The 41458-nt window shown below is 67.2% G+C and carries 39 protein-coding genes and 1 tRNA gene; 8 read left to right on the top strand and 32 right to left on the bottom strand.

The annotated features are described in order from the left end of the window. Window positions 1–127: 127 nt before the first annotated feature. Complete coding sequence (locus Rhe02_RS39845) at window positions 128–1372, top strand: acetyl-CoA C-acetyltransferase (protein ID WP_203913683.1); 1245 nt, start codon at window positions 128–130, stop codon at window positions 1370–1372. Here Rhe02_RS39845 and Rhe02_RS39840 read toward each other — a convergent pair. The 5 genes from Rhe02_RS39840 to Rhe02_RS39820 all read right to left on the bottom strand — a co-directional run bounded on the left by Rhe02_RS39840 (window position 1356) and on the right by Rhe02_RS39820 (window position 6672). After that, on the bottom strand, window positions 1356–1631 hold the full coding sequence (locus Rhe02_RS39840) for a hypothetical protein (protein ID WP_203913682.1): 276 nt from the start codon (window positions 1629–1631) through the stop codon (window positions 1356–1358). The two genes, Rhe02_RS39845 and Rhe02_RS39840, sit on opposite strands and share 17 nt — an antisense overlap. 72 nt (window positions 1632–1703) lie before the next feature. Then, on the bottom strand, window positions 1704–2492 hold the full coding sequence (locus Rhe02_RS39835; protein ID WP_203913681.1) for a Bax inhibitor-1/YccA family protein: 789 nt from the start codon (window positions 2490–2492) through the stop codon (window positions 1704–1706). Window positions 2493–2548: 56 nt separating this feature from the next. Beyond that, window positions 2549–4501 (bottom strand): SpoIIE family protein phosphatase, encoded by a 1953-nt coding sequence (locus Rhe02_RS39830; RefSeq protein WP_203913680.1) that lies wholly within the window; start codon window positions 4499–4501, stop codon window positions 2549–2551. Between the two features lie 40 nt (window positions 4502–4541). Continuing rightward, the gene (locus tag Rhe02_RS39825; protein ID WP_373320776.1) at window positions 4542–6527 is read right to left on the bottom strand and encodes an APC family permease; all 1986 of its coding nucleotides are present in this window, start codon (window positions 6525–6527) and stop codon (window positions 4542–4544) included. A 61-nt stretch (window positions 6528–6588) separates the two neighbouring features. Beyond that, window positions 6589–6672 (bottom strand) — tRNA-Leu (locus Rhe02_RS39820). Window positions 6673–6747: 75 nt separating this feature from the next. Between Rhe02_RS39820 and Rhe02_RS39815 the strand changes: the two genes are divergently transcribed. Further along, entirely contained in the window at window positions 6748–8556 is a 1809-nt protein-coding gene (locus Rhe02_RS39815; protein ID WP_373320775.1) for a DUF6311 domain-containing protein, read from the top strand. Here Rhe02_RS39815 and Rhe02_RS39810 read toward each other — a convergent pair. The 10 genes from Rhe02_RS39810 to Rhe02_RS39765 all read right to left on the bottom strand — a co-directional run bounded on the left by Rhe02_RS39810 (window position 8553) and on the right by Rhe02_RS39765 (window position 16745). Further along, window positions 8553–9875, bottom strand: a complete 1323-nt coding sequence (locus Rhe02_RS39810) for an NAD(P)/FAD-dependent oxidoreductase (RefSeq protein ID WP_203913679.1) — start codon at window positions 9873–9875, stop codon at window positions 8553–8555. The two genes, Rhe02_RS39815 and Rhe02_RS39810, sit on opposite strands and share 4 nt — an antisense overlap. Window positions 9876–9956: 81 nt before the next feature. Next, window positions 9957–10502 carry a hypothetical protein gene (locus Rhe02_RS39805; protein WP_203913678.1) on the bottom strand — a complete coding sequence of 182 codons (546 nt, stop codon included), beginning with the start codon at window positions 10500–10502 and terminating at the stop codon, window positions 9957–9959. Then, the gene (locus Rhe02_RS39800; protein ID WP_373320778.1) at window positions 10499–11845 is read right to left on the bottom strand and encodes a DUF58 domain-containing protein; all 1347 of its coding nucleotides are present in this window, start codon (window positions 11843–11845) and stop codon (window positions 10499–10501) included. The genes Rhe02_RS39805 and Rhe02_RS39800 overlap by 4 nt, the downstream gene beginning before the upstream one ends. A 5-nt stretch (window positions 11846–11850) precedes the next feature. Next, the gene (locus Rhe02_RS39795; protein WP_203913686.1) at window positions 11851–12858 is read right to left on the bottom strand and encodes an AAA family ATPase; all 1008 of its coding nucleotides are present in this window, start codon (window positions 12856–12858) and stop codon (window positions 11851–11853) included. 2 nt (window positions 12859–12860) lie between these two features. After that, window positions 12861–13412, bottom strand: a complete 552-nt coding sequence (locus Rhe02_RS39790; protein ID WP_203913676.1) for a hypothetical protein — start codon at window positions 13410–13412, stop codon at window positions 12861–12863. Next, window positions 13402–14103 carry a DUF4129 domain-containing protein gene (locus tag Rhe02_RS39785; protein WP_203913675.1) on the bottom strand — a complete coding sequence of 234 codons (702 nt, stop codon included), beginning with the start codon at window positions 14101–14103 and terminating at the stop codon, window positions 13402–13404. The genes Rhe02_RS39790 and Rhe02_RS39785 overlap by 11 nt, the downstream gene beginning before the upstream one ends. 68 nt (window positions 14104–14171) lie before the next feature. Beyond that, on the bottom strand, window positions 14172–14867 hold the full coding sequence (locus Rhe02_RS39780; protein ID WP_239124348.1) for a uracil-DNA glycosylase: 696 nt from the start codon (window positions 14865–14867) through the stop codon (window positions 14172–14174). Next, window positions 14864–15553, bottom strand: coding sequence for a dienelactone hydrolase family protein (locus Rhe02_RS39775; protein ID WP_203913674.1), 690 nt, complete (start codon window positions 15551–15553; stop codon window positions 14864–14866). The genes Rhe02_RS39780 and Rhe02_RS39775 overlap by 4 nt, the downstream gene beginning before the upstream one ends. Window positions 15554–15690: 137 nt before the next feature. Beyond that, window positions 15691–16101, bottom strand: coding sequence for an LppU/SCO3897 family protein (locus tag Rhe02_RS39770; protein WP_203913673.1), 411 nt, complete (start codon window positions 16099–16101; stop codon window positions 15691–15693). Window positions 16102–16169: 68 nt separating this feature from the next. Then, window positions 16170–16745: an LppU/SCO3897 family protein gene (locus Rhe02_RS39765; protein WP_203913672.1), complete on the bottom strand. Its 576-nt coding sequence runs from the start codon at window positions 16743–16745 to the stop codon at window positions 16170–16172. Window positions 16746–16822: 77 nt separating this feature from the next. Here Rhe02_RS39765 and Rhe02_RS39760 point away from each other — a divergent pair, with 77 nt between their 5' ends. Continuing rightward, window positions 16823–17764, top strand: a complete 942-nt coding sequence (locus Rhe02_RS39760) for a Ppx/GppA phosphatase family protein (RefSeq protein ID WP_373320777.1) — start codon at window positions 16823–16825, stop codon at window positions 17762–17764. On the opposite strand, the gene Rhe02_RS39755 is transcribed toward Rhe02_RS39760, so the two are convergent. The 13 genes from Rhe02_RS39755 to Rhe02_RS39695 form a co-directional block, all read right to left on the bottom strand. Further along, window positions 17699–18553, bottom strand: a complete 855-nt coding sequence (locus tag Rhe02_RS39755) for a carbohydrate ABC transporter permease (protein WP_203913684.1) — start codon at window positions 18551–18553, stop codon at window positions 17699–17701. The two genes, Rhe02_RS39760 and Rhe02_RS39755, sit on opposite strands and share 66 nt — an antisense overlap. Window positions 18554–18570: 17 nt before the next feature. After that, window positions 18571–19569, bottom strand: coding sequence for an ABC transporter ATP-binding protein (locus tag Rhe02_RS39750; protein WP_203913670.1), 999 nt, complete (start codon window positions 19567–19569; stop codon window positions 18571–18573). Next, on the bottom strand, window positions 19566–20870 hold the full coding sequence (locus Rhe02_RS39745) for an ABC transporter substrate-binding protein (protein WP_203913669.1): 1305 nt from the start codon (window positions 20868–20870) through the stop codon (window positions 19566–19568). The genes Rhe02_RS39750 and Rhe02_RS39745 overlap by 4 nt, the downstream gene beginning before the upstream one ends. After that, window positions 20867–21685: a carbohydrate ABC transporter permease gene (locus tag Rhe02_RS39740; protein ID WP_203913668.1), complete on the bottom strand. Its 819-nt coding sequence runs from the start codon at window positions 21683–21685 to the stop codon at window positions 20867–20869. The genes Rhe02_RS39745 and Rhe02_RS39740 overlap by 4 nt, the downstream gene beginning before the upstream one ends. Next, window positions 21685–24504 (bottom strand): WD40/YVTN/BNR-like repeat-containing protein, encoded by a 2820-nt coding sequence (locus Rhe02_RS39735; protein WP_203913667.1) that lies wholly within the window; start codon window positions 24502–24504, stop codon window positions 21685–21687. The genes Rhe02_RS39740 and Rhe02_RS39735 overlap by 1 nt, the downstream gene beginning before the upstream one ends. Before the next feature lie 104 nt (window positions 24505–24608). Continuing rightward, window positions 24609–25112: an amino-acid N-acetyltransferase gene (locus Rhe02_RS39730; protein WP_203913666.1), complete on the bottom strand. Its 504-nt coding sequence runs from the start codon at window positions 25110–25112 to the stop codon at window positions 24609–24611. Further along, complete coding sequence (locus tag Rhe02_RS39725) at window positions 25105–25620, bottom strand: DUF501 domain-containing protein (protein WP_203913665.1); 516 nt, start codon at window positions 25618–25620, stop codon at window positions 25105–25107. The genes Rhe02_RS39730 and Rhe02_RS39725 overlap by 8 nt, the downstream gene beginning before the upstream one ends. Continuing rightward, on the bottom strand, window positions 25613–26104 hold the full coding sequence (locus Rhe02_RS39720) for a septum formation initiator family protein (RefSeq protein WP_203913664.1): 492 nt from the start codon (window positions 26102–26104) through the stop codon (window positions 25613–25615). Before Rhe02_RS39720 ends, Rhe02_RS39725 begins: the two co-directional genes overlap by 8 nt. 2 nt (window positions 26105–26106) lie before the next feature. Next, complete coding sequence (eno, locus tag Rhe02_RS39715; RefSeq protein ID WP_203913663.1) at window positions 26107–27387, bottom strand: phosphopyruvate hydratase; 1281 nt, start codon at window positions 27385–27387, stop codon at window positions 26107–26109. 68 nt (window positions 27388–27455) lie between these two features. Further along, entirely contained in the window at window positions 27456–28166 is a 711-nt protein-coding gene (locus Rhe02_RS39710) for a hypothetical protein (RefSeq protein WP_203913662.1), read from the bottom strand. 28 nt (window positions 28167–28194) lie between these two features. Continuing rightward, on the bottom strand, window positions 28195–29796 hold the full coding sequence (locus tag Rhe02_RS39705) for a DUF885 domain-containing protein (protein WP_203913661.1): 1602 nt from the start codon (window positions 29794–29796) through the stop codon (window positions 28195–28197). A gap of 9 nt (window positions 29797–29805) precedes the next feature. After that, on the bottom strand, window positions 29806–30726 hold the full coding sequence (locus Rhe02_RS39700; RefSeq protein ID WP_203913660.1) for a nucleoside triphosphate pyrophosphohydrolase: 921 nt from the start codon (window positions 30724–30726) through the stop codon (window positions 29806–29808). Further along, window positions 30723–31427 (bottom strand): hypothetical protein, encoded by a 705-nt coding sequence (locus Rhe02_RS39695; protein ID WP_203913659.1) that lies wholly within the window; start codon window positions 31425–31427, stop codon window positions 30723–30725. Before Rhe02_RS39695 ends, Rhe02_RS39700 begins: the two co-directional genes overlap by 4 nt. Window positions 31428–31512: 85 nt before the next feature. Here Rhe02_RS39695 and Rhe02_RS39690 point away from each other — a divergent pair, with 85 nt between their 5' ends. Further along, entirely contained in the window at window positions 31513–32694 is a 1182-nt protein-coding gene (locus Rhe02_RS39690) for a hypothetical protein (protein ID WP_239124350.1), read from the top strand. Here the strand turns inward: Rhe02_RS39690 and Rhe02_RS39685 are convergent. From Rhe02_RS39685 to mfd, 3 genes are read right to left on the bottom strand one after another with little or no spacing between them, the layout of a single operon-like run. Beyond that, window positions 32659–32934, bottom strand: coding sequence for a hypothetical protein (locus tag Rhe02_RS39685; protein WP_203913657.1), 276 nt, complete (start codon window positions 32932–32934; stop codon window positions 32659–32661). The genes Rhe02_RS39690 and Rhe02_RS39685 overlap by 36 nt on opposite strands. After that, window positions 32931–33404: a methylated-DNA--[protein]-cysteine S-methyltransferase gene (locus Rhe02_RS39680; RefSeq protein ID WP_203913656.1), complete on the bottom strand. Its 474-nt coding sequence runs from the start codon at window positions 33402–33404 to the stop codon at window positions 32931–32933. The genes Rhe02_RS39685 and Rhe02_RS39680 overlap by 4 nt, the downstream gene beginning before the upstream one ends. A 59-nt stretch (window positions 33405–33463) precedes the next feature. Beyond that, a complete protein-coding gene (mfd, locus tag Rhe02_RS39675) occupies window positions 33464–37015 on the bottom strand; it encodes a transcription-repair coupling factor (RefSeq protein ID WP_203913655.1) in 3552 nt (1183 codons plus the stop codon). 109 nt (window positions 37016–37124) lie between these two features. On the opposite strand from mfd, the gene Rhe02_RS39670 reads away from it, so the two are divergent. The 3 genes from Rhe02_RS39670 (at window position 37125) to Rhe02_RS39660 (ending at window position 40171) form a co-directional block, all read left to right on the top strand. Continuing rightward, window positions 37125–38561, top strand: coding sequence for a M1 family metallopeptidase (locus Rhe02_RS39670; RefSeq protein ID WP_203913654.1), 1437 nt, complete (start codon window positions 37125–37127; stop codon window positions 38559–38561). 62 nt (window positions 38562–38623) lie between these two features. Then, a complete protein-coding gene (locus Rhe02_RS39665) occupies window positions 38624–39607 on the top strand; it encodes an NAD-dependent epimerase/dehydratase family protein (RefSeq protein WP_203913653.1) in 984 nt (327 codons plus the stop codon). 9 nt (window positions 39608–39616) lie between these two features. Then, complete coding sequence (locus Rhe02_RS39660) at window positions 39617–40171, top strand: CYTH domain-containing protein (protein ID WP_203913652.1); 555 nt, start codon at window positions 39617–39619, stop codon at window positions 40169–40171. On the opposite strand, the gene Rhe02_RS39655 is transcribed toward Rhe02_RS39660, so the two are convergent. Further along, window positions 40143–40619, bottom strand: a complete 477-nt coding sequence (locus Rhe02_RS39655) for a GNAT family N-acetyltransferase (protein ID WP_203913651.1) — start codon at window positions 40617–40619, stop codon at window positions 40143–40145. The genes Rhe02_RS39660 and Rhe02_RS39655 overlap by 29 nt on opposite strands. Before the next feature lie 79 nt (window positions 40620–40698). Between Rhe02_RS39655 and Rhe02_RS39650 the strand changes: the two genes are divergently transcribed. After that, window positions 40699–41458, top strand: a 760-nt coding sequence (locus Rhe02_RS39650; RefSeq protein ID WP_203913650.1) for a DUF222 domain-containing protein, incomplete at its 3' end; no start/stop codon positions are given.

Genomic DNA, 41458 nt, shown 5'->3' with positions numbered 1-41458 from the left:
GCGACGCAGAGAAGGCGACGTAGAGAAGGCGACGTAGAGAAAGCGGCGTCGAGAATGCGGCTTGGAGAAGGAGCTTGTGGAAAACTCCACAGCGCGCGGTGGGTTACCCGTAGGTAATGTGAGCGTTATGACTGATGCTGTCATCGTCGCCGCTGCCAGATCGCCGATTGGGCGGGCCGGGAAAGGCTCGCTTACCGAGCTGCGGGCCGACGACCTCGCTGCCACCATTGTTCGAGCCGCGCTGGACAAGGTGCCTCAGCTCGACCCGGGGCTGATTGACGATCTCTACCTGGGGTGCGGGCTGCCCGGCGGTGAGCAGGGTTTCAACATGGGGCGGGTGGTGGCCACCCTGCTTGGTCTGGACAGCCTGCCGGGTGCGACGTTGACGCGCTACTGCGCCTCGTCGTTGCAGACCACGAGAATGGCCTTCCACGCCATCAAAGCCGGTGAGGGCGACATCTTCGTCTCGGCCGGTGTTGAGATGGTTTCGCGCTATGCGCGGGGCAACTCCGACGGGCTGCCGCCGGAGGCCGCTGCGGCGGTGGGTGGCAGCTGGCGCAATCCGAAGTTTGACGCGGCGACGCAGCGTACCAAGGAACGCAGCGCGGAGAATGCTCCATTGTGGACGGACCCGCGGGAAAACGGTGACCTGCCAGACGTTTACATGGCCATGGGTCAGACCGCGGAGAACCTGGCGCAGAAGTGCGACATCTCCAAACAGGAGATGGACGAGTTCGGCGTGAGGTCGCAGAATCTGGCCGAGAAAGCCATTAAAGACGGCTTCTGGGCCCGTGAGATCACGCCGGTGACGCTGCCCAACGGCAATGTGGTGGCCCAGGACGACGGCCCGCGGGCCGGTGTCACGCTGGAGGCTACCGCGGCGCTCAAGCCGGTGTTCCGGCCGGATGGCCGGATTACGGCCGGAAACTGTTGCCCGCTCAACGATGGCGCCGCGGCGGTCATCATCATGAGTGACACGAAGGCGCGGGAGCTGGGCATCAAGCCGCTGGCGCGGATTATCTCGACCGGCGTGACCGCGATGAGCCCGGAGATTATGGGAATCGGGCCGGTGGAAGCCTCCCGCCAAGCGCTCAAGCGAGCCGGGATGAGCATTGGCGACATCGATCTGGCCGAAATCAACGAAGCCTTTGCGGCACAGGTTATCCCGTCATATCAGCAGCTGGGGATCCCGCTGGAGAAGCTGAACGTCAACGGCGGGGCGATCGCGATTGGCCATCCGTTCGGGATGACCGGGGCGCGGATCACCGGAACCCTCATCAACTCGTTGCAGTGGCACGACAAGAGTATCGGCCTGGAAACCATGTGCGTTGGCGGCGGCCAGGGCATGGCGATGATTATTGAGAGGCTCTGAGCGCCCCTCTTATCTCGGTGAGTTCCTCGACGGCCCGGCTGACTTCGGCCGGGCCGGCGTTGCTCTCCAACAGGTCGGAGACCACGACCCGCAGCTGATCGGGCAGGACCAGATCGGACAGGCGAGGAAGCGTGTGCTCGGGCCCGGCAATGCGTTGCAGCGCTTGATGTAGCGCCTCGCCTCGGTTCCCCCAGCGGGCCTGCGTCCAATGCGACACCTGGTTCAGCAGAATTTGGGTCACCTGCCGCAGGTCGTCCATGCGTTACCCCCTAGATGCGCCGATCGCCGTTTCCAAGTTGCTACCCGGAAACGGCGATCGGCAAAGCGCGAGTTAATCCTCAGAGAAGTAGCTGATCAGACGCAGGATCTCCAGGTACAGCCAGACTAGCTCGACAAGGATGCCAAACGCGCCAAGCCACCCGTACTTGCGCGGCAAGCCGGCGTGCACGCCGTCTTCGATCTGCTTGAAGCTGACCACCAACATGAGGGCCGCTACGGTAATGCAGATGACGCTGAACCCGATCGCGATCGGACTACCGTCGCGCAACGGCGTGATGTTGCCGGTGAACGTATAGATCAGGAAGTTCACCAGCATGATGATGCCCAGGCCGCCGGCTAGGGCGATGACCACCTTCATGAACGTCGGGGTGGCCCTGATGATCCGTGACTTGTAGAGAATCGACATCAGCAGGAACACACCGAGCGTGCCGATGACGGCCTGCAGCACGATGCCTTCCCACCGGGACTCGTAGACCTTGCTCACGGCACCGAGGAAGACCCCCTCGACCAGCGCGTATCCGATGAGGACGACCGGGTTGGTGACCTGGGCGAAGGAGATGATCAGACCGAGGACGAGCCCGACCAGCATTGCGGCAATCCACGTTGGGTAAATCGCCGTGTCCGGCACGAGCATCCAGGTCGCGGCCGCGCTCACGACGGCGGCTCCGAGCAACGTCACCGTCTTGACGACAACGTCGTCGATGGTCATGACGTCGCGGGTGCCGACCTGGACCGGGCTCCCCTGGTAGTCATAGTCGACTGCCGGACCACCCGGCACTGAATAAGCGGGCTGTTGAGCTGCGGCGCCAATGCGTCCGAGCACAGGATTCGAACTCTTCACGCGCACAGGGTACCCATATCCGTCCAGCTAGCACGACCTCCAATAAGCAGGAACGGCTACAGAAGCGGCCTCGTCGCGGGCCTGCCCTGCACCAACCCGATCGCGGTCAACGCCAGGATGTGCTGCGCGACGCTGCCCGGCGCGGCGTCAATGGTCAGGGTGGTGCCGTGCTTGGCATGCCGGGCGAGGGCCTGATAGAGCACGGACACGCCCGCGCTGGCGAAGTGGGTCACGCCGGTCAGGTCGACGGTCAGCGGCCTTGTCCCGCCATGGGAACGATGGCCGAGCTCCATCGCCAGCTGAGGCGCGGTCATCGAATCCACCGGGCCGTGTACCCCGACCGTGCCCGCGGCCACCGGCTGGCTGAGGACCAGCATGGGCTCGTCGATCGGTGGGCCCGCCACCGGAGGAACAATGATCGCCGTGGGAGAGTCGGCCAGCAGCATGGCCGGACGGGTCAGCCGGTGGCGCACCACCCCGACCGTCCCCGCGACCGTGCGCTGCACGTGCACCTCGTCGACCAGCTCGGCGGCTATGGCCAGCCCGCGGCCCCGGTCGGGGTTGGACGGATGCTCCCGCCACCGGCCGTCGTCGGAAACGCTGAACTCGACGTGCCCGCCGAGGTGGCTCGCCTGTACCGAGACCGTCCCCACCACGTCCGAATACGCATGCTCGATCGCGTTGGCGACCAGCTCCCCCACCGAGTGCAACAGACAGGACATGTCGCGCCGGTCGACGCCGATGCCGGCCAGCCATTCCCGCACCACGGCACGGCAGGAGGCCGCGCTGTTCACCTCGGCCGGCAACCTGAGCGCAAGCGGCGCGGTCAGCGGCACCCGTTGCACGGTCAGCAGGGTGATGTCGTCGGCGAAGCCGGTGCCGCGTACCAGCAGCTCAACGGTCTCCGAGCAAACCTTCTCCGCCGCCGAGGTGACCGGGCCGCGGAAGGCGCGTCCGGCGGCGATGTCGGTCGCCACCTGTGCCAGCTCAACGGTGGCGGTGGCCATCGGCCGGCCCGGCCGGTCCACGATGCCGTCGCTGTAGAGCAGGAGCATGTCCCCGACTTCGAGCCGGGCGTACGCGGTGGGGAAAGCCGAACCCGTCCCGAGTGGACCAGCCCCGGTCGGCAGCAGGTAACGGCCGGCCTCCCCGGCGCGCAGCAGCAGCGGCGGCGGATGCCCGGCGGTGCAATAGGTGAGCTCGCCGGTGAGGGTGTTGAGCACGGCCACACAGACGGTGGCCGCCATGGCCCCGGGCAGGCGGCCGGCCAGCCTGTCCACAGCCCTGAGCGCGCCCACGATTCCGGCCCCGTCATCGAGCCGATCCTGCAGCACGGCCCGCAGCTGTCCCATCACGGCGGTGGCGGCGATGCCGTGCCCCACCACATCGCCGAGCACCAGGGCGACCTTGGTGTCGTCGAGCACGACGGCGTCGAACCAGTCCCCGCCGGCGCCCGCGTCGCCGTCGGCGAGCAGATAGCTCGCGGCGATCTGCGCTCCGGCCGGTACGGGCAGGGCGTTGGGCAGCAAGGCGCGCTGCAATGCATCGATGGTCGCGACCGAATGCGCTTCCCGCTCTTCGGCCCGGGTCGCCCGTAACTCGGCTGTGCGGCGGGCCATCACCGATTCGGTGACGTCGCTGCCGAGGCCGATCACGCCGCGGATGCTGCCATCGAGGTTGTGCCAGGGACTGATGGTGAAATTCGCGAACATCTCGTGCACGGAGCCGTCGGGGCCGTCGAGGTGCACCCGCCACTCCCGCCCGGCCACCGGCTCCCCGGTGGTGTAGACCTGTTCGTAGATGTCAAACCATTGCTGGCCAAGGAGATCGGCGAGCCCCTCACGCAGCGGGCGGTCCAAACCCCAGTTGGTCAGCAGCGCGCGGGTGGTCGCATTGGCGCCCACCATCCGCAGCTGCGGCCCCTCGCAGACGAGGACGATGTAAGGCGCTTGTTCGATGGCGGCAGCCAGTGTCAGGGGATCGCCCGACTGCCTTTCGTCCTCGCCCATGAGTTCACCGTACGGCTCCGCGACGGCCACACTCAACCGGCTAACCACCAACGTGGATGCCCGGTCGGCGCGAAGGGTCGCGCTCCACCTTGCGCAGGATCTCGCGGACCACCGGCGGGGTGTCCCCTCGGCCGAGTATCAGGTACCGGAACAGGTGCAGCAGCGGTGAACCTTCGGACCATTCGAAGTAGCAACGCGGCCGGACTCCGCTCGCGTCGCGAAGCGCGAGCAGGATGGCCGCGATCGCGTTCGGAGCTGCCGGACTGTCCGCCCGCAAGATCCGGTAGCCGTCGACCTCGACGCCCCTGACCCGCAGCACATCGCTGAACGTCGACGGGTCGGCAATATCGATCTCCAGGAACAGGATGTCGGCCCGGCCCGGGACCGGGTTCATGCCCCGCTGCTCGCGCTCCTTGGCGGCGTATTCCTTCACGTCGCCGGCCTGGCGGCGGTTGGCGATCAGGTTCAGCGCGCCGTCGTATTCGATCGAGTCGGTCACGTACCGGCGGGCGCGCTGATCGAACTCGATCCGCTCGACGCGCAGCTCGGTGGTCCGCGAGATGCGGGAAACGAGCGACACCACCACGATGCCGAGGATGAACATGGCCGAGATGGCTATCCCGTCGGGCTTCTCGATGATGTTCTCAGCGAGCGCATACAGCAGCACCAGCGTCAGCACGGCGAAGCCGGCGGTGGCGGCTCGCTGCCGGTAGCGGGCGGCCGAAATCGTCACCGCGACCGCGCCCGAGACCATCATCGCGAGGATTCCGGTGGCGTAGGCCCCAGCCTGGGCATTGACGTCGGCACCGAAGGCGATCGTGATGATCACACTGATGACGGTATAGACAATCACCACTGGACGGACGGCGCGGCCCCACTCGGGCGCCATGCCGTAGGACGGCAGATAGCGCGGCACAATATTGATCAGACCCGCCATCGCCGACGCCCCGGCGAACCACAGGATGAGAATGGTCGAGATGTCATAGACCGTGCCGAATCCCTCGCCGAGGTACTCGTGGGCCAGATACGCCAGCGCGCGGCCGTTGGCGGGACCGCCCGCGGCGAACTTGTCCTGGGGGATCAGCACGACGGTGACGATGCTGGTGGCGATCAGGTACACCGACATGATCAGCGCGGCCGTGGTCAGCAGCTTGCGGGTGTTGCGAATGCGGGAGGCCAGCCGCTCTTTGGCCTGCTTGCCCTCGGCGGCGACCAGCGGCATCATGCTCACGCCGGTCTCAAAGCCGGACAACCCGAGCACCAGCGCCGGGAAGGCCAGGATGGCCGGCCCGAGCAGGCTGCCGAACCCGTCCCGGCCCGAAGTCAGCGCGTCCACCCAGCCGGACCAGGCGCCGGGCGTGGAGACGACCTCCACCAGGCCCACCACCACGACGACCGCGTTGAGCGCCAGGAAGACAGCCACCAGCGGGATCGCCACCCCCACCGCCTCGCTGAACCCGAGCATGAACACCCCGCCCAGCACGAGCAGCAACGCGACCGTCAAGGCGACCGCGTGCCCGTGCAGGAAGCTTGGGAAGAAAGGATTCTCCAGCACGTGTACGGAAGCGTCCGCCGCCGAAAGCGTGATCGTGATGATCCACGAGGTGGCCACGAATCCGAGCAATACCAACACGAACACCTTGCCGCGCCAGAACGGCAGCAGGTCTTCCAGCATCGCCACCGAGCCCTGCCCGTGCGGGCTCTCCCGGGCCACCCGCCGGTACATCGGCAGCATGCCGAGCAGGGTCAGCGCCACAATCAGCAGCGTCGCCAGCGGGGAAAGGACACCGGCCGCGAGCGCGGCGATGGCGGGCAGATAGGCCAGCGTCGAGAAGTAGTCGACCCCGGTCAGGCACATCACCTTCCACCACGAGTGTGGCTTGGCATGGCCCTCGTCGGTCTCCGGCCCGACCGGATGCACCCTGTGCTCCAGCAGCCAGCGCGGGAGACGCCCCTGCGGCTCGGCTGCAGGCGCCGGGTTGCCGACGACCGCGGGAATCGCCAGCGCTTCATCTTTCCCGCTCACTTCAACCTCCGCGTCGGGCACTGCTCCGAGGCGGATCTTACGGGTCGTCAGCAACAAATTCTGGTGCCCGGGGCGGGACTCGAACCCGCACGCCTTGCGGCAGTCGATTTTAAGTCGACGGTGTCTGCCATTCCACCACCCGGACTTTGCGCTGGCGGATCCACGTTAGCGGTTCGCAGTACCTTGCTTCCAGCGCCATACGGACGGACCCTTTAAGGTCATGCGGGTGACAAGCACATCGACGGAGCCAGCACTGGAGCGGGAAGAGATGCCCGTGGAGAACCCACCAACGAGCCCTTCACGCTGGAGGGCTGACGTGCTTGTCTGTCTTTCCTACGTTTTGCTGGCATGGTGGCTGACCGCGGGGCTTTGGCGTAATCCGGACACTCGGACGCTTGGGCTCAACGTGGCCGATCAGACGCTCGTCGAGTGGTTTCTGAGCTACGCGAGCCGGGTCTGGCTGGGCGACTTTTCGCTCGTCACCGACCGGCTCAACGCGCCGGACGGCATCAACATGCTGACCAACGCCGCGACCGTCGGGCTCGGTGTGATCTTCGCCCCAGTGACTTTCCTGTTCGGCGCGCCGACGACCTTCGCCTTGATCATGCTGGTCAACCTGGCCGCGACGGCCGTCGGCTGGTACCTGCTGATGGTGAAGGTAATGAGACTGTCCCGCCCGGCCTCGGCCGTGGCCGCCGCCTTCTGCGGGTTCGCGCCGGGCATGGTGTCGCAGTCAAACAGCCACCTGCACATCACCGCCCAGTGGCTGGTGCCGTTGATGATCTGGTGTGTCATCACCATGATGCGCTCGGCCGCCGATCGCCGCCGGGCGTGGCGGCTGGCCGGGGCGTCGGCCCTGTTCGGCCTGCTGGTGGTGGTACAGGTGTTCATCGGCGAGGAGACCCTGCTGCTCGTCGCGTTCAGCCTGGTCGTCATGACCGTGGTGTACATCATCTGGGAACGGCCTCCGTTGTCCCAGATTGGGCGTTTCGCCGCGGGCGTGGTGATGGCGGTGAGCGTCGCCGTCCCGCTGCTCATCTATCCACTGTGGACGCAGTTCAACGGGCCGCAGTCGGTGCCGAACGGGGTCTTCAGCCCCGACTACTTCAGCGCCGATGTGGCCAGCTTCGTTGCCTACTCCCCGCTGTCGATCGCTGGAACGCCCGAGAACGCCAGGCTGAGCACGGGCGCGGCCGAGTACAACACCTTCTTCGGCTGGCCGCTGGTGCTGTTGGTGCTCGCGCTCGGGTTCTGGCTGCGCAGAAACGCGATCGCGGTGGCCTGTGTCGCGGCCACCATCGTCATGGCGCTGCTCTCGCTCGGCCCGAAGATTGTCATCGAGCGCGAACGCACCACGTTTTCCGGTCCATACCTCTTTTTCAAGGGGGTACCGGTCATTGATGGCGCGCTTCCCATGCGCTTCGCGCTGGCGATGATTCCGCTGATCGCCATCCTGCTGGCAATCGCTTGGGACCAGGCGTCGCGCGACTCCGAGAATTACGTGCGGTTCGGCGTTCCTGCATTCATCGTGGCCGCTTTGCTGCCGCTGCTGCCGACCCCGCTGCCCACCACTGACCGGGTCGGCGTGCCCGTCTTCTACACCGAGGGCCATTGGCGCGAATGCGCCTCGGACGGTGATGTGATCGTGCCGGTGCCGCCGGCCACCCCGCACGAGCCGGGCCCGATGCGCTTCGCCACCGCGGCGGACGCCGCCTTCAGCATGCCGGAGGGCTTCTTCATCGGGCCCTATGGGCGGGGCGGCAGCGCCACCGTGGGCACCTACAAGCTGCCCACCTCGGCGACGCTGGCGGCCGTGGCCAAGACCGGCAAGCTGCCCGACGGGAGTGATCCGTCGGCGGTCACCGACCAGATGCGGGCACAGGCCCGCGCCGACCTGGCCCGCTGGGGTGCTTCCTGCGTGGTGCTCACCGCCCACCCCTACGCGGCCGAGCTGCGCACCACGGTGGAAGCGCTGCTCGGACCGGGTAGGCCGGTGGCCGATGCGGTGATCTGGCCTATCTCGCGCTAATTTCTGGAATTGGTCGCGTCGCGCATCGGCTCGAACGGCTCCTGCAGCTGGCCCAGCGAGACCACTTCCCGCTTGAAGAACAGCGCCAGGGTCCAGTCGATGACGACGCGTACCTTGCGGTTGAGCGACGGGATGCGGCTCAGGTGATAGCTGCGGTGCAGGAACCAGGCGATCAGGCCCTTCACCTTCACGCCGTAGAGCAGGGCCACGCCCTTGTGCAGCCCGAGGCTGGCCACCGAGCCGACATGCTTGTGCCTGTACTCCTTGATGCCCTTACCCCGCAGGCTGGCCACGATGTTGTCGGCCAGCAGCGTGGCCTGGCGCACCGCGTGCTGAGCGCTTGGAGAGCACATCGTGCCCGCGGCAGCGGTCAGATCGGGCACCGCCGCGCAGTCGCCCGCGCTCCAGGCGCCGACCACGATCGAGCCGTCCTCGCCGACCACCCGCAGGGTGGGTTCACAGGTCAGCGCGCCACGGTTGTTGCGCGGCAGATCGGTGGAAGCGAGCAGCGGGTGCGGTTTGACCCCGGCCGTCCACACGATGGTGTCCGCGGCGAACTGCTCGCCGTCGGAGAGCTTGACGACACCGTCCACACAGGAATCCAGCCGGGTGCCCAGGCGCACATCGATGTTGCGCTTGAGCAGCTGCTCGACGGTATAGGCGCCCATCTCCTGGCCCACCTCGGGCAGCACCCGATGGGTCGCCTCCACCAGCACCCAATGCATGTCTGCCGGCTTGAGCTCGGGGTAGTAGCGCAGCGCGTCGCGAGCCATGTCCTCCATCTCGCCGAGCGCCTCCACCCCGGCGTAGCCGGCGCCGACCACGACGAAGGAGAGCGCCCGCTTACGCGTGGCGGCGTCGGTGGTCGTAGCGGCGATGTCGAGCCGCTCGAGGACATGGTTGCGCAGGAAGATGGCCTCGCCGATGGTTTTGAAACCGACCGCGTGCTCGGCCAGGCCGGGGATCGGCAGGGTGCGGGAGATGCTGCCGGGCGCGACCACGATGTGGTCGTAGGGGATCTCGCGGGCCGGGCCGACGACGGGCTGCACCGTCGCCACCTTGCGCTCATGCTCGATCTTGGTCACCTCGCCGGAGAGCACCCGGCTCTTGCGAAGCTCGCGGCGAAGCGGCACGACCGTGTGCCGCGGAGAGATGTTTCCCGCGGCAGCTTCGGGCAGGAAGGGCTGATAGGTCATATGTGGCTGCGGATCAACCACTAGGACCTCGGCCTCACCCGGACGAAGCTTGCGGGACAGCCGAAGGGCGACATACAGGCCGACATGGCCTGCGCCCACCACCAAAATCCGGTTTGGTGTCACGCCTTCAAACTACCGAAGTCTGCGTGTGCGATTCATTTCATTAGCCTGTGATCCGCAACAGCGACCGGGCTCACATCCACCTCAGCGGCGGCGTATTCCCGCACTTCTGGCCAGAACAGCAACCAAGCCGACCACGACAGCGAGCCCACCGAGTAGAGCGAAAATCGAGGTCGTCGGGGTAAGGCCGGGGGCCGCCACGACCACCACGATGGTGACGACTCCGGAGCTGCCGATCACCATCGCTGTCCGGCCCGCCCAGCGAATGATCACCTGATTGTCCACAATGGCGTCATGCGGAAGCATCGCCGCCAGCGTGGCCGCGGAATGGGTGAGGTAGAGCGCGCAGGCGGCTAGGAAAGTGCGCCCGGGCGTGGCCGGCTCGCCGAAAGCCAGCGTCGCCACCATCCATAGCCCGACTATGAAAACCATGGTCGCGCCGACCACTCGGCTGTTGGGCAGCAGGGCGGGCATAGCGGCGCTGATCAGTATCGGCAGCAGGAACCGAAGCGAGACAAAGGCGGTGGGCGCCGCGATCCAAATCCCGGCCGCGGCGGCGAAGAAGACGATCCCGCGCACGGCCAGCGGCCCGGGAGCCGTTCGGGCCAAGCGGCGCATGGCTTTCATCATCGGCGGGCACCCACCTTTGGCGCTGAGGCCAACCGGGAGACATCCCGCAGCACGGTGTCCAGGCTGCCCGCGCCCGCCCAGGCCACTACCGGTACCCCGTGCTCGGCGAGCTGGCCGATGGTGTTCTCCCGCTCCAGCCGCCACAGGCGGTGGGCCAGCCCCGTCCAGGTGCCAGCCTGAGGCACGGCCAGCCCGGACGGCATCGTGTCCACGGCCACCACGAAACGCCCGGCCCTCACCAGACCGGCCAGCATGCCCGCCGAGCGGACATCAAGCAACGGGGTCAACACGACCACGAGCGCGTCCGCCGAGATGCCCGCGGCGAGCTGAGCACCGCCGCGCTCCTGGGCGGCCGGCACCGGATGGGCGTCGAGCAGCCATTCGAGCACAGTCAGGTATTGGCGACGGCCGCTGGCCGGGCGGAGCCGGCGGGCCGACGAGCCGTATTCGATGAGCGAGACGCGGTCGCCCAGGTGCAGATAGTGCTCGGCGATCGCGGCGCTGGCCCTCACCGTGCGGTCGAGCACCGAGGCCGAGCCGTAGATCCCCTCGGAGCGCCCGGCATCGGCGAGCAGGTCGAGCAGGAGCACCACTTCCGCGTCACGGTCCGACAGCGTGGCCGCGACATGGAGCCTCTCCGTACGCAGAGACACGCGCCAATCTATGCGGCGCAAGCGATCCCCGGGCGCGAACTGGCGTACCCCGGCCAGCTCGCCGCCCTCGCCCGGACGGCGCGAGCGGTGCTGGCCGACCAGACCGGCGGCCCGCGGCATGGCCTCGTCGGCCTCGAACGCCTCGGTGACCGGATAGACCTTCACCCCGAGCGCGCCGGTGACCACGGCTCGGGTTGTCAGCAGACCGTCGGCGCCCACCAGTACCGCGGAGGCGGGCCCCAGCGTCAGCCGGCCCCACCGCACGGCCGGGCCCGAGAACTCCACGGCCGCAGCGACTCCGCGCGGCACCGGGGTGACGTGCGGGCGGTCCCCGTCCTCCAGCTGAAGCCAGCGGGAATGCTGCAGGCGCAGCACCGCCAGGTCGTAGCCGACGCTGTCCCTGTTCTCCACCTCGATGGTGGCGCCCAGGTTGCCGCCCTCCACCGGGAATGTCTCCACTGTGGACAGTCGCAGCCCCGGCATCGCCCGCGGGCGGCGCATCATCCCGAACCCGACCCCCAGCGCCAGCGGTATAGCCAGCACCACCAGATCGGCCCGGCCCAGCAGCACCGAGGCCAGCACGAGCAGACCGGTCAGCAGCACAGCGCGGCCGAGCGCACGGGTGGGCACCCACAGCTCTTCCTCGTAGGCCTGCTCCGGCTCGTCCGGTGGCGGGGCGGCTGGTCTCAGCGCCATCAGCGGTGGAACTCCAACTCGTCGAGCTGCGCGGCGGACCGCTGCTGATAGGGCACCGCACCGCTCATCGGCGCGGGCGTGGCCGCCAGGACGTCGTTGACGACGCTCGCCGGGTCCACCCGCTTGAGCCACATCTCCGGGCGCAGCGTGATGCGGTGGGCCAGCGCGGGCTGGGCCACCTGCTTGACGTCCTCGGGAATGACGTAGTCACGCCCGGCCATGGCCGCGCGGGCGCGTGAAAGCAGAAGCAGCGCAAGCGATCCACGCGGTGAAGCGCCCACCAGAACGGCGTGGTGCTCTCTGGTGGCGGCGGTCAGCGCGACCAGGTAGCGGCCGATGGACTCCTCGACCTCGATCTCCTCGAGCCCGGCCTGCATGCGCAGCAACGTTTGCGCATCGACCACCGCATCGAGCTCGGACTCCTCGCGCTTGCGCTCCATCCGGCGGCTCAACACGGAAAGCTCCTCCTCCGGATCGGGATAGCCGAAGGAGACCCGGAGCAGGAAGCGGTCCAGTTGCGCCTCGGGCAACGGATACGTGCCCTCGTACTCGATCGGGTTGGCCGTGGCCAGCACGTGAAACGGCGGGTCGAGCCGATAGGTGACCCCCTCCACGGAGACCTGCTTCTCCTGCATCGCCTCCAGCAGGGCGGCCTGTGTCTTCGGTGGCGTGCGGTTGATCTCGTCCGCCAGCAGGAAGTTGGTGAAGATGGGCCCGGCCCGGAAGGTGAAGTCGTGCGTGCGCTGGTCGTAAAGGAACGACCCGGTCACGTCCGCGGGCAACAGATCGGGCGTGAACTGAAGCCGCCGGAAGTCGAGCCCGAGCGCCTGGGCGAAGGAACGCGCGGTCAGCGTCTTTCCCAACCCCGGCAGGTCTTCCAGCAACACGTGCCCGCCCGCGAGGATGCCGGCGAGCACCAGCTCGAGGGCGGATCGCTTACCCACCACCACCGTGCCCACCCGGTCGAGCACTCGGGCGGACAGCCGGCCGATCTCCTTGACATCCATGGTCATAGCTTCTCCAACGCGGTAACTATCTGGTCGAGATCGCGGGGGTTGGGTGGACGGCGCGAGGGCATGGTGACAAAACCCCACAGCGTGTCGCCGAGAATCTGGCGCGCCGCTTCCGGATCGGCGGCCCGGGTGATGCCGTGTTTCTGGCGAAGCCGCTCGTCGACCAGCTCGCCCAGCCTTGGCAGCACCCGCCGGTTGAACCGGGAGACGTCGGTGCTGCACCAGTCAAGCATGACGTCCCAGCGGCTGATCGCCGAGTTGAGCCCGTCCGGCACCGTCGGCTTCTCCTCGTGAAAACGGCCCGCCTGACGCCCGGGCGGCGGTGGCCGCAGCGCCTTGACCATGTCGAACCCGAACACGATGGTCAGCGCGCCCGCCACGAGCGCGAGGAACGGTGCGGTGCGCTCCATCAGGCGCAAGCCGTAGAAGACCACCAGCACCAGCGCGGCGGCTTGCAGGAGCAGCATGAGCGCCCGTGGCCGCTGCCGCTTGGGCGTGACCGGCTCCGCCGAGCGGTCGGCCGAACCGAGCAGATCGTCAAGACTCATGCGCCACCGCCTCGGACCGCAGCTCGCCACGGAGCCGGGTCAGGGCGGACCTCGCCTGGTCGTGCATTGTCACGTCAACATCATGCCGGGCCGCGTACCGGGCCTGCCTATACAGATCCGCGAAGGCGGTCAGCACGTGCTCGCTCAACCGGTGGCTCCCCAGCAGCCGCAGCACCAGGTCGGTCGAGGTGTCACCCGGCTCGCGCGGGGTGCCCGCGGCGGCCGCCGCGCGTTCCAGGCGCACCCAGCAGGCGATGACCGCGCGGCGCGGGTCGGTGTCGGACTCATCGAGCTCCAGCAGCCCGGCCTCGACCGCGGCGACCACCTCGGCCGCGATGTTGCGCGGCGGCACATTGTCCTGGCGCGGCAACCGCCTGCGGCGGAAGCGTGAGCCGGTGCCGGCGAGCTGGCGCATGAAGTAGGCGACCACCACGACCACGACGATGGTCACCAGCGCCAGAAACGCCCACAGCATCCAATGCGGCACCTCAAGCCCGGTGGCCTGGCTCGGCGCCGGATCACGGGTCGGCGGCGGCGGGCTCGGCGACCGGGTGGCGGCGGCGGGGCCCTCGTTGGAACCGGGAAGCTCTATCTTGGACAGTCCGAAGCTCGTCATCGATGCGGCTATCCCCGCGGCGGCCAGCAGCGCGGCGACACCCAGCAACGGCCACCACCGGCGCATCACAGCCATCGAACCCTTCCGCTAAACCCGCGCACCATCCTCGCAGACTCGCCGCTGTTTCCAGCTGGCGACGCCCGCTAGGTTTTCACCTCGGTCTTCGCGAGCGCGAAGATCTCGTCGAGCATGCCCGGCGTAAGCCTTCCGGTAAAGGTGTTCTGCTGACTGACGTGGTACGAGCCGATCAGGGTTGGCGCTGTCGGCGAGCGCCAAACCGCGCCGTGCCCGAAGGACGGGCGGGGCTTGGGGGGCTTTACTCCGTACCCAGATGAGAGGAGAGGCCAATATGCCGCCCAGGCGAATGCGCCCAGGGCCACCACGACCCGCAGGGTGGGCTTAATCAGCGAGACCTCGCGCAGCAGCCAGGGCGCGCAGGTGTCGCGTTCGGCCGGTGTTGGCTTGTTGTCCGGCGGCGCGCAGCGCACCGATGCCGCTATCCGCACGTCGTGCAGTCGCAGGCCGTCGTCCACCGAGACGCTTTCGGCTTGATTGGCGAGCCCGGCCCGGTGCAGGGCGGAGAAGAGGACGTCGCCGCTGCGGTCGCCGGTGAAGATGCGGCCGGTCCGGTTTCCGCCGTGCGCGGCCGGGGCGAGGCCGAGGATGAGAATGCGCGCGTCTGGCTCACCGAAACCCGGCACCGGGCGGCCCCAGTAGTCCTCGTCCCGAAAGGCGGCACGCTTGACGGCCGCGACTTCCTCCCGCCACGCGACCAGACGCGGGCAGGCCCGGCACCGCGAGATCTCCTCGTCGAGCCGGGCCAGCGCCTGCTCGGTCACAGCGTGGTTCGGAATACCTCAAGGGTACGGGCCCAGCTGGAACGGCTGGCACCCTCGTCGTAGACCTCGGGGCGGTCGTCGTTGAAGAACGCGTGGCTCGTGCCGGGGTAGTCGTGCACGACGCACTTGCCGCCGGCGTCGGCAATGGAGTTCATGGCCTGCTGGATGCCGGGGGCGCTGGAGGTGCCGTCCTCCTCCGAGCAGTGGATCATCGCGATTTTGCTGTCGTAATTACCCCAGCTCGGATCCATCTTCTCCCACGGAATCGCCGGGTAGAAGCCGACCGCGGTGGTGATGCGCGGGCTGAACGTGGCTGACCAGAGGGCGAGGCTGCCGCCCATGCAGAAGCCGACCACGCCGATCTTGCCCTTGCTGGTCTGGGTGGCCTCGTGCTGGCCGAGGAACTCGGCCGCGCCCGCGATGTCTTTGGCCGCCTGCGGCATGGCCAGCCCCATCATGAGCCGGTTGGCATCATCGGGCTCGGTGGTGTGCACGCCGTGGAACAGATCGGGCGCCAGGGCCACGAAACCGGCCGCCGCGAAGCGCTCGGTCACGCTTTTGATGTGGGGCACGAGGCCCCACCACTCCTGAATGACGATCACGCCGGGACCGGCTCCGTCGCTCGGCAACGCCAGGTATCCCTGGCTGGTGCCGCCGTTGCTGGCAAAAGTTACGAGCTCACCCACGGCTCGTCCTCCTCGCGGTCAGTCGTCATTGGCTGGTCGCACAGTGATGTGTTCCGGGTAGCCAACCACATTGACCCGGATCGGGGAAGACAAAGGCGGCGTGGCGAAGGCCACGCCGCCTGATCACCTAACCCGGTTTACTTGGCCTTCTCCAGGCACCAGGCTTGGCCCTTGCCGTTGTCCTTGCCGTACCAGATCACGTTTTCCCAGGTGGGGAACTTGTCGCAGATGAGCTGAGCCTTATCCGCGTCGTCCATGTCAGCCTGGGGGACGTTCTCGACGATGCCGATGACCTTGTTCTTTGCCTCCGGCTTCGAGCAGTCGACCACCTTCGCATCGCTGGCGTCTGGCTTCACCGTCTCGGTGATGCAGTCACCCACCTTGGCGATGGTCACGTCCCCGGTCAGGTACTTGTAGGCGAGACCGCCGCCGGCGATCACCGCGATCACGATGATCGATCCGATGATGCGGCCGATGGCGCTCTTCTTCTTCGGTTGCTCAGGCGCGCTTTCAGGGGCGGCGGCCGGCGCTACTTCCTGCTCGCTCACTCTTAACTTCCTCCGTGAGGGGTGTGCCGTCTGCGTGGGTTCACGAAGACCGGGACACCCTAGCGGGTTTAGCCCTTCGGCGCGACGCAGAGCACCTTCCCGGTGCCGCCGACGCGGCCGAACCAGAGCACGTTCTCCCAATCGGGGAACTTGTCATCGCAGATGGTCTGGTTGTTGGCGTCGAATTCCGCCTCGGTGATGTTGGGGATAATCCCGATGACCTTGTTCGCCGCTTCCGGCTTGGAGCAGTCGACGACCTTGGCGTCGCTGGCGTCCTCCTTGACGGTCTTGGTCAGACAGTCCCCCACCTTCGCGTTCTCCGGGCTGCTGTTGATTTCCTCGGTAACCCCCTCGCGGAAGTTCTTACCGAAGTCACTGTTCAGAGCGACGATGACGCCGACAACGCAGCAGCACAGGAGAACGACCAGGACGCCGATGACGATCCCGACGATCTTGCCGGTCGCCTTCTTGGGCGGCGGAGGTGGCGCCGGCGGGTAGGGCGGCTGGCCAGGCTGGAACGGCGGAGGTGGCGCAGGCTGCGGCGGGTAGGTGTGCTGCGGGTAAGCCGGCTGCGGCGGGTAGGCGGGCTGCGGCGGGAAAGGTCCCTGCGGCGGTTCCGGCTGGCCTTGCGGCGGCTCATACATATCGGACGTCCTTTATGTCGAGGGGGACAGACCTGCGATTCTTCCAGAGCTATGTTGGATCAATGACCGAGGCACCCGTGGCCGCCATCGACTGTGGCACCAATTCGATCCGTTTGCTCGTCACGGCCGGGGGCCAGGACCTGGTGCGGCAGATGCGCATCGTGCGCCTGGGCCAGGGCGTCGATCGCACCGGCCGGCTCGACCCGCAGGCCATCGAGCGCACCCGGGTCGCGCTCGCCGGGTACAGGGAGCTGATCGATGGGCACGGGGCGGAAAAGGTGCGCATGGTGGCCACGAGCGCGAGCCGGGATGCGTCCAACGCCGCCGATTTCCAGCGCATGGTGCTCGGCACGCTTGGCCAGCCGGCGGAGGTCATCAGCGGCCGGGAGGAGGCCGAGCTGTCCTTCCTGGGCGCGGTCGCCGGCCTGCCCGGCGGAACAGACTACGTCGTGGTCGACATCGGTGGTGGCTCAACGGAATTCGTCCGCGGCACGGGTGACCGGGTAAGCGCGGCCGTCAGCACCAACATCGGGTGCGTGCGGATGACCGAGCGGCACGTGCACTCGGATCCGCCCACCCCGTCGCAGCTCGCGGCGCTCGATGCGGACGTCGAAAACGCTGTGCGGCAAGGACTTGAGGTGGGCGTGAAGTCGGCCCGCCTGGTCGGCCTGGCCGGTTCGGTGACCACGGTGGCGGCGCTCGCGCTAAGCCTGGCCGACTATGACTCGGAGCGCATCCACCACAGCGTGCTCACCGCGGAAGAGGTGGCCCGGGTGACCGAGCAACTGTCCATTATGGACCATGCCGCGCGCGCTGCGCTCAATGTCATTCACCCCGGCCGGGTGGACGTCATCATCGCCGGCGCCCGCATCCTCCATACCATCATGAAGCTTTCCGGGCAGCCCGACGTCATCGTCTCCGAACACGACATCCTGGACGGCATCGCCGCCAGCCTATCTCCGCATTTGCCTGGCACGAGCCAGAATCACAGCCTGGATGAGCACGGCGAGCATGGTTAGGGCGAGCATGATGACCGTTGCGGCGGCGGCGTAGCCGTAGCGGAGGTACTCGAAAGCGTTGCGGTAGACGAAAAGCGACAGGTAGGTCGTCGAGTGGGGCGGCGGGCCGCCCTTGGTCACCACGAGGGCCGGGGTGAACGACAGCTGCAGGCTCATGATGGTGTCCCGGATGAGCAGCACGCCGAGTACGGGCGCCAGCATCGGCAACGTGACCCGCCGGAAGATGTCCCACCCCGTGGCGTCCTCGATTTCGGCCAGCTCGTAGGCGTCGCGGGGAAGGGCCTGCCTGGCCGCGACCAGGATCACGAACATCTCGCCGATGGTGAACAGGCTCATCAGGATGATGGCGGCGCGGGCGTCGGCCGGCATGGTCAGCCAGCGCGGCGCGAGCACTCCGAGCCTGTTGAACAACGGCCCGAGCACCTGATTGATCGGGCCGAAGGAAGGATTGAACAACCACAGCCACAACAGGCCATAGGCGATCTCGGGTACGGCGGTGGGCAGGGCGGCGGCGGTGCGGGCCGAGCCCGCCATGAAGGCTCGCCGGTGCAGCAGCAGCGCCAGCATGAGCGCGATGCCGAGCCGAAGCGGGACGGCGATGGCCGCGAAAACCAGTGAGTTCATCAGAGCGGTACGGAAGCCGTCGTCGTGCCACAGCTCGCGGAAGTTGGCCCACCCCAACCATTCCGGCGGGTTGATCAGATCGTATTCGGTCAGCGCCATCGCCACGGTGATGCCGAACGGGATCAGCACCAGGCCCAGCAACCCGATCAGATAGGGCGCCAGCATCCACCAGGCGGAGCGCCTCATACCCGGCGTCCCGTCGCCGCGTCGAAGAGGTGGGCGTCGGCCACGGAAACGGTGACCCGCCCGGATGGCTTGCCCCGCGAGGGAACCCGGGCACACACCAGATGCTCGCCGACCCGGACGTAGACGTAGGCGTCCTCACCCACCACGTCCACCCGTTCCACGAGACCATCGACGCCCTCGCCGCCGAGCACCACCGCTTCGGGGCGGATGCCGATGAGCCAGGCCGGTTCGGGGTAGATCCCGGCCGGGCGCAGCGGTCCGTCGCCGGGCAGCAGGTTCATCGCCGGGGAGCCGACGAAACGCGCCACGAACGTGGTCTGTGGCGTGCGCCAGATGTCTTCCGGCGTCCCGATCTGCTCCACCAGCCCGTCGCGCATCACCGCTATCCGGTCGCCGAGCACCAGCGCCTCGGTCTGGTCATGAGTCACGTGGACCATGGTGCCGCCCACCCTCGCGTGCAATGCCTTGATCTCGGCCCGCGTCTCGACCCGCAGCTCTAAGTCCAAATTGGACATTGGCTCGTCGAGCAGGAACACGTCCGGTTCCCTTACCAGCGCACGGGCCAGCGCCACCCGCTGCCGTTCACCACCGGAAAGCTGAGCGGGCCGCCTGTCCAGCAGATGGGCGCAACCGATCGCATCCGCGGCCCGCAGGGTACGCCGCTTCACCTCGGCCTTGGCGACATCCTTGACGATCAGCCCGAAGGCGATGTTCTCCGCGACGCTCAGATGGGCAAACAGCGCATAGCTCTGAAAGACCATGGAGACGTTGCGCAAACCCGGCCGCAGATTGGTGACATCGCGGTCACCGATGTAAATGCGCCCGCGGGTCACCCTCTCCAACCCGGCGACCGTCCGGAGCAGGGTGGTCTTCCCCGCACCGGACGGCCCGAGCACTGCCAGCAGCTCGTCGCTCCCGACCTGGAGGCCGACTCCGTGCACGCCGTGCCTGGCGTGGACATCCTCCAGGCGAAGCCCGGAACCACCTTCGGTCACGAAGCCTCGCCGCGGGCGAAGATCGGCTTGGTCTGCTTGTCGATCTCCGCGATGACGTCGTCCAGCTTGTCCCCGCGGTAGAGGGCGTTCTCCAAAATGCCCTCGGTGATGTCCTCGATCTCCGGCCAGGTCGAGATCGTGGGCACGGCCTTCAGGCTGGGCACCGCGTCCAGGAAGATCTGGGCGTGGGCCGGCGCGTTGCCGTCCAGGAAGGCATTCGATTTGGCGGTGGCGATGTGTGAGGGCACTGTGCGCCCGGTGGCGGCGATGATGCGCTGGCCCTCAGGGCTCATCGCGAACTCCATGAACTTCCACGCCGATTCCTTGTTCTTGGAAGCCTTGGTGATGCAGTAGGCGTCCGAGTGCAGAATGCCGCCGGGCTGCTTGTAGGTCGGCAGCGCCGCCACGTCCCAGCTGAGTTCCTTGGCGGCCCGCAGCGTCGGGGTGATCCGGCGCGACTCCAGCAGCATGGCCAGCTTGCCGGAGGTGAAGCGCGCCACCAGATCCTGCGCCTTGACCTCATCGTCGGTCGGGATCACGCCGTAGCCCAGGCGCAGGTCGATGAAGTTCTTCAGCGCCTCCCGGGCGGCCGGGGTGTCGAAGGTGAACCGGGTCGGCTTGGCGTCGTTGTCCACCAGCTGGCCGCCGTTGGACCAGACGAACGGAGCCAACCGGATCATCACCGACTCCGTCCCCAGGCCGTGCACGGCCGGCGGGGTCGCTCCCGCTTCGGGCTCGGTCGCCTTGACCACGTGGCCGGCCGCGTCGCGGGTCATGTCCTGTGCCGTGGTGAGCATGTCGGTCCACGTCCAGCCCGGCTTCGGCGCCGCCACACCGAACTTGGTGAATAGGCCCTTGTTGTAATAGACCTGCAAGCTCGACACGTTCTGCGGCATGCACAGCTGCTTGCCCGCCCACTGGAACGGCTTCATCGCCTCGGGATAGAAGTCGGCGGCCTTGATGACCGTCGACTTTTTGAGCTGATCGTCGATCGGCTCGATCGCGTTCTTGGCCGCGAATTGGCCGTAGAAACGGTAGTTCATCAGGAACAGGTCCTGGGGCGCGCCGCCCGCGATCGACGTGGACAGCTTCGTGATCAGATCTTTACGGTCAGCGGCCTCGACCAGCTGCACCTGCCCACCCTTGTAGGCGGACACGAGCGTGCGGTAGGCCGCGAGCTCGTCGGGGCTGCCGAAGACCAGCAGCTGCACCGGCGCGTTGTCTTTGGGGCTTTCCGTTCCGGTGGTGCTGCAGCTTGCGAGCAGCAATGCGGCAACCGCCGCGGTGAGCAACCTCTTCATCGAAGGAACCTCCGCTGGGCTATGGCATAGATGACCAGCGCGGGCACTGTCGCCAGCACCGCCCCGGCCAGGAAGACGGGAAAATCGGTGGGGTCGAGGGTGGCTAACGAACGCAACGCGATGGGCAACGTAAACAGATCACGGTCATAGACGTACACAAGTGGATCCAAGAAGTTGGACCACGTCAAGACGAACGTCAATGCGGTCACCGCGCCGGTCACCGGCCGCACCAGCGGCATCGCCACCCGCCACCAGGTGCGCAGCGCAGAGAGATCCTCTATCCGGCACGCATCGTAGAGATCCCTTGGCAGGGCGCGGAACGCAAGGTAGAAGGCGAGCACATAGAGCGGCGACGTGCCGACCAGGGCCGGGGCGACCAAAGGCGCCAAGGTGTTGGTAAGGCCCAATTCCTTGAACACCACGAATCTGGGTACCAGCAGAGCAGCCGCCGGAACCATAAGACCCACCACCGAACCGGCCAGCACCAGCCAGCGCGCCCGCGCCGAGATCTGAGTGAGCGCGAACCCGGCCGCCGACGCGACCAGCACGCTCAACGGCACCGTCACCAGCGCCACGATCAGCGAGTTCAGGCTGGCGCGAAACAGGCCGCCCCACGCGAAGGCCAGCTCGTACCCGCGTGCCGAAAACGGCTGCGGGACAAGGTCTGGTGTCGGTGGCGGCGGCCGCCCCGGCTCGTGAAACGAGCCGGAAACGAGCAGCAGCAAGGGAAGCGCGAAGACGGAAAGGACGAAGATGGCGCCCACGGAACGTGCGGGGCCGCCGAAGCGACCCCGCACGATATCGCTGCTATCCATCAATCTTTGAAATTCAATCGCCAGGCGCCCAGGCCGTGCGATCCGGCGTAGAGGATCCGCTCGCCCGGGAGGATCACCAGGCTCGTGATCTCCACGTTCGGCATACCGGCAGCGGCCTCTGTCCACGTGGTGGTACCGGCGGCGAGCCGCAGCACGCCGTAGTCGGTCCCCGCGTACAGGTCGCCGGTGACGTCGTCGCGAGCCACATCGGTGGCCGGCAGGTCACCGAAGTCGTTGGACACGTCCACCCAGCTGGAGCTCCCGGTCACCGGATCGTAGGTCACCTGGAACAGGTGACCGGGCGTGGCCGGAGTGATCGAGTTGAACCCGCTGTAGGAGATCCAGGCCCGGTTGGCGTTGGCCGGGTCGACGTGGATACCGCTGACGAACCTGTTGGGAGCGCCCGCGAAATCGGTGTCGATCCGGTCGAAGGAGACCGCCGTCGCCGGTTCCGCATCGACGTTGCGCGTCACGAAGACCCGGCCGGTGGTGGTGGCCGTCCACGCTGTCGAGGTGTCATTGCGGGCCCGCTCGATCGCGGCCACCGCGCCACCGGTTCTGGTGCCCCAGAAGGCGCTGGTGAGACGATTCGGGCCAAGCTCCACCCAGTCGCCGCATTGCGCTTCGAAGGTGCCGGTGAAGCTGTTGCAGATCCGGTTGGCCTCGGCCAGGGTTCGGTCGCCGATGCCGGCGGTCTTGGTGCGGTGCACCGTGAAGCCGGTTCCGGCGAACAGCGTCTTGGACACGACCGGGTCGTTGATGACCGGCGCGTAGAACTGGGTCCCCGGGAGCCCGAAGATCGGGTCGAAGGTGGAGATCCAGCTGTCCAGAGCGCCGTTGTTGAAACTGACCTCGGTGGTCGCATCGAAGAAGTTGTGGTAGCGGAACTTCTTGTCCGCGATGTCGAACCCGGCGTATCCGCCGTCACCGATCATCGTGTTCTTCCACTTGTTCGTGTTGACCGATTCCCACGTGCCGTTGTCCTGCGTGCCGCCGGTCAGCAGCTTGGAGTCGTGCGGGCTGACCGAAATGCTGGTGAACTGCAGCGTGGTGAGGCCCTTGTTCACACTGTCCAGCTTGGACGGAATGGCCGAGAGCATCTGCCGGCAGCGCGCCAGCTCAACCGGATCGGTCAGGCCACGCCACTGCGCGTCGCACCAGCCGGAGCGGTTGACGAGCTGGCCGCTGGACCGCACCACGCCACCGTCGCTGGACTCGAAGAACTGCATCGGGTTACCCGGGTTGGTGACCAGCGCATGCTGGTCGGGGTGCAAACCGTTGGGGTGAACCGGGTCGGTGCCGTCGAAGGTCATGTCGGTGCCGGTGACGCCCGCGTCCTGCGACAGGATCACGGCGCGCTTGTTCGCGATCGGCTCGCCGTAGGAGTACGAGCCACCGGCGTAGACCACGTCGGGGTGACCGTCGGGGGTGGTGACGAAGACGTCGTACCAGCACTGCCCGCCACACAGGTTGAAGGTGGCGAAACCCGGGTCGGCCGGGTTGGCACTGGTCAGATCGGTGAACGTGGGTGTGCCGCCGGCGACGTCGTCGCTGCGGAACAACCGCGAATACGGGCTGCCGGCGTTGCCCTCGTGGACGTACATCCGGGTCTTGCCGTTCGGCAGCTTCGTCACGTCGAACGCCGGACGGCTCTGCGTCAGCGCCGGGTTGATGGAGGCCTTGATCTGGGTCCAGGTGGCACCGGCGTCGCCGGACCGCCACACACCACGGGCGTACGAGGAGGCGTAGACGATGTCCTGGTTCACCGGGTCAAGCTCGAGGTGGCGCACGCCGCGCGGGGAACACACGGCGGCGTTGGCGAACTCGGCCGCGCTGCCGGTGCAGTCGGCGGCGTTGACGGCTCCATTGTGGATGAAGGTCCACGTCGCGCCGCCGTTGGTGGTCTTGTAGAGGCCCCACTTCGCCGCGTCTGGAACGGGCCGAACGATGCCGCCGCAACAGGTGGCGCTCATACCCGCGAGTGCGGTGGTGGTGCCCACGTAGATGGTGTTGCGGTCGCCCTGCTTCACGGCGATCTTGCCGATCCCCTTGCCGCCCAGCTCGGGCTTGCCGATGGGACCGGTCCAGGTGACGCCGCCGTTGGTCGACTTGTAAAGGCCCACGCCGTGCACACATCCGGAGGCGCAGATGTTCGCCTCGCCGGTGCCGACATAGATGGTCAAACCGGTCGGGTCGTTGGGATCGACGCTCACCGCGCCGACCGCGTTGCTGCCGAACGGGCCCCCGAGGTAGTCCCATTTCGGCTCGTTCTTGCGGATGTTCCACGTCCGCCACACGCCGCCACCGGCCGGGGTGATCCAGGCCGGGCAGAGCACGGAGATGCAGAACTTGCTGATCACCAACGACGTGGTGCGTCCGCCCGCCACGTACTCGTTGGGCACATAGTTGGTGACGTCGCGAAGCTCCTCGAACGGATACACCGCTTCGCTCGGCCCGACATTGACCCAGGTGCCCTTCTTGCCGTGACCTGACTGGAAGGGCCGGCTGAACGCCCGGGTCGCCGCCGAAGTAGCGGCCTCCACCTGCGCGACGGTCAGCGTGTCACCGGGATAGACACGTGCCGCAAGCGCCGCGTCCTGTGCCGAGCCCGGTCCTTCAGGTGCCATGCCTTGGCTGCCGGGAGCGGCCCGGCGCAGTTTTTCCAGATGCAGCGAGAGCGCGGCCGGCATCTCGCCGTCGCCGCGAATGGCGGCTTGGGGTGGTGCTGTCCCGGTCAGAGTAATTGCTATCGCGGCGGCCGCGATGACGAGCACGCCGCTGATGGCTCCGGCCAGGACCTGCCGACGACGACGCGTCATTGGGTCCGTCCTCCCCTGGGATAGGTGAAGCGTTGGCACACCTCACCGAGGACGATTCCAGACGCAGTGATATCTGTACAGTGTCAAATGTATTGATCACTGATCTACAGGCGCAGCAGCATCCGCGTATTGCCCAGAGTGTTTGGTTTGACCCGTTCCAGTCCGAGAAACTCAGCTACACCCTCGTCATAGGAACGCAGCAGCTGTTCGTAGACGGCGTGCGGCACGGGCGCGCCGTCGATCTCCTGAAAGCCGAAGGAGCCGAAAAAGCCCGACTCGAAGGTGAGCACGAAAACGCGCGCCACACCGAGCTCGCGCGCATCATCGATCAGGGCCGCCACCAACTGGTGCCCGATCTTCTGCCCGCGGAAAGTGTGGTCCACGGCAACCGTGCGGATCTCCGCCAGGTCCTCCCAAAGCACATGCAGCGCACCGCATCCCGCCACATGACCGTCGGCGGTGACCGCGACCCGGAACTCCTGGATGTCCTCGTAGATCGAAACAGTGGCCTTGCTCAGCAGGCGGCGTTCCCCGCTGTAGTCGTCGATGAGCTTGCGGATCCCCCGCACGTGGCGGGTCTGCGCTTTGCGGACGACCACATCAGACACAGGGACCGTCCGCCCACCACGGCTCCACGATTGCGACCACCTCGTCGCCGAGGGGGTTCACCCCCTGCCCCGCCGCGAGTGCGTGTCCTAATAGGACATGCAGGCACTTGACGCGATCGGGCATGCCACCGGCGGAGATACCCGCGATCTCCGGCACGTGCCCGATGCTTTCCCGTCTTGCCAAATAAAGATCGTGCGCTTCCTGGTACCGGAAAAGCAGCTCTGGATCTTCATTGAGCCGCTTGGCCATCTCCTTCATCAGGCCGGCCGATTCCAGACGGCTGCACTCAGCCGTGGCGCGCGGGCAGGTCAGGTAGTAAAGCGTCGGAAACGGGGTGCCATCGGCAAGCCGGGGCACCGTCTCCACCACGTCGGGCCGCCCGCACGGACAGCGATGCGCGATGGCACGCGTGCCCCGGGTCGGCCGGCCGAGCTGGGCGCTGACGGCCGCGAGATCCTCCTGGGTCGGCTCCTGATGAACGGGCGGCGGAACCTGAGCGCTATCCATTCGCAGCGTCCACACTGGACATCAGCGTCTCGTACCACGTGGTGGGGGCGGGCTTGGTGGGCGGCTTGCCCATGTCGATCGCGTCTCCCCAGATCGGGATCAACGGGATCTCACCCCGCTGCACCCAGTAGAGCCGCTTGCGCACCTGAATTCGCACATACTCCTCGTCGTTCCACTTGTCCGCCTCCTCCTCGAGCGAGGAGATATGGCGGCGCTGGGCCTCCTGCGCCTGCGTCATCGTGTCGATCTCGGCCAGCTGCGTCAGATAGATCCGCACCGGGATCGCATAGCTCAGCGAGAGCACGGCCAGGACCAGCAGGAAAGCAAGCGCCCGGCCGGAAAGCCCACCCTGGCCGGGCGCGCGCAGGCGCTTGGCGGCGCCGGCTATTGCGGGCCGCCGCGCCGCCGCGGGTCTCGCGCTGGACCGTGCGTCGGCCGCCCTCTTGCGAAGAGCTGGCCGGCGCACCGGATCCTGACGCCTCATAGCTACCGACGATAACGGGGGAAGGCCCCAGCGCCGGCGTAACGAGCCGCGTCGGCGAGGTCTTCTTCGATTCGCAGGAGCTGGTTGTACTTGGCCGTGCGGTCGGTGCGGGCCGGGGCGCCGCTCTTGATCTGGCCGCAGCCGGTGGCCACCGCCAGGTCGGCGATGGTGGTGTCCTCGGTCTCGCCCGAGCGGTGGCTCATCATGCAGCGGAAGCCGTTGCGGTGAGCCAGGTCTACCGCGTCGAAGGTCTCCGTGAGCGAGCCGATCTGGTTCACCTTGACCAGCACGGCGTTGGCCGCGCCCTCGGCGATGCCGCGCTCGATGCGGGTGGGGTTGGTGACGAACAGGTCGTCACCCACGATCTGGATCTTGTTGCCGAGCTGGCGGGTCATCGAGCTCCAGCCGGCCCAGTCGTCCTCGGCCAGCGGGTCTTCGATGGAGACGATCGGGAAGCTCTCGGCGAGCTTGGCGTAGTAGGCGATCATCTCGTCGCTCGACTTCTGCGCGCCCTCGAAGACGTAGGAGCCGTCCTTGTAGAACTCGGTCGCCGCCACGTCCAGCGCCAGCACGATGTCGCTGCCCAGGGTGTAACCGGCCGCCTGGACCGCCTCGGCGATCAGCTCGAGCGCCGACTCGTTGGCCGGCAGGCTCGGCGCGAAGCCGCCCTCGTCGCCCAGACCGGTCGCGAAGCCCTTCTTCTTCAGCACCGACTTCAGCGCGTGATACACCTCGGCGCCCGAGCGCAGCGCGTCGCGATAGGTGGGCGCGCCGATCGGAGCGATCATGAACTCCTGGATGTCCACATTGGAGTCCGCGTGCGCGCCGCCGTTGAGGATGTTCAGCATCGGCACTGGCAGGACATGGGCGTTGGGCCCGCCCAGATAGCGGTAGAGCGGCAGCTGCGCGCTCTTCGCGGCGGCCTTCGCCACCGCCAGCGAGACGCCCAGGATGGCGTTGGCGCCCAGCTTGCTCTTGGTGGGAGTGCCGTCCAGGTCGATCATCGTCTGGTCGATGAAGCGCTGCTCGCTGGCCTCGAACCCGACGATCTTCTCGGCGATCTCGTCCTCGATGTTGGTGACGGCCTTCTCGACGCCCTTGCCCGAGTAGCGGCCCTTGTCCCCGTCGCGCAGCTCATGCGCCTCGAACGCTCCGGTCGACGCGCCCGAGGGGACAGCGGCGCGCTCAACGGTCTCGTCGTCGAGCCCGATCTCCACCTCTACGGTCGGATTGCCGCGGGAATCCAGGATCTCGCGGGCTCTTACTACGAAGATGGTGGCCACGTGTCGCTCCTTCGTGCCATATCTGCCGGTTGTCAAACCGGCCGCAACGCCGCAGCCGGACTAATTGCTCAGCCTATCGAGGCCGCACTGGCACGCGGACGGAGGTCTGCTACATCTGCCCCGACCGGGAGCGAGAAGGCATCCTCGGCAACGCGCTTGGTCACCTCGATCAAAGCCTGGTCCACGTTGACGCCGCCGACCAGCCCCTTGAAGCTCGCGAGCACGCCCTCGGCGGTGACACACGCGGAAAAGGCGGGGCTGATCGCATCGGTGAGCCCAGAAACCTCAAGGCAGCTGGCCTGCTGACCGGCGATGGTGGTGTCGTGCGGCTCGACCGAGGCGCCCGGCTCGAGAGCCGCGACCTTGAGCAGGTCGACGACGACCGGGGCGGTGATCAGGCCGTGCTTGGTGGCCTCGGCGTAGGTCGAGGGCACGCCGGCACCGGCCAGCGTGATCGAGTTCACGTCGCACTTGGCCGGACGCGAGGTCGTGTTGCAGCTCGTCTGGTCACTCCCATGCACAAGGATCATTCCGCCTGGGTACCGGTAGACCGTGCGCGCCGGCGCGATCTGCTGCCCCACGCTCGCCTTGTATCCGCCCGCGAGCTGGTAGTCGGCGTGATAAAGCACGGATTTGCCGCGGTCGAGCTGAGTGGACATGTCGTCGAGGAGCTCGCCTCTTTCGATCGGAGCGGTGGCTTCATTGATCGCCTCGCATCCGCCTACGCCAAAAGCCGCCAGGCACAGGGCAGCAACAAGTCGGAGGGGGACGGCACGCATACGAGACAGCCTCTCATATCGGCGCTATTCAGATATTCAGCAGGCTACGTAGATGGCGTGGAGAGGGTGAGCCTTCAGCGAGCATGGCATCGTGCCACTCGCGCACCGACAGGTGCTCAGGGCGGGCCCGGCCGATCGCGCTGACCTCCGAATAGCCCACGAAATAGGTCGACAGCTGGGTCGAGGACAGCAAGGCCCGCCGCCATTTCCCGGCCGCCTCCCCCTCCTCCTGGAAGCCTCGCTCCAGCATGAGCGCCATCGCTTCCTCCTCGGTCATCCCCTCGCAGTGAATCAGCTGATCCAGCAGCGCATTGATGGTCATCCGCAGCTGCATCTTGAGCTGCTGTGCGCGCACCGGGACCCCGCCGTAGCCACGCTCAGCCATGATCTCTTCCGCGTAGACCGCCCACCCCTCGACGAACGGGCCGGAGAAGCCCAGCGCCCTTACCCGGCTCGACCCCCTGTGCCGCCGGGAGTGCGCCAGTTGCAGGAAGTGACCCGGCATCGCCTCGTGCACGGTCAGGTTGCGCACCATGTGGTTGTTGTACTCGCGATAGAACGACTCCACCCGCTGCTCCGACCAGTCCGCCGGGGTGGGCGCGATGCAGTAGAAGGTCGGAGTTCGCGCCGTCTCAAGCTCTCCGGGCGGGTCGCAGTAGGCCACCGCCACCCCGCGGGCGAACTCGGGCATCTCCTGGACCACCAAGGGATCGTCGATGAGCGTGACCAGCTCGTGCAGGCGCACGAAATCGGTCGTCTCCTCGATGCTCTCCTTGGCCAGTCTGACGATCGAGTCGTTGTCCGGATGATCGTCGGCCAGCTCGTCGAGCGCGGCCTTGATCCCGGCGGCGTCGCTTACCCCAAACACCTCGCGCAGCTGTGAGGTCACCCTTTCCAGGTTGTCCCACGCGCGCTGCAGCACCTGTGCCGCGGAAAGCTCGGTGTCCAGCGTGTACCAGAGCCGCGCCTCCCAGAGCCGGCGGCCCAGCCGCGGGTCGCGGCCGTCGCCGCGGGTGGCCCGCTCCGCGCACCACGCACCGAACTCGTCCAGCGCCTTGGCTGCCGCTTGCGCCGCGGGCTCCACCCGGCTCGCCAGCGAAGGCGCCTGCGCGACCAGCGGCGGCAGCTCGTCGCGGACCAGCGCGGCCGAGCCCGCGAACTGCTGGGCGGCGGTCTCCAGGTGGATCTGGGGACAGTCGCGCAGCACCGTACGCGCCACCGCCAGGGTGTCCGGGATCTTCTCCAGCCGTCCCGCGATCGACTCCAGCCGCTGCGCGACCGGAGCGAACTGGCGAGCCATCAGCGCGTGCAACAGCGCCCCGGGGTTGTGCTGCAAGGGATTCCACTCGTGCTGACGCAGCTCGGTCAGCTCGAAGAGCTGGCGGTCGACGAGATGGCTCAGGATCGCGTGATCCGTCCGCTCCGCGAGCGCGAGCCCATCGGCGTCCACTTGCGACAGCGCAACAGCCGCGTCGCGGAGCATGGCAGCCTGGGCCATGACGCCGTCCGGGGAGAAGTCAGGCAGCTGGTCATCAAACCGGTGATCTCCGGCAAACGAGGCGGCGGCCGGGCTCGACTCCAGCAGGGCATCGGCGATGCGCTCAGCCAGTGGAACAAACTGCTGTGGCATTGCGGGATTTTAGCTGGCGTCAATGCCTTCGGCATACCTGCGCAACGCCAGGCGAAGCTCGGCTTCGGCGTCGGTGTCGGGGGGCGCCTCGGCCACCAGCTTGAGCAGCCGATCGCCGAGGGCGCCTTCGCCCTCCGGTTCGGCCGCGCCGACCCGGCGCGCCTTCTCCAGCACCTTGTTCGCCAGGAGAAGTGCTGGTAGAGACCATGTCACACTATCCACAAAGGACAGCTGGGGCTTTTCCGCCTGCTTGATCCGTTCCCAGTTCTCGATGATCTCGGCGGTGTCACTTACCTCGAGGCCGCCGAAAACGTGCGGGTTGCGCCGCATCATCTTGTCCACGAAGTCGCCCGCGACGTCGTCGATGGTCCACGACTCGTCGTCGGGCAGCTCCTCGGCCATACGCGCGTGCAGGAGCACCTGAAGCAGCACGTCACCCATTTCCCCGCGCAGGGCGGCGTAATCCTCGGCGAGGATCGTGTCGTGCGCCTCGAACGCTTCCTCCAGCAGGTAGCGCGCCAGCGTCCGGTGGGTTTGTTCGCGCTTCCACGGGTCCTCGGCGCGCAGTCGGTCGATGACCGCCACCGCGTCGAGAAGCTTGGCGCCCGGCGGGTCCCAGGAGCCGTACATGAGTTCCAGCTCGGCCAGGGCGGGCTCACGGGCCAGCCGCATGCCGATCTCGCGGGCCAGCCCCTCATCTCCGGACGGGCTGGCGAGCCACACCACGGTCGGCTGCGCCTTCTCCAGCACAGCGTCGGCCGTTGGCGCGACGATCTGCACCTCGACCCCGGCGGCGTGCAGGGCCTGCGTTTGCGGCGTCGGCCTTTCCGCGAGCACCGGATTGGCCCGCACCAGGTCCCACGCCTGGGCCGTCAGCAGCCCGGCCGGCAGCCGTGGTGAGGTGACGAGAAGGACGACTCGCGCTGTCACCGGTCTTGAACTACCTCATTCGGCTGTCCCATCGACACTTCGAGGGCCGGGCCGTTCTGGAAGCTGAGCAGTGGGAAGGGCAGCTCGCCGTAGCGCGGGTTCACGGTCACGTCGTTCTCGCTGAACAGCTTGTCCAGCTCGTGCTTCACCGCGAGCTGAGTGGCGACCTGCTGGTCCTGCTTGATCTGCGGGGCGATCTGCTCGAAGGTGATCCCCGGGCCGACCGCTCCCGCCGCCAGCGCCTTGTCGTAGATGTCGCGCAGCTCGGCGTCGGTCGGGGTGGCCGGGGTGGTCGGCATCGCGAACACGCAGGCGAGCATCTTGCCGCGCAGCGCCACGAATTCGGTGTCGGCCATGTTCTTCGCCCACTCTTCGCCCTGTGCCGGATCTTTCGGCGCGGGCAGCGTCCCCACCACCTGCTCCGAGGTGATCGACCGCGGCTCGAAGGAGTTCTTGGCGCGATGATCCTCGCAGGTCTGCAGCAGCACCAGCGTCTCGACCACCGATCTGCGGTCGATCGGCTCGCTCTTGGCGCCCGTGGTGTCCACCGGCACGACCGTGCTGTTCTGCACGTCGGTGACGCGCTGCTCGGTGATCGCGGTGTTCCCCACATAGGCGGCGACCGCTGGCGACGACCGACATGCGGTCAGGCTGAGCAGGGCAGCGGCGAGGCCAATCGAGGCGGCGAGACGTTTGCGCACGCGCTCACTTTCTCACGAAGATGCTCTAGGGGAATTTTCAGGGTTAACTTTCACCTGCTCCACGGTGCACAATCTGCCCGTGACCATGCAGACGCTTCCGCGCACCCCCGAAGAGTGGGTGACCCTCGCCCGCAGCGGGCCGCGCCCGGATCAAGCGCCCGCCATGGTGAAGGTGATCTACCGGCTCTGGCTCGTGGCCTTCACCCTCAAGATGCTCGGCTCGACCTGGGACATGTCGTGGCACTTCAAGTGGCTGCGCGACACGGCCGCCCCGCCGCACATCCTCAACACCGTCGGCACGGTGATGGTGGTCGCGCTCGTGCTGTATCAGGCCCGGTTCAGCGTCGGCGTCGACAAGCTCGCCAAGCGGCTGATGGTGCTCGGCACGGCGATCTTCCTGATCGCCATCCCGATCGACATCCTCAACCACGAGATCAATGGCCTCGACATCACCGCCTGGAGCCTTTCCCACGCTCTTCTCTATCTGGGTACGGCGCTGATGCTGCTCGGCTGCGCCAGAGGCTATTGGATCTCGACCCCGCCCGGCCGCATCCGGACCATCGTCAGCGCCGCGCTCTGGGGCTTCTTCCTCGAAAACGTCCTGTTCCCCAGCCAGCACCAGGAATACGGCACTCTCTCCCTCGAGGCGTGGCGCAACGGCACCCCGACCGCCGAGCACGACCTGCTGAAGTTCGCCGCCGACCAGATCGGCCGCCCGATCGACGACGTCGCCGTCCAGGGCTTCGCGCTGCCCGTCGACTCCTGGGTCTACCCCGCCTGGATGGCCGGCGCCGCCCTGCTCACCCTCGTCGCCGCCCGCCACTTCATCGGTGCCCGGTTCACCGCCACCGCGATCGCCGGCGGCTACCTCGCCTACCGCGCGGTCGCCTGGCTGATGCTCACCGGCACCGCCTTCCCGCCGTCGCTGCCGCCGTTCTTCCTCTTCGCCGGCGCGGTCGCCATCGACCTGGTCTTCCTGGCCTTCGCCTACACCCGCTCGAAGGACTTGATCCCCTCGGACCGCCCGTCCTCCGCCACCATCGCTCCCAGCGTCACCACCCGCGCCTCCGGGCCGGGCCTGACCGCCGCCGCCGCTGCGGCCGTGTTCGGCGCGGCGCTGGCCACCGGCGCAGTCGCCGCAGCCGCGTGGCTGCAGGGCATAGTGATCGGCACCCCGCCCATCTACTGGCCGGCCTTCGCCTACGGCGCCATCGCCTTGGCCGTCTGCTGGCTAACCCTCACCCTCACCACCCGCAAACACGCCTAACCCGTCGGCGAGCCGCCGAAGGTACTGCGAGATCAAGGGATCCCCGGAGGAACGTTCGTCGGCGATGCGCAGCAGGATTTCTCGAAACTCGCGCGCATCGTCACCCGACAGTTCGTCCAGATAATCCCCCATGACCTGTTGCACCTCCACCGCGAAGCTCGGGGCAGCTTCTTCCTCGGTCGCTTGGTCCAGCATTTGAATGGCCGAGATCATGGCGACAATTACGGGGTCGAAGTTCACGAAGCAATGCCCCAGTCGAGTTGCATTTTTACGTTGGCCTCCAGCTCGAGGAGGATGCGTTTGCGTTCCAGGCCGCCGCCGAAGCCGACGAGTTTGCCGTCTGAGCCGATGATGCGATGGCACGGAACGATGACGGGCAGCGGGTTGCGGTTGCAGGCGGTGCCGACAGCTTGCGCGCCACCGGGTTCACCGACCGCTGCCGCCACATAGCCGTAGGACTTTGTTTCGCCGTAAGGGATGATCTGCATCTGCCGCCACACCGCCCGCTCGAATTCGCTGCCTCGCCGCACGGAGAGCGGGAGGTCGAAGTCGGTCAGCGAGCCGTCGAAGTAGGCGCGCAGCTGGCGGGCGGCCTCGTCGTCGCCGAGGGTGGCGTCCTTCTTCAGTCCGAAGTGGACGGAGCACACGCCCGTGTCGTCGAGCGCGTAGGAAAGCTCACCGATGGGTGAGTCGATGTAGGACCAGCGCATCGCTCCATGGTAGTCAGCAGAGCGGGGCGGACGATCGCGGTTTTCGGACATGGTAAGCGTTATGCCTCCCCGAGCAGGTCACGGAGGAGCTGGGCACACCAGTCCAGCAACGCTTGGTCACGCATGGGCTCGCCGCCGACACGGCGCGTCATCGGTGCGGGCACCGAAATCTGGTTCGTCGCCGTCTTGTAGACCGCATCCGGGTGGTACCGCTTGAGCCGCAACTGCTTGGAATCGGCCAGCTCGATCGGCGAGAAGCGCACATGCTTGCCCTGCAACGAAATCTCCGACAAACCGTAGCGCCGCGCGAGCAGCCGCAGGCGGGCTACCGCCACCAGGTTGGCGACCTGAGCGGGCGGCTCTCCGTAGCGGTCGGTGACCTCCGCGATGACCTCCTGCAGCGCCTCCTCGGTGCGTGCGGAGGCGAGCTTGCGGTAGATCTCCAGCCGCAGCCTTTCCGCCTCGATGAACTCCTCGGGCAGGTGGGCATCGATGGGCAGGTCGATTTTGACCTCGACGACCTCTTCGGCCTGGGTGCCGTCGCCCTTGAACGCCTGCACCGCTTCGCCGACCATCCGGATGTAGAGGTCGAAGCCGACGCCCTCGATGTGGCCGGACTGCTCGCCGCCGAGCAGGTTACCGGCCCCGCGGATTTCGAGGTCCTTCATCGCCACATACATGCCCGCGCCCAGCTCGGTGTGCTGGGCGATGGTGGCCAGCCGCTCATGCGCCTGTTCGGTCAGCGGTTTCTCGGGCGGGTAGAGGAAGTAGGCGTAGGCGCGCTCCCGGCCCCGCCCGACCCGGCCCCGGATCTGGTGCAGCTGCGCCAGACCGAGCAGGTCGGCGCGTTCCAGGATGAGCGTGTTGGCGTTCGGGATGTCCAACCCGGACTCGATGATCGTGGTGGCGACGAGAACGTCGAACTCCTTCTCCCAGAAGCCAACCATCACCCTTTCCAGAGCATCCTCGCCCATCTGGCCGTGCGCGACGGCGACGCGGGCCTCGGGAACCAGCTCGCGCAGGCGACGCGCCGCCTTTTCGATCGACTCGACCCGGTTGTGCAGGTAGAAAACCTGCCCGTCGCGCAGCAGCTCGCGGTGGATGGCGGCCGCCACCGTCTTGTCGTCGTAGCCGCCGACGTAGGTGAGCACCGGGTGCCGCTCCTCCGGCGGCGTATTGATCTGCGACATCTCCCGAATACCGGTGATCGACATTTCGAGCGTGCGCGGGATCGGCGTCGCCGACATGGTCAGCACGTCGACATTGGCCCGGATCTCTTTGAGCTTTTCCTTGTGTTCCACGCCAAAGCGCTGTTCCTCGTCGACCACGACCAGGCCCAACCGGTGGAAGCGGGTCGACTGTTGCAGCAATCTGTGGGTACCAATAACCACATCCACGCGACCATCGGCCGCCATCTCGATGGTCTCGGCCGCCTCCTTCGGCGTGGCAAAGCGCGACAGCTGGCGGAGAACGACGGGGAACTGGGAGAAACGCTCGGAGAAGGTGCTGAAGTGTTGCTGCGCAAGCAGTGTGGTGGGCACGAGCACGGCTACCTGCTTGCCGTCCTGCACGGCCTTGAAGACGGCGCGCACCGCGATCTCGGTCTTGCCGAAGCCGACGTCGCCACAGATCAGGCGGTCCATGGGTACCGGCTTTTCCATGTCGAACTTGACCTCGTCGATCGCGGAGAGCTGGTCGGGCGTCTCCTGATAGGGGAAGGCGTCCTCAAGCTCGCGCTGCCAAGGGGTGTCGGGTCCGAAGGCGTGCCCCGGGGCGGCTTGGCGGGCCGCGTAAAGCTGGATGAGCTGTGCCGCGATCTCCCGAACAGCCTTGCGCGCCCGCGCTTTTGCCTTCTGCCAGTCGGAGCCGCCCATCTTGTGCAGGGTCGGCGACTCCCCGCCCACGTAACGGCTCAGCTGGTCGAGGGAGTCGGTCGGCACGAAGAGGCGATCGCCGGGTTGACCCCGCTTGGACGCCGCGTACTCGATGACGAGATATTCGCGATCCGCCCCGTTTACCTTGCGCTGCACCAGTTCCACGTACTTGCCGATGCCGTGCTGCTCGTGCACGACGAAGTCGCCCGAGCGCAGCTCCAGCGGGTCGATGGTGTTGCGCCGGCGCGACGGCATCTTGCCCAGCTCGCGGTTGGTGCTGCCGCGGCCGCCCGAGATATCGGAACCGGTGAGCACGGCGAGCTTCGCCACGGGCGAAACCAGCCCGTGGGTGAGCGGCCCGGTAACGATGCTGACGCCCTGCGCGGCGATGGTGGCGCCCACGCTCGCCCCGATGCCCGCGTCGCGCAGCACCTCGGCGGCGCGCTGGGCGGGGCCGTGGCCGCCGAAGACCAGGGCCACCCGCCAGCCATCGGCAAGCCACGCCGCCACGTCCTGAACCACACGCTCGGTCTGCCCGTGGTAGACGGGGGCCTGGCCCGCGTCCAGGCTCACCACCATCCCGGTGTCCGGCGTGACATCCAGGTCAGCCTTGTCCAGCCAGGGCGTGTCGTCCGGCTTGGCCTCGGTTTCGGACAGGCCAAACGGAGAGGTTGTCCACCACGGCAGGCCCAGCGCCAGGGCATGCTCGCGGACCCCGGCCAGCGAGTGGAAGGCGGCGGCCCCCAGATCGATGGGCGCCTTGGCGCCGGTCGCCGCCGCGGCCCAGGACGCCTCCAAGAACTCGTCGCTGGTCCGCACCAGGTCGTGCGCACGGGTCCGGATCCGCTCCGGATCGGCAAGCAGGACAAGGGTTTCCGGGGGAACGCAGTCGAGCAGAAGCTCCATCGAGTCGCGGCCACGGTGCAGCGCGGGCCCGAGTGACTCCATGCCCTCGACCGGAATCCCCTCGGCCAGTTTGGTGAGCATCTCGGCCAGGGCCGGATGCTGCTCCGCAAGCTCCGCCGCGCGCTCACGGATGTCGGGGGTCAGCAGCAGCTCGCGGCAGGGCGGCGCCCACAGCCGGTCAACCTTGTCGATGGTTCGCTGGTCGGCCACGGAGAAAGTACGGATCTCCTCGACCTCGTCGCCCCAGAACTCCACCCGCGACGGATGCTCATCGGTAGGCGGGAAGATGTCCAGAATTCCGCCCCGCACCGCGAACTCGCCGCGTTTGGTGACCAGGTCGACTCGGGCGTAGGCCAGATCGGACAGGGTGCGGGCGATCGGCTCCAGCTCCTGGCTCTGGCCGGGCTTGAGCTCAACCGGCTCGAGGTCGCCCAGCCCCTTGAGCTGAGGCTGCAGCAGGCTTCTCACCGGCGCGACGATGACCCGCAGCTCCGCCTTTTCCGGATGCGCCAGCCTGCGCAGCACGGCCAGCCGCCGGCCGACCGTGTCCGAGCGCGGCGAAAGCCGCTCATGCGGCAATGTCTCCCAGCTCGGGAAAACCGCAATCTGCTCAGGCTCCACGAAAGCGGTAAGCGAATCGGCCAGATCCTCGGCCTCCCGGCTGGTCGCCGTGATCGCCAGCACAGGCCGCTGCCTGGCCGCGGTCGCCACGAGAAACGGCCTGGCCGCAACAGGCGCGGTGACGTCTAGCTCGGCCTGACCCGAGGCAAGCTGCGCCACCCGCTGCAAAGCCGGATCGGCGGCGGCAGCCTCTAGCAGTGCATTAAGCATCGTGGAATCCTTCGCGAGCGTCGGCCACGCCGAAATGCCCCGTTCCGGGTCGGAGACGGGGTGTCGCCACCAGCCTACCGCGCGCGCCAAGCTCGTTTATCGTGCACAGATGCGCCGCATCGCTCTCCTCATGGCCGCTTTCCTAGCGCTCGGTGCCTGCTCGCCCCTGACACCCCCCGCGCCCCTGCCCGGCCCGGCCACCGCCAGCCCGCCCAAAGGCCTCGATTACGCGCCTTGGCAGGCTGGTCAGTCCGTGCCGGTCGCCGATCCGCTCTACCCCCAGCACGGCAGCGTTGGCATCGATGTGCTCCACTACGGTCTCGACCTGACCTGGGAGCCGGCCGAAAAACAGCTCACCGGCGCGGCGACGGTGCGGATGCGCGCCAACACGTTCCTACCCAAGATCACGCTCGACTTCTCGCACACCTTCACCGTGGAGTCGGTGACCGTTGACGGGCTGACCACCGCTTCGAGCATCGCCGATGACAACCTCACCATCCCGGTCGCGCTGGCCAAGGATCGCTACGCCACCCTGGTGATCGTCTATCACGGCACGCCCGCGACAGTGCCTATGCCTTCGCACCGCAGTGACGCTGAGGGCCTCGGGCTCACCGTTACCCCGGACGGCTCGCTGTGGACGATGCAGGAACCATATGGCGCTTTCACCTGGTACCCAGTAAATGATCATCCATCGGACAAAGCGCTCTATGACATAGCCATCACGGTGCCCGAGGGCTGGGCGGGGATAGCCAGCGGGACTCCGGCCGGGCAGGCTGGAAACACCTTCAAGTACACCGCCACCGACCCGATGGCCAGCTATCTGGCCACGCTGGCCGTCGGCAAATACAAGAAGGAAACCGCGATCGGGCCGCACGGGATCCCGCTGACCTATTGGTACCGGCCCGGCATCGACGACGCGATGATGCCGGCCATCCGCAAAACCCCGCAGTACCTGGAGTGGCTTGAATTCCGATTCGGCCCCTACCCGTTCCCGAGCGCCGGAGTGGTGATCGTGCCCTCGAAGTCGGCGATGGAGACCCAGCAGCTGCTCACCATGGGCAACTTCAAGATGGAGCGCGCCTCCGACCTCGAAGACGTCCTCGTCCACGAATACGCGCATCAATGGTTCGGGGACGCCGTCGGCCCGAGCAACTGGAACGAGCTGTGGCTCAACGAGGGCTGGGCGATGTACATCGAGTCCCTCTGGTCCAACAACCGCGACAAGGTGAGCGACAAGTCCTGGGAGACCTGGGCACGGCAGCGCGACGCCGAGCTGCGCGCACAGTTCGGCCCGCCCGGCCATCCCCGGGCCGACAGCTTCGCCGAGTCGAATGTCTACATATGTCCCGCGTTGCTGCTGCACCAGATCCGCAAAAACATCGGCGAGGAGTCGTTCTACGCCCTGGGCAAGGCATGGGTTTCCGAAAGGCGCTTCAGCACCCAGGACAGGACCTCCTTTATCGCCTTCGTCAACCGCCACACCGGCCGCGACTTCACCCAGCTCATCCACACCTGGCTCGACTCCCCGCGAACCCCTCCGCCTTAGAAAACCTCTGCTGTCAGCGAATGTTGTTGGCTTCACGTCCGTCTACCGGTCAGGCTGGCGGCGTGAAGCTACTGATTCTCGGGGGAACAGCTCTCCTCGGCCGGGAAATAGCCCGCGCCGCCCTGGCCGCCGGCCACGATGTCACCTGCGCCGCCCGGGGCAGCGCCGGCGACCCGCCTTCGGGCGCGAATTTCGTTCAGGTTGACCGCAGCACGCCCGACGGTTTGTCCAAACTGGACGGAAACTTCGACGCTGTCATCGATGTCGCCCGCCACCCGAGCCAGGTCCGCGCCGCGGTGGCGACCCTGGCCAAGCGTACCGGCCACTGGTCCTTCGTCTCCACCTGTTCGGTGTACGCCGACGACGCCACACCGTTTCAGACCACGGAAGGCCCGCTGAAGGAAGCCGCCCCACCCGACGTCGACGAGACCGACATGCAGTTCTACGGCCAGTGGAAGGTCACCTGCGAACAGCTCGTGCTGGAAACCGGCCTGCCGGTCTTCATCGATCGGGCCGGGCTCATCGTCGGCCCAGGCGCGGCCGAGAACCGTTTCCACTACTGGGTTTCCCGGCTCGCCCGGGGTGGTGAGATCCTCGCCCCCGGTACCCCTTCCGACCACGTCCAATGGATCGACGTCCGCGACCTCGCCGACTGGCATGTGCGCGCGGCCTCCTCCGGCCAGACCGGCATCTACGACGGGATGTGCACCCCGATCACCCGCGGCGAATTCCTCGACGGCATCGCCGCCGCCGTCGGGGTCGCCCCCGAACTTACCTGGGTCGACCAAGATTTCCTTGCCGCGCAAAAGGTTGGCCCGTGGATGGGGGAACGCACCCTGCCCATGTGGCTGCCCGTCCCCGAATACGCGGGCTTCATGGCCCGCGACACCTCGCCCGCCTACGCCGGCGGGCTGTCACCCCGTCCGTTGATCGACACCGCGCGCGACACCTTCGCCTGGCTCGAAACCGATCCGGAGATCAATCGACGCGCCGGACTCACTCCTTCGGAGGAATCAGAGGTCCTGGCAGCCTGGCACGCGCGCTAATCTCGCGGTGTGATTGACGATGCGGTGAGCTGGGCGCGCCAGCCCGGCTCGGGCAAATACGCGAAGCTCGAGCGGGAAAGACGCTTCCTGCTCACCGACATGCCGGCCCAGGCCAAGGATCCGCGGCTCATCGAGGACCGTTATCTCGTCGGCACCCGCTTGCGCCTGCGCCGGGTCGAGGCCGACTCGCAGGTGGTCTACAAGTTCTGCCAGAAGGTCCGCCCCGACGAAGCCAACCCGTCCACCGTGGCCATCACCAACATCTATCTCGCCGAGGCCGAATACGAAAGGCTTCGCCAGCTGCCCGCCACGATCCTGCGCAAAACGCGCCGTCTCTGGCAGGTCGGCCAGCAGTCCTTCGCCGTCGACAAGTTCCACGGCGACCTGGCCGGACTCCTCCTCGCCGAAATCGAGCTGCCTGACCTGGCTCAGAGCCTGCTCCTGCCCGCACCGATCGGCAGGGAGGTCACTACGGACGATCGATTCAGCGGGGGGTACCTGGCCCACGCGACCCCGACCCAAAAGGAGCAACTGCTCACGCTAGCGCGTAGCGAAGCAAGGTAACCGGCTCACCCGCGGGCGTCACCCAATCGGCAACATAGCCACCCGTCTTGCGCCACCCCATACGCTCGTAAAGCCCAATGGCCGCATGCCTTTCCGAGTCCACCTCGAGGTCCAGGCCTCGCCCGTTCTCCACCGCCCAGTCCCGAGCCAGCTCAAGAAACCGAACCCCGAGCCCGAGCCCGCGATAGCCCGGCGACACAAACAACCGGCTCACCGTCGCAGACTCGCCCTCCACCGCCCCGCGCACCATGACATGCCCAGCGATCGCGCCAGCATCCCCAACCGCCACCCACGCCCGCAACATGTTCCGCGGCGTGAGCCAGCGCGCCGCGTCCTGCGGCCAGTGCCACGGATAGGCCTCAGCCTTATGTATCAACGCAAGCACCGCGACACAAGCCGCAACCTCATCCCCGCGCCGCTCCCGCACCACCACCGCGCCACCACTCACCCAGCGATCCTAATCGCTCACCCATCACCGCAAGATCCACGCTTCGGGAATTGTCGGTGGGTCCGGGTAGCCTCATGACGTGTTCGAAACGGGGGTTCTCGAGCGTTTGATCGCCAAAGCGCGTGCGATATCCCGGGCTCAGGCGGAGTTCTATGCCGAGGCGGTCGTAGTAGCGGATGCCACCCCTGTCGCCGAGTTCGCCGGGTTCGAGATCTCCTGCGCGCTGGTCTGGACCCAACGCGCCGCCGACACCCAGCTGGAACTGGCCGAGGCCATCGTGCGCCGCCTACCCGCCGTAAACGCCGCCCTGGCCACCGGTGACATCGACCTACCCAAAGCCCGCGTCATCGCCGACGCCGTCACCACCCTCAACCTCACCCTGGCCCGCACGATCGTGGCCCAGATCCTGCCCCTGGCACCAGGCTTGACCACCGGCGAGCTACGCAACCGCCTAGCCAAACTCGTCATCACCGCCGACCCCGAAGCCGCCGCCATACGCCGCCTCGCCCGAATCCGGCAACGCCGCGTCGAGCTGCAGCCCACCCAAGACGGCAGCGCCACCCTGCTCGGCCTGAACCTGCCCGCCGAAGACGCCCTAGCCGCGTCGAATCGGCTGACCGCGTTGGCCCGTGAGCTCAAACGGGCCGGAGACCCACGCAGCCTCGACCAGCTGCGGGCCGACACCTTCCTCAACCTGCTGCGAGGCAACACCACCAGCTCCCGGGCTGGTGGGGTGGAGCTGACCGGCGACCTGGAAATGCTCGCCCGCCTCACCAACAACCCAGGCAACCTCGCCGGCTACGGCCCCGTCATCGCCGACATCGCCCGCCAAATCGCCG

Source organism: Rhizocola hellebori, from assembly GCF_016862955.1.
In the GTDB taxonomy this organism is placed as follows: domain Bacteria; phylum Actinomycetota; class Actinomycetes; order Mycobacteriales; family Micromonosporaceae; genus Rhizocola; species Rhizocola hellebori.
Note: the sequence above shows the minus strand (reverse complement) of the source record. Positions and strands in the feature narration are given on the sequence as shown.

Coding starts and splice junctions, on each gene's coding strand:
- Rhe02_RS39845 (WP_203913683.1), top strand. CDS start 128: ATGACTGATGCTGTCATCGTCGCCGCTGCCAGATCGCCGATTGGGCGG.
- Rhe02_RS39840 (WP_203913682.1), bottom strand. CDS start 1,631: ATGGACGACCTGCGGCAGGTGACCCAAATTCTGCTGAACCAGGTGTCG.
- Rhe02_RS39830 (WP_203913680.1), bottom strand. CDS start 4,501: ATGGGCGAGGACGAAAGGCAGTCGGGCGATCCCCTGACACTGGCTGCC.
- Rhe02_RS39815 (WP_373320775.1), top strand. CDS start 6,748: ATGCGGGTGACAAGCACATCGACGGAGCCAGCACTGGAGCGGGAAGAG.
- Rhe02_RS39805 (WP_203913678.1), bottom strand. CDS start 10,502: ATGATGAAAGCCATGCGCCGCTTGGCCCGAACGGCTCCCGGGCCGCTG.
- Rhe02_RS39795 (WP_203913686.1), bottom strand. CDS start 12,858: ATGGATGTCAAGGAGATCGGCCGGCTGTCCGCCCGAGTGCTCGACCGG.
- Rhe02_RS39790 (WP_203913676.1), bottom strand. CDS start 13,412: ATGAGTCTTGACGATCTGCTCGGTTCGGCCGACCGCTCGGCGGAGCCG.
- Rhe02_RS39785 (WP_203913675.1), bottom strand. CDS start 14,103: ATGGCTGTGATGCGCCGGTGGTGGCCGTTGCTGGGTGTCGCCGCGCTG.
- Rhe02_RS39765 (WP_203913672.1), bottom strand. CDS start 16,745: ATGTATGAGCCGCCGCAAGGCCAGCCGGAACCGCCGCAGGGACCTTTC.
- Rhe02_RS39755 (WP_203913684.1), bottom strand. CDS start 18,553: ATGCTGGCGCCCTATCTGATCGGGTTGCTGGGCCTGGTGCTGATCCCG.
- Rhe02_RS39745 (WP_203913669.1), bottom strand. CDS start 20,870: ATGAAGAGGTTGCTCACCGCGGCGGTTGCCGCATTGCTGCTCGCAAGC.
- Rhe02_RS39740 (WP_203913668.1), bottom strand. CDS start 21,685: ATGGATAGCAGCGATATCGTGCGGGGTCGCTTCGGCGGCCCCGCACGT.
- Rhe02_RS39735 (WP_203913667.1), bottom strand. CDS start 24,504: ATGACGCGTCGTCGTCGGCAGGTCCTGGCCGGAGCCATCAGCGGCGTG.
- Rhe02_RS39725 (WP_203913665.1), bottom strand. CDS start 25,620: ATGGATAGCGCTCAGGTTCCGCCGCCCGTTCATCAGGAGCCGACCCAG.
- Rhe02_RS39720 (WP_203913664.1), bottom strand. CDS start 26,104: ATGAGGCGTCAGGATCCGGTGCGCCGGCCAGCTCTTCGCAAGAGGGCG.
- Rhe02_RS39710 (WP_203913662.1), bottom strand. CDS start 28,166: ATGCGTGCCGTCCCCCTCCGACTTGTTGCTGCCCTGTGCCTGGCGGCT.
- Rhe02_RS39705 (WP_203913661.1), bottom strand. CDS start 29,796: ATGCCACAGCAGTTTGTTCCACTGGCTGAGCGCATCGCCGATGCCCTG.
- Rhe02_RS39690 (WP_239124350.1), top strand. CDS start 31,513: ATGCAGACGCTTCCGCGCACCCCCGAAGAGTGGGTGACCCTCGCCCGC.
- Rhe02_RS39680 (WP_203913656.1), bottom strand. CDS start 33,404: ATGCGCTGGTCCTACATCGACTCACCCATCGGTGAGCTTTCCTACGCG.
- mfd (WP_203913655.1), bottom strand. CDS start 37,015: ATGCTTAATGCACTGCTAGAGGCTGCCGCCGCCGATCCGGCTTTGCAG.
- Rhe02_RS39670 (WP_203913654.1), top strand. CDS start 37,125: ATGCGCCGCATCGCTCTCCTCATGGCCGCTTTCCTAGCGCTCGGTGCC.